Genomic DNA, 57,671 nt, shown 5'->3' on the forward strand with positions numbered 1-57,671 from the left:
CGTCAGATGTGTATAAGAGACAGTGCACAAACCCGATTCCATGACATCCGCCGGAGGCTTTAACTTCTTTCAGCGGGTGTTTGGATACCCACTGAAAGAAGTTAGATTAACTCCCATCTCCATTTAATCTTATTCTACAAAACAATTATTTATTGTGCAATTTATATTTTTCAGATAACAAAAATATTTCTGCAATAGCCATCATTTTTCTGCGTTAGCTTCTGTATTCTTGTCTTGTTCGACAGTATCCACTGAAGCTACTACTTCTTCAACCATTACATCTGCTGCCTCTTCCACAGATTCCTCGACAGCTTTCACTTTTTCACCAAATACAGAACGCTCTAAAAGTTCTGCAACATCAAATGTACCGATTGAATCCTCAACCTCTTTTGCCTTTGTACCATCCTCAAGCATTGTTAAGCAGTACGGACAGCCAGAAGAAATAACGGATGCATCAGTTGCTAAAGCTTGCTCTGTTCGTGCTACGTTAATACGGTTGCCTACATGCTCTTCCATCCACATTAAACCGCCTCCCGCACCACAGCACATTGCCGTCTCACGGTTACGCTCCATTTCCACAAGTTTAACACCTGGGATACCACGTAATATCTCACGCGGTGCATCATAAACATCGTTATAACGGCCTAAATAACAAGAATCATGGAAAACAATTGTTTCATGAACTTCGTAATTTAACGCTAGTCGATTTTCATCAATCAATTGATTCAATAGTTCAGTATGGTGGTAGACCTCACCTTTCCAGCCGAAGTCTTGGTATTCATTTTTAAAGATATTATAAGCGTGTGGGTCAATCGTAACGATTTTCTTCACGTCATTTTTCTCAAATTCATCGATATTTGCTGTTGCCAGCTCTTGGAATAAGAACTCATTTCCTAAACGACGAGGAGTATCCCCTGAGTTTTTCTCTTTATTTCCTAAAATCGCAAACTTCACGCCTGCCTCGTTTAATAAACGACAGAAAGCTAATGCAATTTTTTGTGAGCGGTTATCAAATGCCCCCATCGAACCTACCCAGAATAAATATTCCATTTCTTCGCCTGATTTTTTCAGCTCTTTCACTGTTGGAATATGAATTGTTGGATCTAAGTCACGCCAATTTTCTTTTTCTTTACGGTTTAAGCCCCAAGGATTACCTTGACGCTCGATATTTGTCATCGCGCGTTGTGCATCAGGGTTTACTTTTCCTTCAGTCATTGTTAAGTAACGACGTAAATCAATAATTTTATCGACATGCTCGTTCATAACAGGACATTGATCTTCACAGTTACGACACGTTGTACATGCCCAAATCTCTTCTTCTGTAATGACTTCGCCGATTAAAGAAGGGCTGTAGATATCTTCAATTACTGCCCCCTCAGCGCCCGCTGCCATCGCTAGCTGATTGCCCTTTGTATTCGCAAAGAATTGATAAGGAACCCAAGGCTTTTGCTTTGTCACAACAGCACCTGTAAATGTTAAATGATCACGAAGCTTCACGATTAAATCCATCGGTGATAGCATTTTCCCTGTTCCTGATGCTGGACACATATTTGTACAGCGCCCGCACTCTACACAAGAATATAAATCTAGCATTTGTTTTTGTGTGAAGTCTTGAATACGCCCAACACCAATGGCTGGAATATCCTCTTCATCTTCAGCATTTTCTAATGCTTCAAAATCGATAGGTGTTAGAGTACCTGTACGATCTAAACGGTTCATGTACACATTAATTGGACTTACAATCAAGTGGAAGTGCTTCGATTGTGGTACGTACACTAAGAATGTCAAAAGAATTAATAAGTGCGCCCACCACATTACATAGAAAACAACAGCCGCTGCTGATGCTGGTAAGAAACTAAAAATAGCAGCAATGCCAGAAGCAACTGGCTCTGTATAAGTTAGTTCTTCACCATGCCAAATGATGCCCATACCATTTGCAAGTAATGTAGATACCATTAACCCGCCAATGAAAATTAAGACAAGACCATTTTTCCAGCCTCGTTTTAAACGAACTAGCTTTTCTATATAGCGTCGATAAAATGCCCAGACAACCGCCACTAAAATCATTAATACTACGAGTTCTTGGAAGAATGTAAACACACTGTAGAAAATACCAAGCGGCAAATGAGAACCAGGTGCTAACCCCTTCCAAATTAAATCAATGGCCCCTAACTGTACCATCAAAAATCCATAGAAGAACATGACGTGAATTAAACCACTCTTTGGATCCTTTAATAGTTTGTTTTGGCCAAGTACATTAACCATAAGATAACGAACTCGTTCTTTAACACTTTCATCAAACTCAACCTTTTTCCCCAATTGTACAAACTTATAGCGTGTTTTTAACAGATAGAAGAACAATCCTACTGCATAAAGCACAACCACGACTGTTAGAACAATGTTTGCAATTACTAATGGACTCATGGTTGGTCCCCCCTTTAGTTTGTCGTAAGTTTCTCTCTTTGTGATAAATTTGCTAGCTCATACGTAAATGTACGTCATTCTATCATTATATTCCTATTCTAATAAATGAGTGAGCATTCAGTCAACATAAAACGGAAATATTTCTGATAATTTTATATTCTTACATTTTACAAGAAAAAAAGCCACCCTGAATTTTTAATGATGGCTATTAACCACTAAAGAGATTTATTCATTTATATTATAAATCTTTCTTTTAGTTGTATATAAATACTAAAAAAGCCGATTCGCATCATATTTTTTTGATGACAAATCGACTTTTTTAGTGCGGTAAATTTCAAATTAGCTATTTCGTTTTAAAACTAATATGTTTAGCAAAACGTGGGGTTGATTTCCGTTCCGACTGGGCGCTTTGTAGCTGCCGCTTTGCTTTCGCTACAGAAAACATTTGCCGCTGACGCTTCGCTTTCGCGCAGAGCAGAGCTTCCTGGGGGCGTCCGATGAGCCGCTTCACTCGCGTTGCTCGCTCCAGGGTCTCGGGCCAACACGATGTTGGTCACGAAGGCGTTATCACAGGATGTGATAGTTTTAGCCTTCGTTCCCTTATCGCTAATCCCCAAGGAGTCGCCCGGTCTCCACTCCAATCAACCTATATCAAATGTCATCCACAACTTTAGGTAATGTGCGTAATTTGATCAAGCTATTTTTTAAAAACATTGCCGCTTCGAATATATTCGATATCCGCTACATTCAATCGGAAATTAACAACACGTGCAACCGCAAATAAATAATCAGATAAACGATTTAAATATTTTTGTACAATTGTCGGTACATCTTCGATTTCCTTCATAAGCGTTACCATTTGACGCTCTGCTCGGCGTGCTACTGTGCGAGCTATGTGTAAAGTTGCAGCTGCCGGAGCACCTCCTGGCAGAATAAAGCGCTGCAACGGAGGTGCCTCTTCTGACAATGCATCAATACGCGATTCCAGCACTTCAATTGGCTTCTCTGTTAGCTTATAATGTCGCTCTTTCATGACATTCGCAAGGTCGCCACCTGCATCAAAAAGCTCATGCTGAATCGTTTCTAAATCAATTAAAATATCCTTAAATAACTCACGATCTAATTCACTAACAGCTTTACCAATAAAAGAGTTTAATTCATCGATTGCCCCATATGTCTCTACGCGTAAGCTATCTTTATCAACACGTCCTCCGATAAGACTTGTTTTACCTGTATCGCCTGTTTTTGTATAAAGCTTCATTTCTCTCATCTCCTAGAATTCATTTTTAGCAATTCGCCATGACATGTAGCTGTCGCTACAAAAAACTATCTGCTGAATGAAGATAATTCTTAATTGCCTGCACAGTTGTTTCAAAAACACCTTTACCGATAATTTTGCCTACATCCGTAATGGGTCCACCGTACAGCATTTCCTCCCCTTTTTGTGTCGCTGCAATCAATAAACTATCTGTTGCTGTACCTGTTGCAATTGTACCACTAAGGTCATCACGAATATTTTCTGATTGCAATGCCTTTGTTTTCGCCTCATTCGCTGTCATCATTGCTTGGAAAAACGCTTCTTCAGATAAACAGCCATTAACGATGACCCATGTATTAATAGTACCAATATATGGTTCACCTTGTCTTTCATGTGCGCGAGACACATCCACAGCATTGCCAACTCCAGCCGTCACAGCTACTAAGACGCTGCCAAAAGAAGCTTGAAATTCATTAATAGCAACAAGATTTGTTGGGACAGCTGTTAACATGACGACGGTACTCGTTGATGAAAAATGCTCATTTAGTAAAAATTCAGCGACCTCTCTCTTTACATCACTAATGACATAATCTATTGGTACAGAGCGATTTAACAGACAATCATACCAACCGATACCCGGATTATGAACAGCTGAGGACACTGTTTTCAACGGAAACTCTGATTGAAGCTTAATGTAATGATCTGTAACAGTGAAATTTTCCTTTTTAATGACAGCACGCTGCTGATGTTCAACTGAAGCTGGCATCATTGTAATTTGAGGCTTTGGAATTTCTGGATGTGCATAAGTTGTCACTCGGGCATGATAGACCTCTTCGATTTGTGAAGCAATTAATACTTCATGTGGCGCTCCAAATGCCCGCATCCGTCCTTCCTCCATTAATAATAATTCATCACAATAGAGGGCAGCTAAATTCATATCATGTAGTACCATAATCACGGTCAAACCATGTTCTATTGCTTCCTTTCGCACCATATCTAAAATTTGTCGTTGATGCGCAATATCTAGATGGTTCGTTGGCTCATCTAGCAGCAATATTTCTGCTGTTTGTGCAAGAGCTTGCGCGACAAAAACTCTTTGCTGTTCACCGCCCGACAAAAATTCCATCGGTGTCTGTTCATAGCGTTTCACACCTGTTTGCATCATTGCATGTTGGACCGCTTGTTCATCGCGATCAGTCCAGCTTGAAAAGAAGCCTGTTTGATGAGGATAACGTCCAAGTGATACTGCCTCCCGCACACTGTTTGAAAAGGCATTAGCATGTAATTGTGGTAGCACTGCCATTTTCTTCGCTAATGCACGGGCATTGTAAGAGCTTATAGTATGACCATCTATTAATATAGTGCCTGCGGTTGCCGGTAGTATGCCACTTATTACTTTTAACAGTGTGGATTTCCCGCTACCATTAGGCCCTAAAATCCCTAGTATTTTGCCTTTTTCAACGGAAAAACTTATATCATGGACAATCGGTACGTCTTCATAGCCGCCGGAAAGATGTTCAACAACAATCATGCCCGTACCCCCTTGCTTCTACGTTGTTTATAAAAAATATAGGAAAAAACGGGCGCCCCAATAAATGCAGTAATGACACCAATCGGTAGCTCTCTTGGTGTAATAATCGTTCTTGCTACTAAATCACAAATAATCAGCAAAGTTGCCCCATTTAAAAACGATAATGGCAATAAATGACGATGATCGGAACCCCAAACCATTCTCGTCATATGAGGAACAACTAAACCCACGAAACCAATTGTTCCAGAAACAGCTACCGCTGCTCCTGTCAACATAGATCCACCTACTAAAATAATATATTTACTGCGTTTAACATTGACACCTAAATGCTTCGCACGTTCTTCACCATATAACAAAACATTTAACTCGCGTCTTTGCGTCCAAAGCATTATTGAGCCAATTATGACAAACGGAATAATCATCTGAACATATGGCCAACCACGCATAGATACTGAGCCTAGCAGCCACCCGATAACTTGGCGTAGCTCCTCACCAGATAATGCAATCATTAATGAAATCAAGGAACCTAAAAATGAACTAAAGATAACCCCTGTTAAAATAAGCGTTTCCATTTTTAGCGAGCGATCTACTATTCTAGCAAAGCCCATGACAGCTACCATCGTTAATATGGCACCTATCATACTAAAGATTGGCAATGTAAAATGGCCTACTACAGGTATTGATAAACTAAAAAAAATCGTCATAACTGCGCCAACGGATGCACCAGAGGAAACCCCTAACGTATAAGGGTCAGCCAACGGGTTTTTTAATAAGCCTTGAAAAGCTGCCCCTGCAATGGCAAGTGACGCCCCTACAAGCCCTGCCAACAGAACTCGAGGTAATCGAATTTTCCATAAAATATTGGCAGCTGTTTCATCAGCCGCTTTATTCCACAATACTTCTAGTGGAATATGAACCGAGCCTATCGCCACACCACACCAGATGCTAATGATTAGAAGCGTAATTGCTGTTACATAGGCTACAATTGTTTTACTCATTTAAATGCCTCAGGGTAGACAGCCTTTGCTAATTCCTCAAGACCATCTGCTAAACGAGGACCTTGACGACTTATCGTATTTTCATCGACTTGTACAATGGCTTTATTTTTCACGGCAGAGATTGTCTCAAAGCCTGGACGTTGCGGTATTTTTGTTAAAATATCAGGTACATAATTATAGGCGACAACAATGACATCTGGATTTTTTGCGATAATTTGTTCAGCATCAATTTCATACCAGTTGTTTGAATCTGCTGCTACATTTTCGGCATGAATCATTTGAAGCATTTCATTCATAAATGTACCTTTACCAGCTGTATAAATTTGTGGCTCATCAGAAGATTCTACAAAGACTTTCTTTGGCTCAACACCCTCAAGTTTTGTTTCAACTTCTTTCACTTTTGCCTTCATATTTGCGACTATTTTTTTAGCCTCTTCTAGTTTTCCTGTTGCACGACCAAGCTGTTCAATCGTTGTGTAAGTTTCATTAAAGTTTTTTGCATCCGCTACTACAAATACTTTCACACCTGCAGCCTCAAGCTGTTCAATTGCTCCTTTTGAATAGCTCATACCCGATGCATGCGCAAGAACAATATCTGGCGATAAAGCAACAATTTGTTCAATATTATAATCTATGCCGCCAACCTTTTCTTTTTTAGTAGCCTCTACTGGATAATCGTCATTATCTGTTACACCCACTATTTCATCATTTAAGCCAAGACCAAATAAAATTTCAGTGTTACTTGGAATGAGAGAGACTATTTTTTCAGGAGGTGCTTCTAGCGTAATATCTTTGCCAGTAGCATCCGTTAACGTCATTGGGAATGTTGCTTGATCTACTTTCGTTGCCTCTTGTTGTTCAGTAGATGAGGGCTTTTCTTTTGTTGCCTCTTTTGTATTACATGCAGCAAGCAAGCCAATTGCCAAAAATGCTGATAATCCTATTTTCCAAATTTTCTTCATGTGAATAAATCCCCCTTAGTCCTGTGCATATAGTTTTTAACGACTTGTTTTTCTGATTGATCGATACTTTTCAGATTTTCATCTGCTAATGTTGTGGTTTATTGCTCAATGTTGCAGGTTTATCACAAACATTTTGAGTTTATCACCCAACTTTGTCGATTTATCACCTAACATTGTGAGTTTATCGCCCATTTTTTAAATATATCGACATTCATCTTCCAAAACAAATACCCCTCATCAGAAAACAATGAGGGGGTCAAATTTGCACAAAAAAATCCATGACAAAATCCACCATCCTATCCTCGTAGGCTACAACGTGTTTTCTATAAAGGCAGGTCTCCTGGCTCGTGCTACATACGCTTTTTCAAGCCTTCCCGAAATTTTCAGTGGCGCAGATTGAAAAAACTCACACATACAGTGGCGGGACCGCATCGGAATTACACCGATTTCCCTTTTCACTTTACTTAAGTAAAGAACCTTTATAATTTTCAGTTGATTTTATTATACATGAAAATTAAAGAAGTCGCCTCCATTCGAGACGACCCCCAATTAAATCCATTATGCGCCAAAGAAGTTACACTATATCCGAAAAATACTGTACCGTTTTCATTGGTGCACCCAATTCACGCAATGACCATGTGTTCTCTAAATAAATATCTGCTAGTTTCTCATATTTGCCACCGAATTTTTGAGCCCATTCGACCGCTACCACACTTTCATATAAATGCGCCATTTTCTCTGCGACCTTTTTTGCCTCAAACGTTTTCGTAGCATCATCTAAACGGCTAAATGTTTGCAACGTTGAATCTAGTTTTGCTAATTGATCCACTACAATTTCGACTAATGGACTGTCAGCTAATTTTTCTAAACGTTCCTCCATGACACGGACAAACATTTCGTGCACATGAAACTTTTCAACTAAACGAATAAGCTCTAAGGCTAAAATATTCGCAGTCCCCTCCCACACAGTAAGTACCTGTGCATCTCGTAATAACCGAGGTGTAACAAAATCTTCAATATAGCCGTTTCCGCCATGTAATTCAATGGCTTCACTAGCATAATGTACAGCTTGCTCCGCCGTTTCTTTTTTCATGATCGCAATATACAAACGATTCAAAATGATGTCCTCTTTTTTGCCCTGCCCGCTCGTTACTTTATCGTACAGCTGAATAACATCAAAAACCGTAGCAACTTCTACATGAAGCTTGGCAGCGAATTTCCCTAGCGTATCTTGAATCATAGGATATTGTGTTAAAGGTTTACCAAACGCATGACGATTTGTTACATAGTGCTTCGCCTCTAAATATCCGCGGCGCATAATGCCGATAGAAGCAACTGCATTGCAAATTCTTGATAAATTAAGCGCCTCGAGCATGTAGTAAATCCCTTTATCAGGGTCACCTACAACATAGGCTAGCGCACCATCAAATTCTACTTCACCAGAAGGTACTGCTCTAACACCAAGTTTATCTTTTAAACGCCGAATTCGAAGGTTATTCACAGTGCCATCCTCATTTCGCCATGGAACAGCAAACAATGTTAAGCCCTTTGAGCCTGCCTTAGCCCCTTCCATGCGAGCCAATACCATAGTTACGCCACACATTCCTGCGTTAGATGCAAAATATTTCTCCCCATATAAACGATACTGATTGCCTTCCTGTCTTGCTTCTACAACATTCGCACCAACATCAGAGCCACCTTGACGCTCCGTTAAAAATGTAGCCCCTTCATATAGCTCCGTCTCTCCTGTTGCACAAACATGTGGTAAAAAGCGCTCCTTCACCTCATCACTCGCGTAATGATCCAGTAAATACGCCGTTGCCATCGTTAACGTAACCGGACAATAAAAACCCGGTTCGGCATGTGATAGTATATAACCTTGAGCAAAGCTATACACATAATTGCCCTTTCTACCTAGTTGCGGAATATCCTTATGCACATAGCCCACAATGCCGGTATTGTACGTCTCTTCAATTGTTTTTTTATACCCTTCATTGACCCAAACCTTTGACACTTCTTCCCCATAGGCATTATACCTTTGTAATCGAGGTTCGCCCTCTCTATCCGTATGCTTGGCCCTCACATCAATATCTCCTGCACAAAGCTCACCGAAATCTGTTAGCTCACGTGTTGCATATTCCACAAACTCTTTATCTAGCATCATTTCTAAAACTTTTTGAAGTGTATCATTATCTTTAAAAAAGTTTGTTGTTTTCATTTCTTCCCGCTGTAAAACCTTCATGCTATTTCACCTCTTGCCCCTTCAAGGTTTGTTTTAGTATTTTGCCCGATGCATTTCGTGGTAGCGCTTCCACACGTTCAAAGATGCGTGGAATTTTATATTTAGCAAGATGCTCCTCCAAATGAGCTTTAAGTTCGATCTCGTCAATTTCTGTTTTAGCGGCATAAACGGCCTTCACCGTTTCTCCCCATTCCGGATGTGGCACACCTATTACAGCAACTTCAAATATCCCCTCATAGCTCAACATACTATCTTCAATTTCTTTCGGGTAAATATTCACACCGCCTGACAAAATGACATCCTTTTTACGATCGACAATCCAAATATAACCGTCCTCATCTATACGAGCTAAATCACCCGTCTTCAGCCAGCCATCTATAAATGCAGCCTTTGTTGCGATATCATCTTTGTAATAGCCCAGCATATTGCCCTCACCGAATAACACAATTTCTCCTACTTCACCAACACTGACATCTTCACCATTGTCGTTGATAATACGTAGCTCCGCTCCAAGTGGTGCACGTCGACCAACGCTCCCCGCCTTCCTTGCATGCTCTTTGCCAAACAATAACGAACCGCTTGGGCCCGCCTCTGTTAAGCCATAGACACACGTCACATTATCCGTTCGGAAAGCTTTTTGGATAGCGTGGATTTCTTTTTGTGATAACGGTGCGCCACCATAAATCCACCATTTCATCGATGATAAATCAGCTGTTTGCAATCTTGGCAGTTGAGCAGTTAACAAATAAGCGACAGGTGCGCCAAAGAAATGTGTTGTTCTTTCTTGCTCGATTGCATCAATCAACAAATCTGGTGTAAATGTTGGCGTTAACACATTTGTTGAGCCTATAAGCATTCCCGCCATTAAAAACAAATGTAATGGAGCTGAATGCGTCAACGGCATCATAAGAAGGATTCGGCTTTCTGGCTTTACTTCCATTTCCACTGCAATCATTTGCGCTACAGTTAAAATATTGCGATAGCTAAACAATACCCCCTTTGGTTTCCCCGTTGTGCCTGATGTATATAAAATCGTTGAAACATCATCCTCATTCAACTGGCAGTCAATTGTTTGATTGCTTGCCTGTTGAATAAGTGTTTCATAGCTTAGCCAACCAGCCTGCTCTTGACCTGTTTTGATTTTTAAAGGGACTACCTTGATGTTGTCAACTGCTGCAAAAATTGCCTCATGTACTAGAATAGCCTTAGCATCAGCATGCTGTGCTACGTACTCAACCTCTTGCAGTGTAAATTTCGCATTTACTGGAACGACAATAGCTCCAATACGCTGAATAGCAAAATAACTAACAACAAACTCGATAACATTAGGCATAAAAAGGATAACTTTATCGCCTTGCCACACACCTTGTTCTAATAAGACATGACTAAGACGTGTCACCTGCTCATCTAAATCACGATAAGACATTCGACTGCCCTGACAAACAACTGCTTCACTCATAGGGTATTTTCGCGCATTACGTGCCAACAAATTCGAACTATTCATCGTGCATCTCTCCCTTAAAAGTCGCTAATTTTTCTGTAAAAATGCCTTGTAATTGCTGTAACTCGTTTTTCATCTGTGTAAGCTCTGCTATCTTACTATCAATCTCTTGAATTTTTTGCTCTCCATATTCGACCGTACGCTCCAACTGCTGTACGCCTGTGCGATCAAGATCAAACAGCAATACCATCTCCTTAATCTCCTCAAGTGAAAAACCGTAACGCTTCCCTCGGAAAATAAGTTTAAGCTTCGCTAATTCTTTTTTTGAAAAGGTTCGCTGATTAGTAGATGATCGATTAGGATTAAGTAGCCCTAGCTCCTCATAATATCTAATTGTCCGTGTTGAAACATTAAACTGCTTAGCCACTTCTTTAATCGTCTTCAACAGCATCCCCCTCTCCCATTTTCCATTAGTATAGCATTGACGTTAGCGTAAACCGCAACGAGATTTATGAATTTTATAGAAAATAATAGTTTTAATGAGAGAAATTGATTCGGTCAGGGATTTCACCTGGCACTTCGACAACTCTTTCCGTCGCTTCGGCGGATCTATCCATCCAGTTCTTGATATTGTGTAAAATTCTATTAAAAGTTTTTCAATCCTGAGTTTAGTTTTGTCAAATTGTCCAGCTTATGTTGGAAATCGCCGCTAAAAGTGGGAGTTGCGCCGCTAACTAAGCGAGGATCGCCGCTAAAACCTGATAATCCGCCGCTAACCAAGCTACGAACGCCGCTAAAACTGGAAATTCCGCCGCTAAGAACCAGACTTTAGTCAAATTGCTTCGGATTCTATCTGCGATTCAACACCTTTAGCTATCAAATCCATTTCCACACAAAAAACCCCCGGCACATGTCGTGCCGGGGGCAAAATAGACTATTATTACATTTTTTCCGGTGCAGATACGCCGATTAAGCGTAATGCGTTGGCAATTGTTGTACGTACAGCAGTAATAAGGGCTAAACGAGCTTCTGTTAGCTCTTTATTTGAAGCATCTAACACTTTTTCAGCGTTATAAAAGCTGTGGAATGCAGCCGCTGTTTCTTGAATATAGTTGGCAATACGGTGTGGTGTACGGTGCTTCGCAGCTTCTGCTACCACTTTCGGGAAGTCGCCTACTTTTTTCAATAAATCAATTTCTTTTTCCGCAGTTAACAGCGTTAAATGATCTGTTGTTGCAGCAAAGCCTTGCTCATTTGCTGAGCGTAAAATCGATGAAATACGTGCATGCGCATATTGTGCATAATACACTGGGTTTTCATTTGATTGAGATACGGCAAGGTCAAGGTCAAAGTCCATATGAGAATCGCCCGCAGTTTTCACGAAGAAATAACGAACTGCATCTAAACCAACTTCTTCTACTAGCTCACGCATTGTCACAGCGTTCCCTGTACGTTTAGACATTTTGAATTTCTCACCGTTTTTATAAAGCTGAACCATTTGGATGATTTCTACTTCAAGCGTATCACGGTCGTAACCTAGTGCCTGAATAGCAGCCTTCATACGTGGGATATAGCCGTGATGGTCAGCTCCCCAAATATTAATTAATTTATCGAAGCCACGTACAATTTTGTCCTCATGGTACGCGATATCTGGAGTCAGATATGTGAAAGAACCATCATTTTTAATTAACACGCGGTCTTTATCGTCACCAAATGTTGTTGAACGGAACCAAGTTGCACCGTCTTCTTCAAATACATGACCATTCGCTTTCAGTTTATCTAACGCTACTTCGATTTTGCCGTTTTCATATAGTGAAGTTTCTGAGTACCACACGTTAAAGTTTACACGGAAGTTAGCAAGGTCTGTTTTTAACTTGTCTAATTCTAACGCTAAACCATGTTGACGGAAGAATGCAAAACGTTCTTCATCAGTTTTAGATAAAATTGCATCACCATGCTCGCTTGCTAGTTTACCAGCGATTTCAATAATATCTTGACCGTGGTAGCCGTCCTCTGGCATCTCAGCATCCATTCCTAAAGCTTGCTTATAACGCGCTTCCAGTGAATACGCTAAGTTATTGATTTGGTTACCCGCATCGTTAATGTAGTACTCACGAGAGACATCGTAACCAGCCATATCTAGCACATTACATAATGAATCCCCTACAGAAGCTCCACGCGCATGTCCTAAATGAAGATCACCTGTTGGATTTGCAGATACGAATTCAACTTGAACTTTTTCTCCTGCGCCAGCATTAGAACGGCCGTAATCAGTACCTTGCTCAAGTACTGCTTTTACTACACCTGTTAGGAAATCTTTACGCACTGTAATATTCATGAAGCCAGGGCCAGCAATATCGATTTTCTCAATATCTGTACCTGCTGTGTCAAGATTTTCTAAAATAGCTTCTGCAATCGCACGAGGTGGTTTTTTTGCTAATTTTGTTAATTGCATAGCAATATTTGTTGCGTAGTCCCCATTTGCTTTATCCTTCGGTGTTTCAAGGTGAATATTTAACTCTGTGCCAGCTTCGACTAAGCTTGCTTTTTCAACAGCCTGCGCAATTGCCGCTTTAATGGCTTGTTGTACCTGTTCTACTGCGTTCATCATTGTACCTCCGTAAATGTAATGTCTAATGTATAATTGCCAACGGATTGTCCACCGATTAGTAAATCGTACTGTACATGGAAATCTCCGCTTACTGATTGCTTTGTAAACGTCATTTCTTTCGTGTCTATGACGAGTGGCATTGAACCGAATTCACTTTCATAATGACCTATTTGTTGCTCCATTACGTTAAGTGGTAGACGCATTTTTAATGCTCCATTACGCATAATTAATGCCTGTTCATCGCCTAGCTTCATAGTTGTGCGGATAGTTTTATCCTCCTGCACCTCTTCATATTTCAAATAGATGCTTCCTGCTTTTTCAAGTAGCTGCCCTGTCAGCCACATTTCATAGCCTTCAGACTCCCCATCAATCGGGCGAATCGTAGAAATGAGCTTAATGTTCACCTGCGATCTTGCTTCGTTCGCCATTATGGACGCTCCCTTTTATTGTTTTTACTATAACCTTTTTATTATAGGATGAATACTCATAATTTTTCAAGATAGAAGTAAGGATTCTGTCCGATGTAGCAGTAATTTGTTCATTATTTAACGATTGACACAATTTGCCTGTAAATCTACAGTTATATTAAATAGTTCGAAAATTCGAAACGAAGTGAGGGGTGCTATTTGTTAACACTTGAACAAATTCATGCTGCTAAACGAAGAATTTCATCTTATATTTATGAAACACCTATTATTCGATTAAATGGGCTCGATCATCTTTTAGGGTGTCATGTCTACATAAAAGCCGAGAATATGCAAAAAACAAACTCCTTTAAGCTTCGAGGGGCTCTCAATAAAATGCTTGCGATGCCGTTCGAGCAATTAGAACAAGGCGTAGTTGCTGCGTCCTCAGGTAATCATGGCAAAGGTGTGGCCTATGCTGCCAAACTGTTAAATAGTAAGGCAACAATTGTTCTACCGGATTCAGCTCCTAGCGTTAAGGTTGATGGAATACGTGCCTTAGGTGCAGAAGTTGTCCAATGTAAGCTTGCAGAACGACATGTAGTAACAGAAAAGCTTAGTCGTGATTATGGCTATTTCAACATTCATCCTTATGATGATTACGATATTATGGCAGGACAAGGAACAGCAGGTTTGGAAATAGTAGCACAGCTCCCTGATGTCGATACTATAGTTGTTCCAATGGGTGGCGGTGGATTAATTAGTGGTATGGCAACTGCTGTCAAATCCATTGCCCCTCATATCAACATTATTGGCGTGGAGCCTGCTGTTGTTTCGCGTTATAGCAAAAGCTTAGAAGCTGGTGAAAGATTGCTGTTACCGGAACAAAAATCTTTGGCAGATGCTCTACGAACTTTACAGCCTGGAGAAAGGAATTTTCCAATTGTTCAACAGCTTGTTGATAAGGTAGTAAGTGTCGATGAGGCTTTGATCCAACGTGGGATGAAAACCTTACTCTCCGAGGGTAAAATCATTGCAGAACCTTCCTCTTCTATCGGAATAGGCGCTGCCCTACAAGGATCTTTACCTATTCGTAAAAACGAAAAAGTGTGCTTCCTTATTTCCGGGGGTAATGTTGGCTTAGAGACTTTGATTTAAAGAGCCTAGCCAAAAAAGGCATCCACTCAAATGAATGAGTAGATGCCTTTTTAACATGTAGCGTTTAAACGAAACTTTCAGGATTTTTTAAATTCATAACAGCCTTTTTAGGAAATAAAGCTCTCCAGAAATAAATGGCAAGGCCAATTAACACTAGACAATGAAAGACATAAATAGAGACAGAAAGAACATTCGGCTCACTATCGGTCAAGAATGCAATAAAATCATGCATAGCGTGCCAGACAATCGGGAATATAATACTTTTTGTCTTTGCAACAATCTCTGCACAAACTAACCCAAAGAGGAATGCAAAAGTTATTTGTAGTAATGTCATTAATAAATCAGCACCGGAAAGTACATTTGCAAGATGTCCGATACCAAACAAAATTGAGGAGCCTATAATAGCGACTTTAAGCCCTTTCGCTGATAAATATTTGAAAATTAGGCCTCGGAAAATAAACTCTTCACAAAGACCAACGGCAATAACAAATAGAAGCAAAATAAGTATGTATTGCGCAGAAAAACCATCTTGATCTGTAATACCATTAAAGAAAGCAACCAGCTCAAAAATAACGATAACAACCATCCACGCCTCTGCTTTAAACCTTCTTAATCCAAAATCACGGTAAGAGAATTTACTTTTTTTCATGATCCAAAGAGTAACTAGAACACCAACTGCAAAGGCAATAAATTGAATCAAACGTATAGAGCTTAAATTACTTATATTTTTGATTGATATAATTGTCCCAGCTATAGCAGGAAAAACAATTACAAGCAAAGTAAATAGTATCGATAAAAGAATAGGTGAATTTTTCATTTTCATTTATTTTCTCCATTCAATAATTTTTGTTTAACACCTTCAAATACGTCTTTTAGAATATCTTCAATTTCTGAGCTATCTAAATCGCAAGTATTCGTTGCACACATTGTCGCAATACCATGCGTAGTTAACCATGTATCTATAAAAAGAGATCTTGCGGAGGTTTGCGTTAATCCTGTTAATTTTGAAATTATTGCGATAATTCCTTGATTTTCTACGTCATTGATTAAATCTGAAAAGCTCGAGATTTTATATTTATTAGATAAGAATAATAGCTCAAATAGCTTTTTTTCTTCGCGAGCAAAGTTAATATAAGCCAAACCCATCCCTAAAAAAGAACTTTCTTGCAAGCCTTGAAACATTCTTTCGTTATAAAGATTGCCGGCCCTTTCATAAATGGCAAACTTCAAATCGTCCATGCTCGAGAACAATCGAAAAATAGGCTTTGTCGAACAGCCTAACTCTTTTGCTAAATCTCTTGCATTCACACTTTCAATCCCACTCTTCCTAGCCATTTCAAAAGCACAATCCATTAAAACTTCCTCTGTAAACCGCTCTTTTGGTGCCAAAAAAATTTACCTCCTTTCAATAGGTAACGTTTGTTACCTATAATGTAACAGTATTTTCTTATCAATGTCAATCAGGAATTCAAGAAATATTCCGAATAAATAAAAAGGCACACTTTATCATGAGCCATGTTAATGGAGGTCCTTGAAAAAGCAAGTGGGGCTAAAAGTGTATTCATTACGCCGCCCCACTTTTAGCCCCACATTTTTTCTTTTAGTCGATTGTTAAATTTAGCCAATCAGAAATTATTTCTGCACTTCCTGGTGTAAACATAAAAATGGAGAATGAAATGCATAACAATCCTACAAACACAAATCCAATTTTCTTAATGAACAAAGATTGCTTTTTCATAAATAGTCCTTTAACTATCAAAAACAACCCTACAAATAAGATTAAGAAATACCAAACTCCCATTCGTTCACCCCTTTTATAAAAAGACGTTAAGGCTTACAGAAAGTTCATCATAAATCCTTCGAAATAACCTCATTATTGCTTTGTTGTTTAAGTTGATCGATTCTCTTTTTTCCCCATTCATACATCATCTCAACGATTGGTAATAACGTCATCCCTAATTCAGTCATAGAATATTCGACTTTCGGAGGAACTTCCGGAAACACTTCACGATGAACAATCCCATCCTCCATCAGTTCACGTAATTGGTTTGATAATATCTTATGAGATATTTTCGGAAAAAGTCTTTGAAGCTCACTGAAGCGATGCGGTCCTTCTACACCTAAATGCCACAAAATAACAACTTTCCATTTCCCACTAATAATGGATAAGGTAAGTTCTTTTTCACAATGGTAATCATTATTTACTATTCTCTCTTTTATTTCTTCTCTTAATTTATCTGACATAGAGCTAACTCCCTTTTCATATAAGTAACTTTTAGTAACCTCCGCACCAAAAAGTGCACTCTTCACAATGTATAAAACCGTAGTAAAATGAGGATAGTCTTAAAGACAAATGTTAATCTATTTTTTCGTCTAAATAAAATGATCTCAACCGAAGGAGCGAAAAACATGCAAACAATCGCAGGAAAAGTGGCGTTAATTACAGGAGCTGGGCGTGGAATCGGACGTGCAACAGCAGTAGCTTTTGCACAAGAAGGTATTCACGTAGGTCTTGTTGGACGTACGCTTGAAAATTTACAACAAGTAGCAGAGGAACTTAAACAGTATGACGTGAAAGTAGCCATCGCTGTGGCAAATGTAGCGGATTTAGACTCTATTACTACAGCCGTTGAATCTATCCGCAGCGAGCTTGGCGCTATCGATATTTTAGTAAACAATGCCGGCATTTCAAAATTCGGTAACTTCATGGACTTAACGCCTGAAGAATGGACAAATATTATCGATGTTAACGTAAAAGGTGTGTACTACACAACACGTGCTGTATTACCGGAGATGATCGAGCGCAACACAGGCGACATCATTAATATCTCATCAACAGCTGGTCAAAAAGGAGCACCAATCACAAGCGCATACTCGGCTTCAAAAGCTGCCGTTATCGGCCTAAGCGAATCATTAATGCTTGAAGTACGTAAGAAAAATATTCGCGTGACAACATTAACGCCAAGTACAGTTGCAACAGATATGGCTGTTGAACTAAACTTAACAGACGGCAATCCAGAAAAAGTGATGCAAGCAGAAGATTTAGCAGATTTAATGGTTGCACAACTAAAACTTCATCCACGTGTTGTCTTAAAACACGCTGGACTTTGGTCGACAAACCCTTAATAGAACTATTCGAAGTATCAAAGCGCTATCCGATGTATGTTGGATGGCGTCTTTCTTTTTCAGATTATAAATGAAAAATGGGGCTAGCTTAAAGCTAAACCCCATTCCAAAATATTTCTCTTAGCAATTTAGAAGCTGTATTTGCGACTGGCGTTGCACTTTCGTCGCAGAATGCATTGCTTTATTTAGTGTTTCTGGCGTTATTTAATCCAGCCCAAAATCATTTCTCTTAGCAATTTTGAAGCTGTATTTGCTGTCATTTCGGATGAGTCGTAGATTGGTGCTACTTCCACTAGGTCAAAGCCCACTACATTGACGTTACTTGCTGCAATCGCATGGATGGACGCTAGTAATTCTTTTGATGTAATGCCTCCGCAATCTACTGTTCCTGTACCTGGTGCATGTGCTGGATCAAGTACATCTATATCAATCGTAACGTAAACATTACGTCCTGCTAAAGATGGTAATACTTCTTTTAATGGCTCTAGCACTTCAAATTTTGAAATATGCATACCATTTTCCTTTGCCCATTCGAATTCTTCCTTCATACCTGAACGAATACCAAAAGAATAGACATTTTTTGGTCCGATATGTTCGGCAATTTTACGAATAGGTGTTGAGTGAGAAAGTGGCTCCCCTTCATATTCTACACGTAAGTCTGTATGTGCATCGAAGTGGATAATTGCTAGATCATCATATTTTGCTGACACAGCTTTCATAACAGGCCATGATACTAAATGTTCGCCACCCATACCTACAGGAATTTTGTCATCAGCTAAAAGCTTCTCGATATACTTTTCAATTTCATCTAACGAGCGCTGTGCATTACCGAATGGTAGCGGTATATCACCCGCATCAAAATATTTCACTTCTTCAAGCTCACGGTCTAAGTATGGGCTATATTCTTCTAGCCCAATAGATACTTCACGAATACGCTGGGGACCAAAACGTGAGCCCGGACGATAACTAACTGTCCAGTCCATTGGCATACCATAAATGACCGCCTGAGCATCCTCGTATGTAGGATGACTTTTTATAAAAACATTCCCTGAATAAGCTTCATCAAATCTCATGAGTAGACCTCCACTTTTAGAAATTAATTCTATTCTATTTATTTTCATCAGTTCATCACTGCGTAGATTTCCGTTCTGACTGAAGGCGTACAGCCTCCACTCCAATCTGAAATCTGTATTTAATAACTTTCGATAATGAACCTTTTACGATTACTCTATAAAGGGCTTACAGGAATGTAATGAAACCTCTACCCCCATATCCTCGTATACATTATTGCAACGTCTAGCAAAATTCGATTAAAATCTACAAGGTGGCATGCTTTTGTCGAATGCTAGCATTTCAAACAGTACAAAAAAAGTATAGATGTTTTTGAATAAAGTGCAATAGTTTTTACCAATAATTTCGATTAAATATGAATGTTCAAACACATACTATACGCAAGTGTGAGAAAACGAGGTGAAGACGGATGAAGAGAAAAAGCTTTCAACGTAAGCAAAAACGTGCGAAGCGTACACGTAAGGCACTAACCCTTTTTGTCGCCTTTACATCTGCAATTGTAGTAGCATTTATAGCTTTACGCGTCTATGTTCAAATAGCTGGTGCCCCACCTTTAACCGTACCGAAAGCCTCTATTTTCTTAGATGAAAATGAGAACCAGATTGGGGATCACTTTACAAATGAACGACGATATTGGGTTAGCTCTGATGAGATGTCCCCCTATTTACTGAAAGCAGTGGTCGCTGTTGAGGATAAAGATTTTTATAAGCATGGCGGTTTTGATCTTTCTCGTATCGCCGGTGCAGTTTTAATTGATATTAAGGCTGGTGGAAAGGTTCAAGGAGCCAGTACAATTACCCAACAATATGCTCGAAATCTATATCTTTCACATGAAAAGTCTTGGACACGAAAATTAAATGAAGCACTATATGCTTATAGATTAGAAGTTTTTTATGATAAGGATGAAATACTGGAAGGCTATTTAAATACTGTTTACTACGGACATGGTATGTACGGCGTAGAAGCAGCCAGTCGTGTTTATTTCGGAAAATCTGCAAGAGATTTAACACTAGCAGAAGCGGCAATGTTAACAGGAATTCCAAAAGGGCCAAGTATTTATTCCCCTATTGCCAATCTAGAAAAGGCAACGAATCGCCAACACGTTATTTTAAAACTGATGGCCGATCAAGGGGCTATTACGCAAGATGATAAAACACGTGCAGAAAGTGAAAAGCTTGTCTTAAAGAATGATAGCTGGGTTGCCACAAAATCTGTAGCTCCATTTTTCCTTGATGTAGCATGGCAAGAGGCTAGTGAAATTTTGAAATCGAAAAATCTCGATATTAGTGAAGGTGGCTGGACTATCCAAACAACGCTTAATCTAGGGCACCAAAAGGCAGCAGAAGAAGCTGTAGCCAAAAATATGCCTAGTGATGATCTTCAGACTGCTTTTGTTAGTATGAAATCCAAAACAGGTGCTGTTACAGCATTAGTTGGGGGTCGTGACTATGCTGCGAGTTCATTTAACCGAGTAACACAGGCAAAACGTCAGCCTGGCTCAACCATTAAACCTATTTTATATGCGACAGCTTTAGAGAATGGTTATACACCATTAACCTATTTAAATGTCGGTGAAACAACTTTCACATATGATCATGGACGATCCACATATGCACCTAAAAATGTAAACGGTAAATTTGCAAACCATGATATGTCAATGGCACAAGCTATCGCTATTTCTGATAATATTTACGCTGTGAAAACTTTAGAGGAGATTGGATTTAAAGCCTTTCATGATATGGCAAATCGCTTCAATGTGACGATTGGAAAGAAAGACAACTTATCCATGGCGCTTGGAACGACTGAAACAACATTATATGAAATGACGAATGCTTATAATATTTTAGCTTCACAAGGGAAAGAAACTGCTCCTACTACTATTGTTTCTATTAAAAATGCTAATGGCGATATCATCTACGAAAATAAAGAAGCTAATAAAGAAGATAAAACCGTTCTCTCAAAAGAAAATACGTATATCTTAACAGAAATGATGACGGGTATTTTCGATCCAGTCTTAAGCGATTATTCACCAGCTACAGGGATTAGCATTCGCTCGCGTATGACGCATACGTATGCAGCAAAATCTGGCTCTACAAATAGCGATCAGTGGCTGATTGGATTTACACCTAGCTTAACTGCTGGCGTATGGAACGGCTATGATCAAGGGAAAAATCTAACGGCTAAAGAAGATACTGCATCTACAAAGCAAATTTGGATTGACTTTATGGAGACAGTCAATAAAGGAACAAAGAACGAGGATTTCGCAAAGCCTAAAGGCGTTAAAGGTGTGGTTATCGATATTGAATCAGGTAAGTTAGCAACTGATGCCTGCCCTAAACAGCGTCTTATCTACATGGACGCTAAAGATGTACCAACTGAAAAATGTTCAAACTTCGATATTCTCGATACGAATACATGGGGCAATTTCTGGAACATGCTTCCATTCTCCATTTTTAAAAATTAATGCATCATGCGGAACCTTTAGAAGCTTTAAACGTTTTAATAACGAAGGCTCTCGACAAAGTAAACAAATATATACGAAAAAGAAAAGCTTTCTCTTCCCCGGAGCAGTGTCCGTGGGAACAGAAAGCTTTTCTTATTTATGGTTTGCGAAGTAGATGAGCATCATGGGGCATTTGGCTTGGGCTTGGGTTGTTCAAATGCCACATAGTGCCCATCACATTCGCAGAACCAAGTGTCCTAGCTTACTAAAATGTAAGCTCTGCATCAAGTTTACTTTGTTTCAAACCCACTTTCAACCTTATATCGAAAACGATTGCAAAATGTCACATATTGTTCAATTATTGCAGGTCCAATCACTATGCGTCAGGAATCATTAAACAAATAAATCTTGACGCAATTGCTCCTCACTACGTGCCCATAAATCCGGATTAAGTTCTTCTAGGAAAGACGCTAACACCTTTTTAGATGGTTCATCCATATGCTCTACAATAATATGACGCTTCATAGATTTATCCATTTTATTCACATGATCAGCTAAAATTTTATAGCCACGACGTTTTTCTCGATTCACTACCATTTCACACGCCGTTACACCTGCATAGTAAGGCCCATCCGCTTTATGGTCTATCGTCACCCATACTAACCAATATGGTTTCCCACCTTCTGAATCAGCACGATCTGTCGTAAATTTAATACCTCGTTCCACATCACTGCGAGCATGCATAGCACCAATTTCTACTGATGCAGTCCCCTCTTCTATATCGATAATGACTGGCGATACGTTTTCAAGCGAAAGCGAACCGATCCCAAATCCCTTATGTCCATCTGTTGGGTCATTTTTAATAATAGTAAAGCCCATTTTTTGTTTTGGTTTTTCTTCATTTGCCATACTTTAACTACCTCCGTTCTGCTATTATAAAAGTAAAGCATAGTTAAGCGCATTCGTGCCGTCATAAACGCGACACTGGCATTGCGCAAATGCCTACATACAAGTAAGAAGTTTCTATTTCCTTATCCATTTCGCCTTGGCGTAATGGCGTACAGATTTTGAATTGTGCCTTCACAATTCATTTCATTCAAAATCCGTAGCATCTTTATCTTCATTCAGTAGGTGTTTGGAAAAAACCACGCCTGCATTCATCTTACCACCCTCAGAGGTTGAAGTCTTCTATTGAATGGAGATAAACTTACTATACAACATTATTCAATAAAGGAGGCAATATTATGCCATACGTAACAGTGAAAATGCTTGAAGGTCGTACAGAAGAACAGAAACGTGCACTCGTAAAAGAAGTAACAGAAGCCGTTTCTCGTACAGTTAATGCGCCACCAGAAAATGTAACAGTCTTCATCGAAGAAATGTCTAAAAACCATTACGGTGTTGCAGGCGTACGCTTCAGCGATAAATAAAGATAAAAACGGGTAGAGTTTAAAAGCTCTACCCATTTTTACGTATGGTAGCCTCTTGTTATGGACGTTTTTTCGGTTTTATCAGTTTTTTCGGTTTTATCAGTTTTATCGGCGGTACTTGTACTTTTACCGGCGATTCTCTCGACTTTAGCGGCGGTTTTGAACTATTATAACTTCAATACTAGGATGTGATTTATAAAATGAAAAAAATAAAACTGCTACTACTCATTTGTATGCTCATCGTTGGTCTCTTGCTTATTTTTATTAACCCCATTCAAAATGCAATTATCGCTCATTTGAGTCATCAATTAAATACAGCTGATTACAGTGCAGAGGATATTGCAAAAAACAATAATGCGGATGCTGATTTTGAATTTGAAGCAGTGCAATCTCTATCCATTGCGGAAGTTTTAAAAGCTCAAACAACCGCCAATCAAATGCCTGTCATCGGTAGTATCGTAGTCCCTAGTGTGGATATGAAACTCCCTATCGTCAAAGGAGTTGGAAATGCCTCTCTTGCCGTTGGTGCAGGTACCATGAAGCCTAATCAAAAACTTGGACAAGGAAACTACGCATTAGCAGGTCATTACTTTGAGGAAAAAGATATTTTATTTAGCCCTTTATACAAGGCAAGTATAGGAGACACGATTTATTTAACAGATTTAACGAATATTTATGAGTACAAAATAACAACCAAGGAAATCATCGCTGCCACGGATGTTTATGTTATTGATGATATCCCTAATAAAACTATTTTAACCCTCGTTACATGTGCTGATCAGGGTACGAAACGACTTGCCGTTCAAGCAAAGTTTGTCGAGCAATATCCATTCGACAAAGCGCCTGCAAAACTATCAGAAACTTTCTAGCATAAGAAAAGCCCCAAGATTTTGGTCTTGGGGCTTTCTGATTGTAAATTATTTCACTTCTGTATTGCGACGACGCAATAAGAATAATGCACCTAGAACGAGAGCCACACCAATTAGTGTAAGAGCTGTTTGGTTTGCTCCATTTGTTTGTGGCAGTTTGCCTTGCGCCATTAACTGCGCTTCCATTTCTTTAGCATCCGCTTTGATTTTGTCAATATCAAGGTATTTCCCTACTTCCGCCTGTTCCTCTTTAGATAACTGGTTGTATTTATCGAGGAAATCCTTATATTCATCTAGTGTGTCTTTATCTGCTGTAGAAGGATTGTACGGCTTTAACTCTTTTCCTTGATCAATGACTTCTTGTACAGATGGTTTTTCAGAGTCTGCTGGATCTTTTGGATCTGTTTGGTTATCTGAACCACCTGGGTTTGTTGGATTAACTGGCTTCTCTGGTTCTGGAGTCGGTTTTTCTGGTTTAACCGGTTTTTCCGGATCTGGATTCGGTTTTTCTGGATCAACTGGTTTCTCCGGATCTGGATCTGGTTTTCCTGGATCAACTGGTTTCTCCGGATCTGGATCTGGTTTTTCTGGATCAACTGGTTTCTCCGGATCTGGGTTTGGTTTTTCTGGATCAACCGGTTTCTCCGGATCTGGATTTGGTTTTTCTGGATCAACTGGTTTTTCCGGATCTGGATTTGGTTTTTCTGGATCAACTGGTTTTTCCGGATCTGGATCTGGGTCAGGCGTCCAGCCACCGCCTCCACCTGTTGATGAAGGTTTTACTAATGCCGAACATTTATCTTTTACAGTAAACGAGCCAATTAAACGACTTCCCTCGTATACATTGTACGTACCTTGTTTAATTGCATCTTTTGGCAATACAATCGTTCCAGCGAAACTAGTTGTTAAAACTTCACTGTTGTCTGCACCTTTTACGATATTACCTTTAGCATCTTTTATTGTGATCTTTGCATTCACATTAGGTGTTCCAAATTCAGTTTGTACTGTTAATGTGAAATCTGGACAAGCAGGCGCTGCTGATACTTCTGCTTTACAACTTTCTGAGTATTTAACAGTTATTTGACCAATGTATAGATCACCTTGATACACAACATAGTCACCTGACGGAATTTCATTAGGTTGAATCGTAATTTGACCTAATTCATTTGTTGTTTGGTTAGTAGCAATAATTGCTCCCTTTGTATCTTTGATTGTGATATTGCTAACATTAGGGCGTGGATTGCCATTTTCATCCTTCACTGTTAATGTAAATAGTTCACATTTTGGTGCTGGCTGAACTGTTTTTTCACATTCGATATTTGTTTCGAAAGCACCAATTTCTTCACCATTTACTTCAACTGTGTAAGCACCTGGTTCCAAATCAGGTAATTTTATAACACCTGTCGTAGTTGTTGTGCTAATAATTTCGTCATCGTCAGCATCTTTAACAACGATTGTTGTAGTGCCATCAGTAATTTTATTACCATCCACATCTTTTACAGTTAATTCAAACTCTTCACATTTTGGTAATTCTTTAACGATAAATTCATGACCACAGTCTTCTGTATACGTTAAAGTTACTGTGCCTAAGAATTGTTTACCTTCGTAAACCATGTACTCACCTGGCTTCACGCCATTATCAGGATTGATTTTGTTTGATTCAAAAATAAACTTACCTGATGCGTCAGTTGATGCCTTTACTTCTGTAGTATCTGATTTTAATGTTAGCTCTTTAATATTTGTACGGATGTTTCCATCTGTATCTTCAACCACGATTGTGAAGTTTTCGCACTTAGGTGCTGGTTGAATGCTCTCTTTACAGTTGTCGTTGAACTCTACTGTAATCGTCTTTAACGTCTCACCATTGTAAATAACATCGTACTGACCTGCTTTAATTTGGTCTGGAGTAAAAGTAACTTTACCGTTTTCAACAGTATGATTTTCTGACAATCCCGTCGCTTTACTTACCAATGTTACTGTTCCATCCACTAATTTGCCGTCAATATCGTGTACTGTTAATTCAAACAGTGAACATTTCAATGGACTTTCTGGTATGTTGGCGATTTCAACAATTTGTTTACCCTCAAAAGGACCTGATGTTGCTTTTTCATCACGATTTAATGTAAAGATTACATCCGGATTATCAAAACCAGCAACTTTCGTTTCTTTTAATGTATATTTACCTTCAGCAAATTTTAATCCGAAGTCTAATACACCGTTTTTATTTGTTTTAGCGCTAACTAATGGTTTATCACCTGTGTATTGGCTGTATAAAGTAAACTCAACATCTTTCATTACTTCGCCTGTTGCAGCATTCGTTTTTATAATAACAAATGGTACTTTAACTGTTGATGCTTGATTACCATACTTAAATTCTTTAATTAACCAACTATCTTTTCCACTTGTTTGGCTGCTACCTTGATAGCTTACTTCTACTTCATTTTTAGCATTAGAGCCTGATTCACCTGTAAATACTGTGTCGTATTCTACATAGTATGCTTCAGTTACATTACCTAAATTAAGAGTGAATGTACCATTTTTCATATCTACATTTAACGTATACTTACTTGGATCTAAAAGTGTCTTCTCTTCAGTTGGATTATTTGGAGTTTTTCCAGACAATGCAACTTTATATACTTTAAATGTATCTTCTAAAATCAATTGTTCTGGGTTACCTTCATCATCTTTACCCACTGTGTCGGTAATGACTACATTGTCTAATTTTGATTGTGCGTAGTTAAACTCAAAGTTCCACTGAGCTACTGCAGAACCAAGTTCAGCTTGATGACCCCTTTTGTTTAAAATTTTGTCTGTATGATTGACATTAACTGTTTTTGACCACGATGCATTATCACCATCATCGCTTGTTAATGTAGCTGTATTTTTAATACTTACTGGTTTACCATGCGGGAAAATGCCATCTGCATTTACTGATTCATATGTTACTTTATATGGACTATTAATAATATCCGGGAATACTAGCTTAATTTCGTTCGGTTTCCCTGAAGTGTTTGGAATAGTTATTGTTTCTGTTTCTTTAAAAACACCATTTTCATCTAGTTCACCTTTTTGCACTACAATATTTTTAATTTCTTGTGTATCTGGTAATTTATCCTCAAACACTGCATTTTTTAAAGAATTGTAGTTAAAGTTAAATTCAACATCCCAATAGAAAGTTTTTGTTTCGTAATTATAATAACCTTCTTTTTTACCATTTGTTTTTTGTTCAGATCGAATATCTTGTTTCGCTGAAGCGGATGAAGAATTCAGTAAATTCTTATTTGTCATTGTTACTTTATTATTATATTCAATTGTATTTGCGCCAACATGTCGAATATCGTATTCTGTATCATACGTAATTTCGATAGGTTCATTTATTACATTCTTTAAAGTAATTGTAAATCCAGTTTTATCATCGTTATTAATACTTAACGTGTAATCTTTATCACTAACTAATTTATTACCCACTTTTACTTTTAAAGTATTTTCTATTAATTTTAGATTTTTATCTGTAAAAGTATCAACAAACTTCGTTTCTTCAGCTAATTCATAGCCTGCTTGGTTCGCCACAATCTTCCATGACATCGTTTTGTTTTGATAGTTAACACCAGTAGCAGCTTTGTTTAGTAACAAATCCCCTTTATTATAATAAGAGGTATCTTTTACCTCTCCCGACATATCTGGGCGTGCTACTACATTTTCTACCGTAAAACTCTCTGTTGGATACACTTCGTCTTTTGGCTTTGTTGCATATTTGATAACATATGGTTTTGTTACAGGAGCTTTAAATATTAATTCAAAGCTATGTCCACCATCTGCAATCTTAACTTCGTAAGGAATAGTGGCAGCCGCACCATCTGCCTCAAATACTTGTATATTTCCAACTAATTTTTGTGTTTCAGTCCAGCTGTCAATTAGTACCGCGTTTTCCTGTGAAATATTGCGGTTATTGAAGTTGTAATTAATTGTCCAATATGTTGCTAAATCACTAGCCGTAGGACCTGAGTGCGTTTTTGCTAATGGTTCACCAAAGTCTACCGTTACTGTTGTAGGAGCGGATTTTCCATTATAAGTAGCCCCATTTTTAAAGTCTGCACTTTTAACGTTACCTGGGTCCCCAACTTCTGTTTTGTACTCAATACGGTAAGCAGTATGCTTTTCATTCGGCAATGCAATTGTCATTGTGTTTCCATCAAAGATTGGAGTCACAGTGACAGGGTCATTAGAGTCTGTTTTTGTTCCATTAGGTGATACATTTAACTTTGTTATTTTTACAGAATCTTGTTTAAATGTATGTGCTTCACCTAGTGTATCAACAAAATTTGTAATACCAGAATCTTTATTAACGCCTAAATCTGTATTAACTTCAACTTTCCAGTCAATAAACTTACTATTTTTCCCACCATTATCTGCTACACCTGATTTGGTAACAGGTTCACCGCTCGTTTTAGGTTGGAAATTCAACTGGATGTTTTCAGTACCCGGTAAACTAATTGTTTCTTCCCATTTCGTATTATCGCTTGCAAAGTTTGCTTGTACGCTAAAGTATGCACCTAGTTCAAGGGCTGCACCCGTTCCTACATCATCTCGTAAAGCTTCGTTGAATGTGATTACAATATCATTTCCACTTTTCGAAATAGTACCTACCTCACCATAAGCTGTTCCATTTGGGAATGTGATATCTTCAAAAATAGCTGGCAAAGTGTACGTTAAAGTTGTACCTGGACCATAGTTATGTCCCGCTGCTAGTTCTAAATGAAATTTAAACTCTGCAGATTGTCCATTAGTAACATTAATACTTTCATTTGAATTAACCTTTGTTCCATTCACAGTAAACTCAACATTTTTAATTACATCAACAGGCATAGTTGGATCATATGATGGTGGTGTAGTTTCTTCTTCCAAATCTCCATTTGGATTTTCTCCTTCACCACTAACATCATCATTTCCAGGTTCTTGTGTTTCAGATTGTTCTCCCTCGCTTGCGGAACCAGGACTAGTCCCTTCACCATTTCCAGACTCTTTTTCAGGTTGGTCTCCTACGCCTGTGGAACCAGGACTAGTCCCTTCACCATTTCCAGGTTCGTTTGATGTTCCAGGTTGGTCTCCTACACCCGTGGAACCAGGACTAATCACTTCACCATTTCCAGGCTCTTTTTGTGTTTCAGGTTGTTCGACTTCACCTGCGGAACCAATGCCATCATCTCCAAATTCAACTGCAGGTGCTACAGGTTGTTCTTGCTCTACTGCAAACACTGATATCGGCGATAATATTGTTTGGAATACGAGTAGCATTAAGATTATTGCTATGTTTACTTTTTTTAATTTTTGCATGTTTCTCTCCTTTTCTAAGTTCCGAGAGCTACCTGTTGGCGTTTGCTGACGACGTCGCATTTTTTCGTGATGCTGAAAAGTATGCCGCAAACAATAGGTTGGTCCCTCTTCCCTTCTATTTAATGGTCGTCTATATGAATACACTCGAATAAATACTCACGAATAGGCACTTACGATGACTTATGTATGTGTTATGTGCAATTCGAATATATCCATAGTACTTTTGCGTCACTTTTAGTAATAGGCCTCACCCCTCTTAGGGTTTTCGACTCATTATAAACGATTATACTAAACAAATACTAAACAATCTCGGACTTTCTATTTATAAAATTCTAAAAACTTCTATATAGTTTCCACTTTTTTCATCTTTATACAACAACAAAAAAACAGCGAAAATAACTCAATTAGAGTACTTTCGCTGTTTTTCACTATAGATATGTTGGAATGCTTTTAATTCCATTTATTTTTTTATACATATTTTTATACAAAAAAATTTTTTTATTAATTTTTCCCTTGCCGTTGCAGTAAAGCTAATATTTGTTTTTTCACAGCAGGATGGGTACTGTTGTCCTCTAGGAAATCTAGTGGGAAATATATTTTATGATCTCGCTTCATGCGGCCAGAAATAGAATCAACAATAATAGATTCCCGTGAAAGCTCTCGTAGATCTCCATTTTTCATTTCTAAGAAAATAGGGACACGTACTTCTTCCTCTCCTGGTCGATAAAAGTCATAAGGTAAATCTGCCGTCGTATCGTGGACAAGATAATATTCTGGATTTAAATCAGCTTCCTTGAAAAGATCTTGTAATTTTTGATATTTATCTAGCTCTACACCTGGATCTAAATCGATGTACTGAAATAGCTTTCGGTTTACAAATCGGCGGCTTAAGTCACTTAATATAGCATCATCTTCTTGCATCCAAAGTTGAAAATATGTAAAAAGAATACTCTCATCTAATGCAAGATAGTCTTCAAGCGTAATGGAGTTACGGAAAAATGCTAAAAAGTGTGTTGGCTCGTGCTTAAATTTGTAGCCTGCCAAGCTCAGTTGTTTAGCTCGTTTTAAAATATTATTTAAGACAACTTCTGCACTGCGAGATACTGGGTGGAAATAAATTTGTAAGTACATTTGATAGCGGCTCATGATATAATCCTCTACCGCATGCATGCCCGTCGCCTTAATAACGACCTGATTTTTTCGTGGACGCATTACTCTTAAAATACGTTCCATATCAAAATGACCATAGCTTACGCCAGTGAAATAAGCATCACGCTGTAAATAATCCATACGATCAGCGTCTATTTGACTGGATATTAAACTGACTACCTGTTTATTCGGATATGTTTTTTCAATGACCTGCGATACTTTCTCCGGAAAATCAGTAGATACTTTTTTTAATACTGCATTCACTTCTGTATCGCCAAGCAAAATTTGTCTTGTATAAAATTCATGATCAAGCTCAAAGACATTTTCAAAAGCATGTGAAAATGGTCCATGCCCTAAGTCGTGTAATAGGGCTGCACAAAGCACAAGCAGTCGTTCATCTTCATCCCATTCAGGACGACCAGCAAAAATATCATCTACTATGCGGCGTACAATTTCGTAAACGCCAAGCGAATGACTAAAGCGGCTATGCTCTGCTCCATGGAATACTAAAAACGTTGTACCTAGCTGGCGAATTCGACGTAATCGCTGAAATTCCTTCGTACCCACTAGATCCCAAATCACTTGATCCCGTACATGCACATAGCGATGTACTGGATCCTTAAATACTTTTTCCTCTTGTAATTTAGCTTTTGCATAATGTGTCAATTGTACAGCACCCCCGTTTCCTATTTGTTCTATTATATGCGATAAATATAGGACTAGCATACATATTTACTTTTAATTATAGAGACTATCAACCTAACTCGCTGTATTCTTGTCTTATTTTAGGTTTCTATTGACCTAATTTCCATACTTATCATCATAACGTGGGGTTGATTTCCGTTCCGGCTGGGCGCTTTGTAGCTGCCGCTTTGCTTTCGCTACAGAAAACATTTGTTGCTGTCGCTTCGCTTTCGCACAGATAAAACATTGCCGCTGACGCTTCGCTTTCGCGCAGAGCAGAGCTTCCTGGGGGCGTCCGATGAGCCGCTTCACTCGCGTTGCTCGCTCCAGGGTCTCGGGCCAACAGATGTTTTTTGCGCGAAAGCGTAGTGTTAACGCAGCGACAGCAGCATGATGTTGGTCACGAAGGCGTTATCACAGGATGTGATGGTTTTAGCCTTCGTTCCCCTATCGCTAATCCCCAAGGAGTCGCCCAGCCTCCACTCCAATCAACATATATATGGAATACGTTTTGGCCAATACTATTCCTAACTTTGATGATGAACCAGGTTCAACATCAATGTTGGGGTAAGGCATAACGTGAAGCTTCCCGCCGCTTCATTGGCCTTCCGTCTCTCTGGCTCTTCTTTCCGTCACTTCGATAGTTCTTTCCGTCGCTCTTACTTTTCTATCCGTCGATAAAAAAACAGCCAAAAAAACAAAAACTATCTTCAACTAGACTAGTGAAGATAGCGCTTTGTTTTACTTATTTCTTTAACTTTGCTAAAACCTTTTCCATTAGTTCTTCTTCCGTTAATGCAGCAACAGGTCGACTATTTACAAAGGTAAATGTTTTTTTACGTCCCGGGCCACAATAGGAATGACAGCCAATTTCGATGGTTGCATCAGGATCGATTTCCTTTAATTTTGGAATTAACGTTTTTAAGTTAACGGCCTGACATTCATCGCAAACTTTAAATTCGTTTGCCATTGTGTCAACAACCCTTTCTATATAGTATTTTTTTAACTTCTTTTAGCAATTTGTAGCGAAAGCACAGCGGCAGCTACAGAAGTCTTCCCCCTCTATAGAGGATGAGATGAATCGGGAAGAAGTTCTTTGTGCATGCACAAATGCCGAGGCATAAATGATTCAAAAATTCGTTTCTATTGATCGTATGACTTTCACATATTTAAGTATGTAGCATACGTACAAACCTACATCGGGTATTGTATCGCATTTTTCCCCTTGTATTCAAGCATAATTCCTTCCACATGGATGAATAAAAGGTTAAAAGATTGGTCATGCTAGTTGTAAATAAAAGTTCCAAATAAAGGTGGGAGGATTTTAATATGAGTAAAGTTAGACAAGATGCTTGGTTAGAAGAAAACGATGAATTATTAGCAGAGGCGGTAATTCGCCATGTAACGGAAGGTAGTACACAATTAAATGCCTTTGAAGAAGCTGGTGACGCTTTAAATCGTACTGCTGCTGCATGTGGCTTTCGTTGGAATGCTGTTGTTCGCAAAGAATACGAGGAACAATTAGCAGAAGCAAAAAAAGAAAGAAAAGAAAGAATGCGAGTGTTGGGAGCTCCAGCAAGACGCCGTGCTTCTAGTATGTTTACAGTTAATAGTAGTGGCGCAGAGGGTAAATCCATTCCTCTTTCTGCATTAAATCTCGATATTGTCATAGCTTATTTATTACGTTTACAGCACTCTGGTGAAGTAGGTAATGAGTCTACAAAATGGAGACAACTAGTACACGTAACATCTGAGAAAAATAAAAAACTAGAGAAAACCATTACACAGCTAGAAGAGGAAAATAGAGCTATTCGAAAAGATTACGAGCAATTTGTACAAATTATGAACCGCGCTAGACGACTAGTAACACTAGATGAAGAGGAAGAACGAATTGCACCTGTTTTCAAAATGGAGAAAAACGGCAATCTTGTTGTAAGTAGCCCTTATGCACAAGAAAATGGCGATGCGCTTAATTAGCAGCATCGCTTTTTTTCTTGGAAATGATTGATGATTACAGTTTCCGATCAAGCATTTTCGTATTCCGTTCTAAAATACGTTGTAAATAAAATGCATAGAGCGTTAATTCTTCATCATGGAAAGATTCAACTCGAATTTCTTCTGCCATATTGTTAAGAAACTGCTGTAAACGGATCACAACGGCTTCCACCGTTAATGAGGCATCAATCAGTTCTGATAACGACGCCATCACATTAGGGACAATAGTAGGATACGTAAATTTCGTTTCCTCTCCTTTTAGACTTTCCTCGTAAAAGTCTCGAATGAGCGCCGCTCGATCTGATCCGCTTCCTTCAATACATAAATAAATTTGCACTGCTACCCCTTGACGTAAGCGTCTTTGCGATATACCAGCAAATTTCTTTCCTTCTATACTTAAATCATAGGATCCTGGACAATAGGAGCCTACAATTTCATAGGCTTCGATTTGATCCGCTACTTCAGGGAATAATTCCTTTACTAGGGCTACCATTACATCATAGCCATCATTAATACTTAGCGCTTCCGTTTGTTCAGATAAAACAATAGAAATATTCAATACACCTTCATCCAGCACAACGGCTAATCCGCCTGAATTGCGTACAATAGGATGATAGCCACGTGCTTTGAGCAAGTCCATGCCCTGCTGCACATAGGGTAGACGGTGATCCTGAATACCAAGCACAACAGATGCATCATGTACCCATGTACGAATAGTTGGTGGAGAGGCTAATTGCCCAACTAGCTGACATAACGTATCGTCGGTTGCAAAGGATTCGAGTGGCGATCTTTGCTTCGCGCTAATGGATTGATCGTAAAAACGCCAAATCGGCTGTTGTAAAATACTTTTCATGATTGGAGCTCCTCTATTTACATCTATTCTCTTTAGAATACATTATCTTTGGATGGTGTCAAATTCGTGAAATGCAGTCATGAACTTAGGGATTTTGTACAAACTATGATAAACTAAATTTTGAATGCTATTCACTTATAAAGGAGTGTTTTTAATAATGAATGAAGCAGCAATTACTTTAGATGGTTGGTACGCTTTACATGATTTTCGCTCAATCGACTGGGCTTCATGGAAACTAGTTTCTGCCGAAGAACGCCAAGCAGCAGTAGAAGAATTCATTGCCTATTTAGAAAAATTAAACGAAGCTGATATCGCTAAAACAGGTGCCCATGCATTTTACGCAATTGTTGGTCAAAAAGCTGACTTTATGATTATGACATTACGCGAAACAATGGATGAGTTACAAGAGCTTGAAGCTGAATTCAATAAATTAGCGATTGCTGATTTTACAATTCCTACATATTCATATGTATCTGTTGTAGAGCTTTCCAACTATTTAGCAGGTGACTCAGACGAAGATCCTTACCAAAATCCACATGTACGTGCTCGTCTATATCCTGAGCTTCCACGTGCTAAGCATGTATGCTTCTATCCAATGGATAAGCGTCGTCAAGGCAATGACAACTGGTATATGCTTTCAATGGATGAACGCAAATCATTAATGCGTTCTCACGGTATGATTGGTCGTGGCTATGCTGGTAAAGTTAAACAAATTATTACTGGCTCTGTGGGCTTTGACGATCACGAATGGGGCGTAACATTATTCGCAGATGACGTACTCCAATTCAAAAAATTAGTCTATGAGATGCGTTTCGATGAAGTATCAGCCCGCTATGGTGAGTTCGGTGCATTCTTCGTTGGTAACCTTCTTGATCAAGAAAAACTTGTGAAATTCTTAACTGTCTAATTAAATATAAAAATGCGAGTCCTCCAATCGGACTCGCATTTTTTAATATTCGTTTTCTTCGCTGTTCTCTGATTCCAATATTAAAATAATTGTATGAATAAAAAAACCAGCTAGAATCATCAAGAAAACTAAGTACCAACTATACGGTTGCTGATAGTATTCTGCTATTCCAACGGCGATGAATGCACTTATGATAATTGCTACAAACGTCCCGAAAGTTTGCATGATAACACTCCTTCATGAGAGCAAAAAAATAATTTCCAACTTTAGTATGTCACCGTTTATTTTTAATATACTTACAAAACAGCAAATTCCACTTACTCAATCAAAAAAATAAGAAAGTGTCACCCCATTACGATGACACTTTCTTATTTTCATATGGCGTGCTGTGCCTTAAGGCCTTTCATCCTTCACCTTCAAAATTAAAATAATCGTATGGATGAAAAATCCCACTACGATTATTAGTATAAAAAGATACCAATGGAGTGGCTGTCCGTAAAAACTGCCCACTAAAAATGCCAGCACAGCACTCAACAAAATACCTATCCAAACACCAATCTCCATACCCTGTCACCTCACATGTATTCCATACACATGCAATTTCTAATCCTACGTTCCCCCGGATATTTTCTATTCTCTTTTTACCCATTTATCAATTATGTCTCGGTATGACAGACGTACCAAGTAGGAACGGAAATCACCCCCACATGTTGGTGATGTGCCTAGTCTGCCTCTTTTTTACAGACTACTCATCGTTATTAATATATGCTTAGTCATTTTAAATTGTGAATTTCTTTCATCGAAATTGAACATGTCTACAATACCATCATGCATATACTGTCTGCGAGGAGGAGTGAAAATCGCTGTTATAAAGACGAATGAGGCACAAACAGCTATGCTAGCAAGGCTTATGCGGGCTGAAGCAGAAGGTGAAGGAAACTTGGTATGCTGATGGTCGGCAATGTTGGCGTCAATCGTGTACGAGCAGATTGTTTAGATTTTAAGGATGTTCGTACCATTGAACAAATGGTTTATCAACGTCCTGAGGGCTTTGAAGCGACGCTAAAAGGCTACTTTTATCAACGAGCACGTGATCAAGACCTTCGATTAGCGAAGAGAGTTATTCAAGGCGAAAGATTCCATCCGGCGACTCGTTGCTATGGTTTTTCAGACCTGAGGGAGATTGTCCAGCACAATGGTATGGTCAGTGGAACACGGGAAGATTCAAAGCACATTGCTTCTTCTCGCCAACCGAAGAGGATTGTCCTCAAATCTAAAAGAAAGAAGGTTGATAACTTATGATGCCTTATTATTGGACACCAACAACGCAACAACAAATGCCTCCGCAGGTAATGCCTCCACAGACGACTGGAGCACGACCAACTGGACGGGAGCAATCGTATATTGAAAATATTTTCCGTTTGAATCGTGGAAAACCCGCTACCTTCCATTTTTCTTTCGAGCATGCTGTTGAGCCAGGAAAAAACGTGAAAATTGTGCGAGGCGTTGTAGAAGCTGCTGGTCGAGATCACGTGATTATACGTGAACTCAAATCGAATCACCGTTTCCTATTCCCAATGATTTACTTTGATTTTGCTGAATATGATGAAGAAATGGCCTATTTTAACCAAAATCCATAAGAAATAAACTATTCATAATTTCATATTTTTTATATGGTCCTATCCCGCTCCTCTATATGCGAATAAAATAAGAACAGAATATCGGTTTGCTCCTTCGCTCCGTTTTACTCAAGCTTCGTCGCATTGCAAATTGCGCTAGATCCCAATTGGGTCTGGTATTCTTGCTTGCACTGCAAATATTTTCGTATGTCATGAGGATTCTGCGTGGATATTTGCCATTAGATCAAAAAATCGGCATGTTAGGATACCTCCTAGCATGCCGATTTTTATTTGTTATTGATTTTCTTGTAAAAACTGCCATGTTGCTTTCCCTAATGTTTTGGCAGCAATCAACATGGCACGTTCATCAAAATCAAACCGTGCATGATGATGAGGATATGCCACTTCCCACTCTGGCTTTTTAGCACCTGTGAAGAAAAATGTACCTGGTACATTCTCTAAATAATACGCAAAGTCTTCTCCAATCATAAATGGTGGGCACGTTATAATATTTTTTACTCCTGGTATATCTGCTGCAAGTTGCGCAATAAATTCTGTTTCTTTCGCATGGTTGTAAACAGGTGGATAGCCTCTCGTATAACGAAAATCATAGCTTGCACCAAAGGCCAAACAAGTAGCATTTAAAACGGCCTCAAGCTCTTGCTCCATTTGTTTGCGCACCTGCTCCTCAAAAGTACGGACTGTTCCAGCTAATACTACTCGTTCAGCAATCACATTGAAAGGATTAATGGCCTCAAAATGACCGATTGTTAAAACGGCTGATTTTAATGGATCAATGCGGCGAGATATAAGCTGCTGTGCATTGATAACAAACTGGGACGCTAGAGTAACAGCATCAATAGAATGATGCGGTTCCGCACCATGACCACCCTTGCCTTGAATCGTAATTTCCACCTTATCCGCAGCAGCCATAATTGCTCCATCTCTCACCAATATATCCCCTAATGGTGTTGGTGCCCATAAATGTGTACCGAAAATAACATCTACACCCTCTAGACAACCATCTTCAATCATAGACTTTGCTCCACCTGGCGCCATCTCTTCTGCATGCTGATGAATAAAAACGACATTGCCTACAATGTCATCCTTCATTGCATGAAGTGCTTTTGCAAGCCCCAGTAATGTGGCAGTGTGGCCATCATGTCCACATGCGTGCATTTTACCATCCACTTTTGACTTATAAGGGACATCATTTTCCTCCTGAATTGCCAGTGCGTCAAAGTCAGCGCGCAATGCCACGGTTTTACCTGGCTTTCCTCCACGTAAAGTAGCAACAACACCACGGTCACCTACATGCTCACGAACTTCATGTCCAAGTGCTCGGTGAAAAGCAGCTACATACGCTGGCGTTTCCACTTCTTCAAAGGATAATTCCGGATATTCATGTAAATGACGACGAATCGCTACCATTTCATCATAGTTATTATCTAGCAAAGTAAAAAGTTTCTCCATATCACAAAACCTCACTTCTGATTTGTCGAACTTATTTGATAATAATAGTGTACTATAAATTCTTACAAAAAAAATAGGAATTAAAACGATCATTCTGTAAAAAATAAAAACTCCCTCACACTTAGTGCAAGGGAGTAACTTTATCTATATATTTTTACCGAGCATGTTTAAGCGCAGCTACGATAATTAGAACCCAGCCAGCTAAAAATAGAACCCCGCCAATTGGTGTAATAGCGCCTAGAACTTTAACGCCGCTGATTGCTAGCACATATAAGCTTCCTGAAAAGAAGACAATACCTAGGTTAAAAAAGATTCCAGCTAAATTTAACTGCTTGACCTCACCTAGTAGTTTAGAGCTCATTAAAATACCAATGATAAGTATAGCTGTGGCTTGAAACATCTGATACTGCACAGCTGTTTCCCAAATCCCGCGACTATAATCGTCTAAAACTTCTTTTAAAGCATGTGCACCAAATGCACCCAACGCCACCGCTAAAAAGCCGTGAAGTGCACCAGTCACGATAAATTTTTTCATGTCATTTTCCCTACCTTCAAAAGATATTTAAAAGTCAAAAATTGAATCACCATTTGCTCCGTCTTCTTCTTCAATTTTTGCTGTATATAAACTTGTCTGCTTCGGCTCTGACACTAGCATTTGTGGCAGATGCTTTGACTGCGCTTTAGAAATGCCGTTGGATGCTTCTAATACTACGTCGCATAATGCTCGGATTGCTGTTAAGGCTTCACGAATTTGTTGTTCGTCTCCGGCATTTTTGACACCGGATAATTGTTTTTCAAGTTGTTGAATAACGGCTTGATAAGGAATCATTGCATTCTCCTACTTTCTACTTTTGGCACAAATTTCAGACAGTCCGTGCCAGAGGATTGTTTAACGACAACGGATGGTATTTGCTTTGTTTTAAAGCCATATGCTACACAAGCTCGTGGAGTTTGTGGGTCCCATGTTACTTTAAAATATTGACATTTGAAACAATTTACCTTCATCGTTGCCCCCCGCTTTCTTCTATTATTAACTGTAACACGAAACAGTAAGTGCATCAATTTCGCCTTGGCGAACAAAGTTTACTAAGCTAAGCACCAATCAATTGGTTGCTCTCCCCATTCTTCTAACTGTGCATTGATTTTCGAGTATGGTTTACTGCCGAAAAAACCTCGATAAGCACTTAGTGGACTTGGATGAGGCGCTTCTAAGATTATATGTGGTGTTGAGTATTTACAAATTAATTGTTTTTTACGTTGAGCTGGCTTACCCCAAAGCACAAAAATAATTGGTTTATCTCTTGATGCTAATTTATCGATGACCGCATCCGTAAATTGCTCCCATCCTTGTTCTTTATGGGAATTTGCCTGACCCGCTCGAACGGTTAAAACCGTATTCAATAACATTACACCTTGCTGTGCCCATTTCGTTAATGTTCCGTTTTGAGGAATAGGACAACCAAGATCATCCTGTAACTCTTTTAGCATATTTCGAAGGCTTGGTGGATGTGAGATTCCTGGCATGACCGAAAAGCTTAATCCATGTGCTTGGTTTGGTCCATGATACGGATCCTGACCTAAAATTACGACCTTTACGTCATGATAAGCTGTCGTATAAAATGCATTCATTATGTCATTCATTGGTGGATAAATTGTTTGGGTTGAATACTCATTTTCTACAAATTGACAGAGCTTTGTATAGTATTTTTTTTCTACTTCTTCTGCAAGTATTGCTTGCCAATCGTTCGGGAATACTTGTTTCATCGTAATAAAGCCCCTTTCTCTTCTACAACGGTACAAAAAAACAAAGTTGAATTCAAGCTTCAATTCATTTATGCCTGGGCATCATCAGTTTTATGTTAAGACAAACTAGAGATGAGAGACTTCTGCTTCAACTGACCTTATAAAAATATATAATTCTGACTATTTTTACACATCCAGAATAAGACTACACTAGATGGTAATTTTAAAACATTCATTTATAAAGGAGATCTTCCACATGACTCTTAAAAAAACTTTAACGATTGCTGGTTCAGATACATCAGGCGGCGCAGGTATGCAAGCCGATCTTAAAACATTTCAGGAGCATGGCACATATGGCATGGTGGCATTAACGGTTGTTGTAACAATGGATCCAAACGGTTGGACTCATAACGTTACACCATTACCAACAGAGCTTTTACAAAAACAAATCGATACAGCTCTTTCAACAGGCATTGACGCCATAAAAACTGGCATGCTGTCAACGGAAGAAATTATTTGTATTGCAGGCGATGCTATTGCAAAATCTGGTACAGCAAATGTTGTCATTGACCCTGTAATGGTCTGCAAGGGAGAAGATGAAGTATTGAACCCTGGTAACACAGATGCGATGATTCAACATCTTTTACCATTAGCTGCAGTTACAACACCTAACCTGTTTGAAGCTGGGCAATTAGCCGGAACTGGAACACCAAAAACAATCGAGGAAATGAAAATAACAGCTCGTAAAATTCATGAACTTGGCGCTAAAGCTGTTGTCATTAAAGGTGGAAAAGCGTTAGCTACTGAAAAAGCGACTGACCTATTCTTCGACGGTGAAAAATTCTACTTATTAGAATCTGAAAAAGTCGCTTCTACTTATAACCATGGGGCTGGCTGTACATTTGCTGCTTCAGTAACAGCAAATCTTGCAAATGGTCTTTCAGTACAAGAGGCTGTCATTGAAGCAAAAGAATTCGTTTCAGCAGCAATCGCTCACGGTTGGGCATTAAATGACTATGTAGGACCCGTTATGCACGGCGCAAAATCTCGTTTCGGTGCACCACAAGTAACAGTAACAGAAATTTAAAAGCGAAAAGGCATCTGATTAGTTTCAGATGCCTCTTTTACATATAATAGTTCTCCATCATTTCGAGCCGATAATCCCATGGATCATTCATCGAAATGAATTGTGCTAATGCCTTACTTTCCTTTTTACGCTCTGCACGTACCTTCGCCCGTTCAGCTGCAGTTTCGTGTAGCTTTGTCTCCTCTACTGTTTCTGGAATGACATATGGAACTGGGGCAGGTTTATTATTTTCATCTAATGCAACAAAGGTTAATAATGCTGTTGCCGCTACCTTGCGTTCTCCCGTTTTTAAATTCTCGGAAATGACCTTTACGAAAACCTCCATTGAAGATATCCCTGTCCACGTTACATAGGATTCGAAATAAACAGAATCTGTCGGGCGGATTGGATGCAAGAAGTCTACAGAATCCGTTGAGGCCGTCACACAATCTCTACGACTATGCTTAGCTGCTGAAATTGAGGCTACTTGATCGATGTCACTCATTAATCGACCACCAAACAATGTATTATGATTGTTAATATCATTCGGAAAAACTCGACTTGTTCGCATGACTCTAGATTCTTTACAATATTTAAATTTTTTGTTCACATCTATTCCCCCTTGAAATTACTGTTTATTTCTACTATATTGCTCTATTTTTCCATAAAAATCAATTAAATTGTTAGAAAATTGTGAATTTTTTATATTGAGGGATGTTTATTTCTTCTTATGCTTAGGACAAGATACGCTACTACTTCATATGCCATATATTAGCTGTATATGGGAGGGAGAAAAATGGCAAGACGTAGACAACAAAACATAAATGCTGATCCAAATAATCTAGGTGGTCAAGAAGCAGGTCTCCTTGGTGAAGACACAGGTCTCCTGAATGGAGATATAACGTCTACCAAAGTGGAATTAATATCTTCAATGGTTTTAACAATAGGGTATTCATTAGCAACCCTCTCCACCATTTTGGCATTGCAGGAAGAAGAGCAAAACGAACAGACAAGAACATCAGACGCGCAAAATCAAAATTTACAGTTTAGACAAATGCATAAGCATCTATCACATCTTAACAATCGTCTAGATTCCATTGAACGAAAACTCAACCGATATTAAAAAAATACATACCCCCATAAACCACTAAATATAAAAAGCCACGATTCTCCGTCATAAAAGAGAATCGTGGCTTTTTTACTATACTATGATAATGAGCTTTCCGTCTTCTTCCCTTTTTACAGCTATACATAACCATGTTGAAGGAACGTCATCTATTGTACCAAGATAGAATTCGTTATTACCTAGTTAAAATTCCCTTCAACATTATACGCTGCCTTTCCGTCAGTTAAGGAAGAAATCATGTTCAGTATCTTTTCATTTGTGAAACCGTATACAATACAAAACGACACATTTTGTACAAAATTGCTTTCACATTCATTATATTGATATATTTCTATAGTTTTTTCAAGAATTTTGCTTAAAAAATCTTCATAGATTAAAAGGTGTAATCAATTATGCTTCGGCAAAAACGTTCGGAAGCTTTAGATCAGTGGATTCGAAAGCGAAGTGGCAGCACAGTACGATATTGGTTACTCAGGCTTTTCATAGGATTTAACCTATTTCAGTGGATGTTTAGGGACCCCGCTGAAAGAAGTTAAACAAGCCTTCGAGATTCCTTTAAGGAGAAGTTTATCGTTGATGTAGTACTACTTAGGCATTCAATTTCCCTTTGTGAATTATTTTTACTATACTTAAAGGAGAAACAATCGAGAGGAGTGTTAAGATGCAAGAAGTACAAGTAAAGACGTTGCAGGAATTATTGAATTCTTTCGCCAACAAAGACGTTTATATTCATCTTGAGACGACAAACGGTTCTTATGCAGCACACTATGATGAGAAATTTTTCAATGCAGGTGCTTTTATTCGCAATGCAAAAATCAACTATGAACTTGCTAAAGTGGTAGATGATTCACCCCATCGTGTCGGGTTAAAAATGGCGCATGGCTGGGTTTATGCTCAAGGCATCACACATTTTGAATTAGATGATTTAGGCCGTTTATTAATGGCTGGACTAGACTACTCAGGTAAATTGGCGATTGCACTAGAAATTAGCGAAACGCCATTTACTTATTAAGGGGGACGACTTTTTGAATTTACAACCACAACGTCATATTTTAATTGTTTACCCTCACCCAGATGATGAGGCTTTTTCAGTTGCTGGAACAATTGCCTACTATACAAAGAAAATGAATACACCTGTTACATATGCCTGCTTAACTTTGGGCGAAATGGGGCGTAATTTAGGAAATCCACCTTTTGCAACACGTGAATCCTTGCCAGAAATTCGACGCAAAGAGCTTGTCGCAGCAGCGGATGCTATGGGTATACAGGATTTACGCATGCTTGGTTTCCGTGATAAAACGATTGAATTTGAAGACGATGAAAAAATGGTAAAGCTTGTTGAAGGTTTAATAGAAGAGTTAATGCCTTCACTTATTTTCACATTCTTACCTGGTTTTGCAGTGCATCCTGACCACGAGGCAACAGCGCGTGCCGTAGTAGAAGCTGTTCGTCGTATGCCAAAAGCTGCACGTCCACAAGTGTTAGGCTGTGCTTTTGCAAATGATACCATTGAAAAAAATGGAGAGCCGCATGTTATCGTTGATATTCGTGAAATGAAGGCGGATAAAGTGAACGCATTAAAAGCACATGCATCCCAAACAGCTTGGATGATGCAAGAAACAGAAAAACGTGTCGATAACGGTGAGCCAATGAGTGAAAGCTGGCTTAATATTGAAAAATTCTATATTATAAATCCTGATCAATATGTAAACTAACAATAAAACGGTTCTGTCCTCTCCATTGAGAACAGAACCGTTTTATTGTTAAGCAACCTTCATCTTTTTTAAAAAATGAATAATGAAAGTTATAAAGAAAATAATTATTAACACAACAAAAAACATATAGTGTGGAACGTGAATACCGATAACGCTGGCTAGCATTTTTAGGGCAATAACTCCAATAATAATAAACGCTGTCGCCTCTAATTCTGGTATTTTTTCAATAATGATTAAAAATAAGCCAGCAATAGTCCTCATCATTAAAATACCTAGCATTCCCCCGACTAGTAATATCCAAATTTGATTGGATATCGCAAAAGCAGCAAAAATCGCATCAATTGAAAAAGCAATATCCATCAGTTCTACAGAAATGACTGTTGCCCAAAACGTTCCGAAAAGACGAACCATCAGCCCTGATTTTTTCATTTCCCTAGCACTATCCGCTTCCCCAATCTGTAAGAAATGAGCGACACATAACCAGCCTAAATACAGAGCTCCTAGCAATTTAATATACCAAAACTCTACTAAATAAACCCCTATCCCGATAAATAAAAATCGGAAAAAATAGGCGCCCAACATACCGTACATTAATGCTCGTTTGCGTTGCTTGTTTGGCAAATGCTTCACTAGCACGGCTAATACAAGTGCGTTATCTGCCGAGAGTAAACCTTCTATTATCACTAGTGTCGATATTAACCCCCAAGATACAGGGTCAGATAAGATCTCTTTCCACATTTCCCAATCGAAAAATTGAATGTATGTAGATAGAATTCCTTGAATGATTTCCAATTACATACCCTCCTACTTGTCCTAAGGTATTCTAGTATATGCTTGACCATTTTCGTTATGAGGAAATAGGTGTATCCTTTATTTCTACAAAATATTCTCGAAGAAATTTAATTATTCTACATTTTTATTAAGTAGACACCGAAAATTTAGAATTTACTAAAAATTAATAACCAAAAGCAAATAAAATATGCTATCATAGATAAATGTTTTAAACGTATAACGGAGGATGGATACTATGGAAGCTGCTGACACTAGAACTGTGCAAGTAGAAAATATCTTGATTGCACATCATTTCTTAAAAGACGTAGTGGTGCACACGCCGCTACAAAAAAATGACTATTTATCCGAGAAATATGGAGCTAATATTTATTTTAAACGCGAAGATTTACAGCATGTACGCTCATTTAAACTTCGTGGTGCCTATTATAAGATTAAAAAAATTGAAGAAGAGGCTCGTGAAGCTGGCGTTGTTTGCGCAAGTGCTGGCAATCATGCTCAAGGTGTTGCCTACGCCTGCGCACAATTGAAAATTCAAGCAAGTATTTTTATGCCTCAAACAACACCTAAGCAAAAAATTGACCAGGTGCGTATGTTTGGTCGAGATTATGCAGAAATTATTTTAGCAGGTGATACCTTTGATGATGCTGCCGAAAGTGCATTAGCTCACTGTGATGAACACGATAAAATCTTTATTCACCCATTTGATGATTTTGATGTCATTGCTGGGCAAGGAACAGTCGCAGTTGAAATTATGAATGATATAGAGGAGCCGATTGATTACGTATTTGGTAGTATTGGTGGCGGCGGCTTAATGTCAGGGGTTTCTGCCTATGTGAAAAACCTTTCCCCTACTAGCAAAATTATTGGTGTAGAGCCTTCTGGGGCGGGCAGTATGAAGGCTGCATTTGAAGAAGGCGGTGCAGTAGCACTTGATTGGATTGATAAATTCGTAGACGGTGCTGCGGTAAAGTGCGTCGGTCATCACACTTATGATGTTTGTCGTCGCTACTTAGACGACATTGTATTAGTACCAGAAGGAAAAGTCTGTACAACGATTTTAGATCTTTATAACAAACACGCGATTATTGCAGAGCCTGCAGGAGCATTGTCTGTAGCAGCACTTGACTCTTATAAAGAGGAAATTAAAGGGAAATCAGTCGTTATCATCATTAGTGGTGGTAATAATGACATCGGTCGTATGCAGGAGATTAAAGAAAAATCTTTAATCCACGAAGGTTTACTATATTACTTCATCGTAAGCTTCCCACAGCGTGCAGGCGCACTTCGCCAATTCCTAACAAGCGTTGTAGGACCGAACGATGACATTACAACTTTCGAATATACAAAGAAAAACAACAAAGAAAGTGGTCCTGCCTTAGTCGGTATCGAGCTTGGCAATCGTAAAGATTACGAAGGATTACTCGCACGCATGAACGAATTCGGCTTCAAATACAAAGAAGTAAACAACGACATCCAACTATTTGGCTTATTAGTCTAATAATAAAGGGTCACACTTGCTATGTGAGTGTGGCTTTTTTAGGTTTATAGAGGCACTTTTGAGATTTATCGAGAACTTTTGATTGTTTATCGCCCAACTTTTTAGTTTATCCACCAACTTTTCTAGTTTATCTACTAACTTTTTTAGTTTATCTACCAACTTTATCGATTTATCGACCAACTTTTTTAATTTATCACCCAACTTTCCAAAAATATCGACATCTACCTTACTGGCGACACTATCTGACCGCACCGATAGTTTGCGTCGCTTACATTTAATCTAATAATTTAGCAGGAATTATATATTTTCTATTTTTATTTTCACCAACCACTTCAAACTTTAACTTTTTCAATAAGTAATAAGCTATTCTCTCTGAGTCAATATCAAAAAAATTACGAAATTGCTCATTAGAAATATTGTTTCCCAGCATTAGCTGATAATCTTGTAATGCTACTAGCATCGATTTATTATCTATCCGTTGACACTTGCTACAACGCCATTTCCCATAGAAATACCGTACCTTATGCTGATACTCACACTGCGAGCATAATGCCCCTTTTCTTAGTTCACCCCACTCGATATCTGGTATCCATTGTGTTGGTTCATGCTTCTTTAGAATGTGTTCAACGATATGTTCTAAATCTTTTTCACTCAAACAGACTCGTGAATAGCGTAAAAACAACTGCTCTACCTTTTCTGCCAAGCCACTCACATGAATAATAGGCTGCGCCGATAAACTGGACGTCATTATCATATTCGGATTTGCAGAGACAATCATATATATAATCGGTATATGATAGCCCGCTTTTTGAAAAATTTGACGCAAAAACCTAGCATGCCGCTTCACTTGATCAAAGGGATTACGAAAGCCGTCGACTTTGCCTTCAGAAGTAATCCGAATAAATTGATGATGATCTTCCATATATTCTATATGACCAACGATATTTTTGATTTCCACTATTAAAATAAAATTTTGCGACATCAATAATGTATCTATTTGATGTATGGATCCACCTTCAGCTTTTAGCACAACATCATGCAATAAATAATACATATGCTCCAAATAGATATTTTGCCATTCCTGATCTACTCTTTGCTCACCTGCATACCCTGCTCTTGTTCTATTTAACATTTCTTGATAGTAAGTAGACTTTGGGTGAGATTTAGGCAATCGCCTTTCAAGCATTTCTAATATGAGTTGTTTCGATGAAATTTCCCGTTTTTTCAGTAACATGTTTTCACCTCCTTTCGCTAGATTATAATGCAAACACTTTCCCATATTTATCGAGAACTTTTGATTATTTATCTACCAACTTTTTTAGTTTATCTACCAACTTTATCGATTTATCGACCAACTTTTTTAATTTATCACCCAACTTCCTAAAAATATCGACATCTAGCAGAAAAACGCTCACACCGAAGTATGAGCGTTTTATCATTTATTATCCTAGTAACGCACGGTCTGAGTTCATTTTCTCACCGCGGATACGTTCGAACTCTGCCATTAAATCAGGAATGGTTAATTCATGCTTACGATCCTCGCCAACCTCTAAAATAATTTGACCTTTATCCATCATAATCAGGCGATTCCCTAAGTCTAATGCTTGTTGCATATTGTGCGTGACCATTAACGTCGTTAAGCTGTCTTTCTCAACTAAATATTTCGTAATACGTGTGATTAACTCTGCACGGGATGGGTCAAGTGCAGCCGTGTGCTCATCTAGCAATAAAATCGAAGGCTTCGTGAATGTTGCCATTAAAAGAGATAGCGCCTGACGCTCCCCTCCAGAAAGTAAGCCGACTTTTGCAGAGAGGCGATTTTCCAAATTTAAGCCTAACATCTGTAAGGATTCCTTGAAAAATTCTCGACGCTTTTTATCAACACCGAAACGCATCCCTCTACTCTTATTACGCGAGTAAGCTAATGCTAAATTTTCTTCAATCGTCATTGTTGGTGCTGTACCAGCCATTGGATCCTGGAATACGCGACCGATATAGTGAGAACGTTTATATTCTGGTAAAGGAGTTACCTCATTCCCATCAATTGAAACCGTGCCGAAATCTGGTGTTAATGCGCCAGAAACCATATTCATCATGGTTGATTTACCAGCACCATTACTACCGATAATTGTGACGAAATCCCCTGGCTTTAAGTGCAAATTAATTTCTGCAAGTGCTATTTTTTCATCAGGGGTACCTTCATTGAAAATCTTATTAATGCCATGTAATTTAAGCAAGGCCTTTCCCTCCCTGCTCAATCGGCTTCTTTACTCGTGTCTTCTCTGCTGCGCGCTTCACCTTGCGTTTGCGCTCCTTACTCTTATGAATAAATTGAGGTAAAATCAGCGCTATAATTACAATGATAGCTGTTATTAATTTCATATCTCCAGAATCAAGGAAATCTACTCGTAATGCTAATGCTAGAATAATGCGGTAAATGATAGCTCCAGCAATGACAGCAAAAGTTGTACGCATAATCGTTTTTGTACCAAAAATTGCTTCACCAATGATAACAGATGCAAGGCCGATAACGATCATCCCAATTCCCATACTTACATCCGAGAACTTCGAATATTGTGCGATTAAAGCACCTGAAAATGCGACAAGTGCGTTTGAAAGTCCTAGCCCTAGAATAATAAGTGTATCTGTATTTGCCGAGAAGCTACGAATCATACGCTTATTATCACCAGTTGCTCGAATAGCCAGACCAATCTCTGTTTTCAAGAACCAGTCTGCAATGAACTTTATTAGAATTGTGATGATTAACACGACGATGATCGTGCTCCATGTTCCTGGTAGTTTCTGTACGCCGAAGCCTTTTAATAGGTTATTTAATACCGTATCGATTCCCAAATTACTCCAAAATGCTTGAAACTTTGAAAATAAAGTCTCTGAATTTAATAGTGGAATATTTGGACGACCTATCGTATTTTCTGCCGTTGATCCCATAATACGTAGGTTAATAGAATACAAAGCAATCATCATTAAAATCCCTGATAATAGAGGATTAATTTTCCCCTTTGTGTGAAGAATTCCTGTCATACATCCAGCAATAAATCCAGCAACAATTGCCACCAAAGTCGCTAAGATAGGGTGGTAGCCAAGCAGAATCATCGTCGCTGCTGTAGCCGCCCCTGTTACAAAGCTTCCATCAACCGTTAAATCCGGAAAATCTAACACGCGGAATGTTAAATACACACCAAGTGCCATAATCGCATAGATGATCCCTTGCTCCATTGCACCAAATATTGCTAAAAACATAGTTGAATCATCCCCTCATAATTTCTTAAACTATTTTTCATTAAAAATTCTTACCTGAGATCCATTCTCTAAGATGAAATTAGTGCAACGTCTTCTGTGATAAAATCTTCTTGACCAACATTCATGTTGCCTGAATGGGCCCCATACTCTCACACGGGAATTTTCACCAAATCCATTTGTTCAAATAATGAGCTCATCACCAAAAGTTGGAGATGATATATATTAATACTACTCAATTTATATAAGTTGATTGGAGTGGAGACTGGGCGACTCCTTGGGGACCGGCGATAGGGGAACGAAGGCTAAGAACATCACATCCTGTGATAACGCCTTCGTGACCAACATCAATGCTGCTGCCGCTACGTTAGCACTACGCTTTCGCGCAAAAAACAACTGTTGGCCCGAGACCCTGCAGCGAAGCGAAGCGGCTCATCGGACGCCCCCAGGAAGCTTTGCTCTGTGCGAAAGCGTAGCGGCAGCAGCAAATGTTTTCTGTAGCGAAAGCAAAGCGTCAGCTACAAATGTTTTATCTGTGCGAAAGCGTAGCGGCAGCAACAAAGCGCTCAGTCGGAACGGAAATCAACCCTACACTATGATGATGTACCAATTTAATAGGAGTTTCCCCGATCTAAAACTTACATAAAGAAGATAAAGCGGGGGCAGCTTTAGTTCTCCCCCGCTTCGTTTTAATTAGGTCATTACTTTTCTAAAAGCTCTGCACCCCAAGAATCTTTAATTTCAATTCCTAAATCATCTGCTACTTTTTTATTGATGACTAGTTTTAACTTTTGTGGATATTGAGCTGGAATATCAGCAGGTTTTGCTTCACCTTTTAAAATCTTCACAGCCATTTGCCCCGCTTCATAACCGATGTCATAATATTCAAAACCATATGCAGCTAAGCCCCCACGTGCAACAGAGTCAAGCTCTCCTACAACTAGTGGTAATTTATTGGCATTCGCTACATCAATGACAGACTCTAGAGCCGAAACTACTGTATTATCAGTAATGATATAGAATGCATCAGCTTTACCGATTAATGATTCCGCAGCTTGTTTTACTTCCGCAGAAGTTGCCGCAGATGCCTCAACTACTGTTAGGCCTTGCTCGCCCATGACCTTTTTCACTTCTTTTACTTGTGCTACTGAGTTTTGTTCACCAGCATTGTAAACCATACCTACTTTTTTCGCGCCTAATTCTTTTAAGAATGCCACTGTTTTCGAAATAGTATCAGGATGTAAATCGATCGTTCCTGTTACATTTTTCCCTGGCTTCTCCATTGAATCTATTAACTGTGCGCCAACAGCATCTGTTACAGACGTGAAGACAATGGGAATATCACTAGTAGCTGTCGCTGCCGCTTGTGCAGAAGGCGTAGAGTTTGCAAAGATTAAATCTACGTTGGCACTTACTAGATTGTTTGCGATCGTCGTGTTAAGGCTGTTATCTCCTTGCGCTATTTGTGGATCGTAGTCAACTTTTAATCCTGAATCTTCAATTGCCTTTTTAAAGCCATCAGTCGCAGCATTTAAAGATGGATGCTCCACAATTTGAGTAATCCCGATTTTATACGTTTTGTCATCTGCATTGCTCTCACTGGCATTATTCTTTTCTTTCTCTTTCGAATCCGATGAATTAGAGCCACTGCTACCGCAAGCAGCAAGCATTAAAACTAATCCAAATAACAGGAACGAAAGCTTTTTTAAATTACTTCTCATAAATAATCCCCCCGATATTATCTTTGATATTTATCACACTTTATCCAAACAAAGTGTGAACGTATCGCTATATTATCTTTATTATATAGCTTAGTCAACAACATTATGAATGTTCTGACATTTAAATTTAACAAAATATTTTATTTTTTCACTAAATTTGTCGCTTTAAACTACTAAACTACGCTATTTCTATAAACTGATTTCTTTTTCTAACATAACAAAAATATTTTCGACAAATTCGCGAAGTTATTTTTCTGACATTTAATTTCTATACCAAATCTATGTAAAACACAAAAAACCTGACATTCCCTATAAGAAAAGTCAGGCCATCAAACAGTATTTTTTTCGCTTTTACTTCTTCAAAATATCTACTAACCAACTACTTTGGGGTAACGGAATATCAGGGAAGCATACGTACGTTTGAGCAACACCTTGAATGGCTGAATAAAAACAACCTGCAAGTGCTTTAGGATCACCATCTCGTATTACTCCCTTAACTTGACCCTCTTTTACTAAACGTTCGAAATTCTCAGATGCGGCCAGATCGCTAGCAACTTGTTGAATAGAATCCGGTAAGTTACTTGCAATTAGTGTTTGAGCAACTAACATAAATAATTTTGCCGATAATGGATAAGTATTAAAAGAATCTAGTATCATCGTAACCATAGCATTTAAATACACTAAAGGTTGTTCTAATTCCTCTTCAGAAATATGAATATCAGCCATTTTAGCCCGGTTCAAAAGTTCAAGGTATACCTCTTCTTTAGAGCCGAAATAATGAAACATTAATCCTTGGCTAATTCCTACTGAATCCCCTATCTCTTTTGTGGTAGTCCCTTGATAACCATTTCTAATAAACAAATCCAAGCCCGCGTTTAGAATTTGCTCTCGTCTAACTTCCTTCTGTTCGCGGCGTTTATTCATTTCATCATAACCTCCTGCAACGATACTGCATTCATGCTTTTTCTATAGAGTAACATAATGACCTCGTATGAAACAGCAAAGATCACAAGAGAAAGAGCTATTGCCTTACTATCTGGTGTCATTGGTATCGCTATGGTAGACGCTTTTGCCAATAAGTCAAATAAAATTTTAGTTACAACAATAGCATAGAGGGTTCCAAATATAAATCCGATGTAGGCAATTATTCGAAAGCCTGACAAGACAATACGATTGCATTCTAAATTTGTATAGCCAAATGCTTTCATCATCGCTAAGTACTTACGATTAGAGGAAATAATGATTTTCATGACAATACTAATCGTTAAAATACTTAAAGCCAAGCCAATTATGATAAAAAGAAAGGATAGTGCAAAATACGTACCTTTTTGCTGAGAGCTTGCATATAATACATCCTCAAATTTTGAAACAAACAGATGCCGCTTGCTGTCAAACTCGACATTGTCTTTAGTAAATACCCCATTATATTCTTCTTTTTCTAAAAGGCCCGTATGGATGGCAACGTCCATATTGCTGTAAACTACTTCCCCATATACCGATTGCTCAATAGCCGTTATAGGTAACTGATAAACAACATTATTTACATAAATTTTTACAGTATCCCCAACCGACAAATCATATTTCTTACGCATCCAATCATTCACAACAATGCCTTCCTGCTTGGAAATATCTATAGTCTCCTGCTTCTGTATACTATAGAGCTTAAAGCGAGAAAGACTACTAGATAAAGCCATGAATTGGCCATTATTTAATACGCCACCATCTGGAAACTCTATTTTACAATCTTCTGAAAAATAAGGTGTTTCAGCGTCTAAGAATTTCATTTCCTTCGCCTCAATGAATCGTACGTTACTTTTATATTCAGATCCTTTAAATGTTAATGAGGATACCTTATCAGACATTGCTTGCAAAGAAAAAGCAATCTGTAAATTAGCGCTAGCCATAAAGCCTGTGAGTAAGGCCAAAAAGACTAATAGAATATTATTTAATACGATGGCTTTAAAGACTGCTTTTTTAAACGGGTTCGTTATCCTTATTCGCTTAACTAGGAAATTTAATTTTACTGATGTTCCATTACGAATCATTTCTAATGGCGGTTTACGTAAGGAGAATATCGCAATCACAAAAGCCATTACCGAGAAAAACAGCGCGGGAACTGTTGTAAACAATATGAATTGTACAGGATCAAAATTTTGTGTAACATTTGGCACGAGAAATGTAGCATTCATGCTATTAATGAACAGAGGACTAACTACATAGGAAACTAAATATCCTACAGCTGCGCCTATTAACACAAAAGGTCCTATTAGGAAATATCTTTTAGCAATTTGTATTCTAGCGTAACCAAGTGCTTTTAAAACACCCATAGTTGATTTCTTCTCCGTTATACTCTGGATAACGATAGTAATAAGCAACACCAACACAGTTAAACCAAAGAAACTTAAAGCACTAATAAGACTGATCTTAAACATTTTTTCTTTTGCGCTTAATGCAGAAAGTATTTGTGGATTATCCTCTTTACTCATCACAGACTTTACCTGTGAATCCATAAGCATTTCTTCTAGATTAGTTTGTTTCTGTTCCTCAGAAACACTTTCTAAAAAGCGGCCCGCATAACTTGTTTTCTCCTGTTCATCCCAATTTGAGTAAACTTCTTCACTACATAAAATTAATGCTTGAGTAGTAGGTTTGTAGCCAACACCATTATCAGCTACCAGTGGTGAAATTGCGTCCGGTAAAGTAAAAATCCCACTAATTGAATATGTTGTATTGCCAATAGTAACTGGATCTCCTAATGCTAATTTATTGTCCTGCGAAAAATTTTTATCTATTGCAATTTCAGTTGTTTTTTGGGGCGCAACGCCTTCTGAATATAGTGGAATATCAATGTGGCGCGTATTTTGCATAATACGATATACATTTTTTTCATCATAAATGACTTTATATGTCATCGGATCATACGAGAAAGAATACTTATTGGAAAGGTCCGTTATTATTCCCTCATCATGTAGAGTAAGCGTAAAGTCTTGCTGATTTTGATGTGCAAGTACCTTCTTTATGGAGTCTATGCTTTGAAGATAGAAAACCAGTAACGTACAAATAAATACTGCACAGACAACAACCAGTACTAGGGGATACTGTTTTTTAAATTTCATTAAATGTACTCCCTCTCTCACCATGTAATTTCATTAACATCCCGTGGATGAGCATTGCTAGTTACTTCCACAATTTTTCCGCTAGTCATTTTGATTACCTTTGTTGCAATTTGAGCAATACTAGCATTGTGCGTTACCATAATAATGGTAAATTTCAATTGTTTTTGAAGTTGCTTCAAAAAAGTTAAGATTTGTTTGCTCGTTTCTTCGTCTAATGCTCCAGTTGGTTCATCACAAAACAAAAAATCCGGTTTTTTCGCTAATGCACGGGCAATAGACACTCGTTGTTGTTGTCCCCCCGAAAGTTCATAAGGAAGACGTTTTTCTAATCCACCAAGTCCTAAAGCATCAATTATGTCAGAAATATTTTTGTTCCCTTTTAAATCAGCACCCATTTTAATATTAGATTCTACAGTTAAAAACGGGAGTAAATAATAGGCTTGAAAAATGAAAGCCGTTTTGTCACGTCTAAATAGCGTCATTTCTTTTTGATTTAATCCACAAATCTCATAGTCATCGTAAGTGACACTTCCTGAATCCGGTTGCTCTAAACCAGAAATTACATTAAGCAGTGTAGATTTACCGGATCCAGAAGGACCTAGAATGACAACGAATTCCTCATCATCAATCGACAATGAAACAGCATTTAATGCATAAAGCAATTCACGACCATTTTGATAACTTTTAACCAAATTCTCTATTCTTAACATGTTAGACCTCCAAACGATTTTTATTAATTAATTAATCAATTAACAAAACAATATTATTGATTAATTAATTTGTCAATAATAAAAAAGCCTATTTATGATAATTATTTTACGCTCTTCTACGCAATCATTTTTGCAAAACAATCCATTTTCGAAACATTTTCAACGCATAGTAAAAAGCCACACCTAGTCAGATGTGACTTAACTTTTCAACACATAATAGTCCTTTCTAGTCTCCTTTTTTACATGTCATGCATATGATGCAAATGAGACAAAGTGCTGTTCTCAAAAAGGAGGAATACTATGAATAATGATGAAATCAATGTAAATCAGCCTTCTTATTCACAAGAGAATCAAAGTGCAAGTTTAGGAAATATTGACACAATCATTTCTGATCTATGTGACAGTCTATTTGCATTTGCTCTTGATTTTGCCTTAAATGCCTTAGAATATACAAAAGAATTAGATGGAGAATTAGAATATACAGATGAATTCAAGAAACAACTAGACGATATTATTATTGAAATAGAGGAAATTAAAAATATTTTAGAGGAGTAACCTGTTCTATTAAAATCGTGATATTTTGACCTACTACTTCCACTCCAAGACTCCTCCTTAAAAAAAGTAGGGGTGTCTAAATGCAAAGCTTTCAAGATATGTGTACAAAATTTGCACAGATTGTAAACGGAAAAGCTTCTATGGAACATGGCGTATGCTCAGTAAAACTGAATCGCAACCTTAATGTGAAGATTCAAGGTCGCCCAAGTCGTAGTGCACTTCATGCTGGGATTACATTCGAATCGCTTGATATATATGGGAATGCACTTAACTTAGGTGAAGTTGTAGTACTCCAAGAGGAATTACCTCCATTTGTTAAGGTACTTGCTGAAAATAATTTGATTATAAGTGCTGTTCATAATCACTGGATATATTCGGACCCCGTTATTTTATACGTTCATTTTCAATCAATAGAACCCCCACTAATCTTTGCCCAAAAGTTTGCTCAAGCTTTTCGTGTTTTAAAAAACTACTAAAACGGTCACTTTAAAAGAACTGCTTAGAACAGTTCTTTTTTGATATGGCTGAACTCTCCTTTAGTGGTTGCTTCTCATCTATAGTCCAATTTCATTCCATCTGTAAAGAAACAAGTGTACAAGCCCCTTGTCATGGATTCAAAATTCAAATCCTGTTCATACACACCTGTCTTATTAATGAGCAATGACAAAAGCAAAATATTACCTTTAGCACTATGAATTTCTGCGTTTTTTTTACTCATCGCTATTTACAAGTAAGCATGAACATTGATATGATTGCTTTTGCTTCACGTGGTTCGTAACCATCCCACGTAAAAAAACTAAGGAGAAATGAATATGAAAATAAAATTTTTAGCAACGAGCGGCATTATTGCAGCACTCTACATTGCTGTTACATTATTAGTCGGATCATTTGGCTTTACAGAGGTACAATTCCGTCTATCTGAAATGTTTAACCATTTAGTTGCCTTCAATCCCCGTTTTGCCGTCGGAATTATTATTGGTGTATTTATCTCCAATATATTTTCACCACTCGGCATGTACGATTTAGTCTTCGGTGTGGGCCATTCGATGATTACCCTTGGGTTGTTCATTCTTATTTGTAAGATTGTCAAAAATATTTGGACACGTTTAGTCATCAATACATTTTTATTTACATGCACAATGTTTATCATTGCTTTTGAATTGAACTTAGCATTAGAATTACCATTCTTCTGGACATGGTTAACTGTTGCTGCAGGTGAATTTGTTGTCTTAGCAGTAGGTGCGCCGATTATGTATGCACTGAATAAACGCTTAAACTTCAAAAACTTGATTTAACTGACGGATCTTATCGAGCCGTATTTAATAAAAAGAGGACGGTTTCATCGAGGGCACTGAAAATGTCCCTATCTTCTCACATTACGAGGTATTCAACGATTAAATCGTCGAATACCTCGCTTTTTTCATTTGGTGCTTTGACTCTATTGTTGTTTTCCGAAGCATTCCGCTCGCTTTCCGCGGGCGAGCGATGCTTCGGAAAACAACGCAATGTATCATTCTATTATTTTAGTCACGCTTTCTTTTACCCCGATGATTTTAAGATTTCTCCTTTCTTTTAATACATTCATTATAGTTTCTAACGTAACCGTATAAAGAATTAAAGAACTTTATCAGTTAATAATTAATGCATTATATCCTTCATAACATAGCTTGCCCGTTAATTTTTCTCAGCGGACTCGCACAATTATGCAGGGGAATAATTTGCACAGCACGCCTTGACACTATTCTGAAAATACTTTACAATTCATTTCAACAAATGCTAGGAAAAAGAATAGTAGCAAGAGGTCGTACTTAAAGAGAGCTGATGGTTGGTGCAAATCAGTAGTACAAACTTGTGAATGGACTTTGGAGCAGCCTCATCAAATGTGAGGACGAAATTACTCCCCGTTACCGGAGTACGAAAGCGCGCATTTTTGCGAATGAAGGTGGCACCACGGTTACTCGTCCTTTTTATAGAAGGATTGTAGTGACTTTTTTTATTGGGAAAATTAGAAAGAGGAGTCGAGAGTAGATGAGTAAAGTAGCAGAGAAAAAAGGATATTTCGGTGAATTTGGAGGTAGCTTTGTTCCTGATGAGCTTCAAAATGTATTAACTATTTTAGATGAAAACTTCCAAAAGTATAAAGACGATGAAGACTTTAATAAAGAGCTAGATTATTATTTCCGTGAATATGTTGGGCGCAAATCTCCACTTTATTTTGCTGAAAATTTAACAAAACAATTAGGTGGCGCAAAAATTTATTTAAAGCGTGAAGATCTTAACCATACAGGTTCACATAAAATTAACAACGTTCTTGGGCAGATTTTGTTGGCAAAGCGCATGGGTGCTAATCGTGTGATCGCCGAAACAGGTGCGGGACAGCATGGTGTAG

The 57,671-nt window shown here is 38.3% G+C and carries 52 protein-coding genes, 1 pseudogene, 2 riboswitches and 1 other annotated feature (1 of these 56 cut by a window edge); of the genes and pseudogenes, 18 read left to right on the plus strand and 35 right to left on the minus strand.

Features of this window, described 5'->3' with window-relative positions:
* Nucleotides 1-201 precede the first annotated feature (201 nt).
* The 10 genes from MOK21_RS17025 to MOK21_RS17070 form a co-directional block, all read right to left on the minus strand.
* Entirely contained in the window at nucleotides 202-2,424 is a 2,223-nt protein-coding gene (locus tag MOK21_RS17025; protein WP_249075181.1) for a heterodisulfide reductase-related iron-sulfur binding cluster, read from the minus strand.
* Nucleotides 2,425-3,121: 697 nt separating this feature from the next.
* Nucleotides 3,122-3,685: a cob(I)yrinic acid a,c-diamide adenosyltransferase gene (locus MOK21_RS17030; protein ID WP_249075182.1), complete on the minus strand. Its 564-nt coding sequence runs from the start codon at nucleotides 3,683-3,685 to the stop codon at nucleotides 3,122-3,124.
* Nucleotides 3,686-3,740: 55 nt separating this feature from the next.
* The gene (locus MOK21_RS17035; RefSeq protein ID WP_249075183.1) at nucleotides 3,741-5,213 is read right to left on the minus strand and encodes an adenosylcobinamide amidohydrolase; all 1,473 of its coding nucleotides are present in this window, start codon (nucleotides 5,211-5,213) and stop codon (nucleotides 3,741-3,743) included.
* Complete coding sequence (locus tag MOK21_RS17040) at nucleotides 5,210-6,211, minus strand: FecCD family ABC transporter permease (RefSeq protein ID WP_249075184.1); 1,002 nt, start codon at nucleotides 6,209-6,211, stop codon at nucleotides 5,210-5,212. The genes MOK21_RS17035 and MOK21_RS17040 overlap by 4 nt, the downstream gene beginning before the upstream one ends.
* Nucleotides 6,208-7,173 (minus strand): ABC transporter substrate-binding protein, encoded by a 966-nt coding sequence (locus MOK21_RS17045; RefSeq protein WP_249075185.1) that lies wholly within the window; start codon nucleotides 7,171-7,173, stop codon nucleotides 6,208-6,210. The genes MOK21_RS17040 and MOK21_RS17045 overlap by 4 nt, the downstream gene beginning before the upstream one ends.
* A gap of 313 nt (nucleotides 7,174-7,486) precedes the next feature.
* Nucleotides 7,487-7,669, minus strand: a riboswitch (cobalamin riboswitch).
* 78 nt (nucleotides 7,670-7,747) lie between these two features.
* The gene (locus MOK21_RS17050; protein WP_249075186.1) at nucleotides 7,748-9,415 is read right to left on the minus strand and encodes an acyl-CoA dehydrogenase family protein; all 1,668 of its coding nucleotides are present in this window, start codon (nucleotides 9,413-9,415) and stop codon (nucleotides 7,748-7,750) included.
* A gap of 1 nt (nucleotide 9,416) precedes the next feature.
* The gene (locus MOK21_RS17055; RefSeq protein WP_249075187.1) at nucleotides 9,417-10,919 is read right to left on the minus strand and encodes a class I adenylate-forming enzyme family protein; all 1,503 of its coding nucleotides are present in this window, start codon (nucleotides 10,917-10,919) and stop codon (nucleotides 9,417-9,419) included.
* Nucleotides 10,912-11,301, minus strand: a complete 390-nt coding sequence (locus tag MOK21_RS17060) for a MerR family transcriptional regulator (protein WP_249075188.1) — start codon at nucleotides 11,299-11,301, stop codon at nucleotides 10,912-10,914. Before MOK21_RS17060 ends, MOK21_RS17055 begins: the two co-directional genes overlap by 8 nt.
* A 495-nt stretch (nucleotides 11,302-11,796) precedes the next feature.
* On the minus strand, nucleotides 11,797-13,464 hold the full coding sequence (argS, locus tag MOK21_RS17065; RefSeq protein WP_249075189.1) for an arginine--tRNA ligase: 1,668 nt from the start codon (nucleotides 13,462-13,464) through the stop codon (nucleotides 11,797-11,799).
* Nucleotides 13,464-13,895, minus strand: a complete 432-nt coding sequence (locus tag MOK21_RS17070; protein ID WP_249075190.1) for a YwiB family protein — start codon at nucleotides 13,893-13,895, stop codon at nucleotides 13,464-13,466. The genes argS and MOK21_RS17070 overlap by 1 nt, the downstream gene beginning before the upstream one ends.
* Nucleotides 13,896-14,093: 198 nt before the next feature.
* On the opposite strand from MOK21_RS17070, the gene MOK21_RS17075 reads away from it, so the two are divergent.
* Nucleotides 14,094-15,029 (plus strand): threonine ammonia-lyase, encoded by a 936-nt coding sequence (locus MOK21_RS17075; RefSeq protein WP_249075191.1) that lies wholly within the window; start codon nucleotides 14,094-14,096, stop codon nucleotides 15,027-15,029.
* Between the two features lie 64 nt (nucleotides 15,030-15,093).
* Here MOK21_RS17075 and MOK21_RS17080 read toward each other — a convergent pair whose 3' ends face one another.
* The 4 genes from MOK21_RS17080 to MOK21_RS17095 form a co-directional block, all read right to left on the minus strand.
* Nucleotides 15,094-15,852, minus strand: a complete 759-nt coding sequence (locus MOK21_RS17080) for a CPBP family intramembrane glutamic endopeptidase (protein WP_249075192.1) — start codon at nucleotides 15,850-15,852, stop codon at nucleotides 15,094-15,096.
* Entirely contained in the window at nucleotides 15,849-16,418 is a 570-nt protein-coding gene (locus MOK21_RS17085) for a TetR/AcrR family transcriptional regulator (protein ID WP_249075193.1), read from the minus strand. Before MOK21_RS17085 ends, MOK21_RS17080 begins: the two co-directional genes overlap by 4 nt.
* 211 nt (nucleotides 16,419-16,629) lie before the next feature.
* Complete coding sequence (locus tag MOK21_RS17090) at nucleotides 16,630-16,830, minus strand: hypothetical protein (protein ID WP_249075194.1); 201 nt, start codon at nucleotides 16,828-16,830, stop codon at nucleotides 16,630-16,632.
* Nucleotides 16,831-16,877: 47 nt separating this feature from the next.
* Nucleotides 16,878-17,273 carry a winged helix-turn-helix transcriptional regulator gene (locus tag MOK21_RS17095; RefSeq protein ID WP_249075195.1) on the minus strand — a complete coding sequence of 132 codons (396 nt, stop codon included), beginning with the start codon at nucleotides 17,271-17,273 and terminating at the stop codon, nucleotides 16,878-16,880.
* 165 nt (nucleotides 17,274-17,438) lie between these two features.
* Between MOK21_RS17095 and MOK21_RS17100 the strand changes: the two genes are divergently transcribed.
* Nucleotides 17,439-18,155 (plus strand): 3-ketoacyl-ACP reductase, encoded by a 717-nt coding sequence (locus tag MOK21_RS17100; RefSeq protein WP_249075196.1) that lies wholly within the window; start codon nucleotides 17,439-17,441, stop codon nucleotides 18,153-18,155.
* 200 nt (nucleotides 18,156-18,355) lie between these two features.
* Here the strand turns inward: MOK21_RS17100 and speB are convergent, their stop codons facing one another.
* Nucleotides 18,356-19,228: an agmatinase gene (gene speB / locus MOK21_RS17105; RefSeq protein ID WP_249075197.1), complete on the minus strand. Its 873-nt coding sequence runs from the start codon at nucleotides 19,226-19,228 to the stop codon at nucleotides 18,356-18,358.
* A gap of 407 nt (nucleotides 19,229-19,635) precedes the next feature.
* Between speB and MOK21_RS17110 the strand changes: the two genes are divergently transcribed.
* On the plus strand, nucleotides 19,636-21,690 hold the full coding sequence (locus MOK21_RS17110; protein ID WP_249075198.1) for a transglycosylase domain-containing protein: 2,055 nt from the start codon (nucleotides 19,636-19,638) through the stop codon (nucleotides 21,688-21,690).
* Nucleotides 21,691-22,062: 372 nt separating this feature from the next.
* Here MOK21_RS17110 and MOK21_RS17115 read toward each other — a convergent pair whose 3' ends face one another.
* Entirely contained in the window at nucleotides 22,063-22,578 is a 516-nt protein-coding gene (locus MOK21_RS17115; RefSeq protein ID WP_249075199.1) for a YwhD family protein, read from the minus strand.
* A 335-nt stretch (nucleotides 22,579-22,913) separates the two neighbouring features.
* Between MOK21_RS17115 and MOK21_RS17120 the strand changes: the two genes are divergently transcribed.
* Together MOK21_RS17120 and MOK21_RS17125 are read left to right on the plus strand one after the other, a co-directional pair.
* Nucleotides 22,914-23,099, plus strand: coding sequence for a 2-hydroxymuconate tautomerase (locus MOK21_RS17120; RefSeq protein WP_053484500.1), 186 nt, complete (start codon nucleotides 22,914-22,916; stop codon nucleotides 23,097-23,099).
* 200 nt (nucleotides 23,100-23,299) lie between these two features.
* A complete protein-coding gene (locus MOK21_RS17125; RefSeq protein ID WP_249075200.1) occupies nucleotides 23,300-23,968 on the plus strand; it encodes a class A sortase in 669 nt (222 codons plus the stop codon).
* Between the two features lie 48 nt (nucleotides 23,969-24,016).
* On the opposite strand, the gene MOK21_RS23815 is transcribed toward MOK21_RS17125, so the two are convergent.
* From MOK21_RS23815 to MOK21_RS17145, 3 genes are all read right to left on the minus strand, one after another.
* Nucleotides 24,017-29,302, minus strand: a complete 5,286-nt coding sequence (locus MOK21_RS23815; protein ID WP_283164764.1) for a collagen binding domain-containing protein — start codon at nucleotides 29,300-29,302, stop codon at nucleotides 24,017-24,019.
* A 501-nt stretch (nucleotides 29,303-29,803) separates the two neighbouring features.
* The gene (locus tag MOK21_RS17140; protein ID WP_374110221.1) at nucleotides 29,804-31,177 is read right to left on the minus strand and encodes an HD domain-containing protein; all 1,374 of its coding nucleotides are present in this window, start codon (nucleotides 31,175-31,177) and stop codon (nucleotides 29,804-29,806) included.
* A gap of 703 nt (nucleotides 31,178-31,880) precedes the next feature.
* Entirely contained in the window at nucleotides 31,881-32,105 is a 225-nt protein-coding gene (locus MOK21_RS17145; protein WP_049667962.1) for a YuzB family protein, read from the minus strand.
* 359 nt (nucleotides 32,106-32,464) lie between these two features.
* Here MOK21_RS17145 and MOK21_RS17150 point away from each other — a divergent pair, with 359 nt between their 5' ends.
* Nucleotides 32,465-33,112, plus strand: a complete 648-nt coding sequence (locus MOK21_RS17150) for an RsfA family transcriptional regulator (RefSeq protein WP_249075202.1) — start codon at nucleotides 32,465-32,467, stop codon at nucleotides 33,110-33,112.
* Nucleotides 33,113-33,146: 34 nt separating this feature from the next.
* Here the strand turns inward: MOK21_RS17150 and lipL are convergent, their stop codons facing one another.
* Nucleotides 33,147-33,983 (minus strand): octanoyl-[GcvH]:protein N-octanoyltransferase, encoded by an 837-nt coding sequence (gene lipL / locus MOK21_RS17155; protein ID WP_249075203.1) that lies wholly within the window; start codon nucleotides 33,981-33,983, stop codon nucleotides 33,147-33,149.
* Nucleotides 33,984-34,140: 157 nt separating this feature from the next.
* Here lipL and hemQ point away from each other — a divergent pair, with 157 nt between their 5' ends.
* Nucleotides 34,141-34,890 (plus strand): hydrogen peroxide-dependent heme synthase, encoded by a 750-nt coding sequence (gene hemQ / locus MOK21_RS17160; RefSeq protein ID WP_249075204.1) that lies wholly within the window; start codon nucleotides 34,141-34,143, stop codon nucleotides 34,888-34,890.
* A gap of 42 nt (nucleotides 34,891-34,932) precedes the next feature.
* Here the strand turns inward: hemQ and MOK21_RS17165 are convergent, their stop codons facing one another.
* The gene (locus tag MOK21_RS17165) at nucleotides 34,933-35,115 is read right to left on the minus strand and encodes a hypothetical protein (protein WP_249075205.1); all 183 of its coding nucleotides are present in this window, start codon (nucleotides 35,113-35,115) and stop codon (nucleotides 34,933-34,935) included.
* Between the two features lie 670 nt (nucleotides 35,116-35,785).
* Between MOK21_RS17165 and MOK21_RS17170 the strand changes: the two are divergent.
* Both MOK21_RS17170 and gerQ read left to right on the plus strand, forming a co-directional pair.
* Nucleotides 35,786-36,167, plus strand: a pseudogene (locus MOK21_RS17170) (cell wall hydrolase).
* 21 nt (nucleotides 36,168-36,188) lie between these two features.
* The gene (gene gerQ / locus MOK21_RS17175; protein WP_249075206.1) at nucleotides 36,189-36,530 is read left to right on the plus strand and encodes a spore coat protein GerQ; all 342 of its coding nucleotides are present in this window, start codon (nucleotides 36,189-36,191) and stop codon (nucleotides 36,528-36,530) included.
* 273 nt (nucleotides 36,531-36,803) lie between these two features.
* Here the strand turns inward: gerQ and MOK21_RS17180 are convergent, their stop codons facing one another.
* From MOK21_RS17180 to MOK21_RS17200, 5 genes are all read right to left on the minus strand, one after another.
* Nucleotides 36,804-37,982 carry a M20 family metallopeptidase gene (locus MOK21_RS17180; RefSeq protein ID WP_249075207.1) on the minus strand — a complete coding sequence of 393 codons (1,179 nt, stop codon included), beginning with the start codon at nucleotides 37,980-37,982 and terminating at the stop codon, nucleotides 36,804-36,806.
* 154 nt (nucleotides 37,983-38,136) lie between these two features.
* Complete coding sequence (locus MOK21_RS17185; protein WP_249075208.1) at nucleotides 38,137-38,517, minus strand: DUF423 domain-containing protein; 381 nt, start codon at nucleotides 38,515-38,517, stop codon at nucleotides 38,137-38,139.
* Between the two features lie 27 nt (nucleotides 38,518-38,544).
* Complete coding sequence (locus MOK21_RS17190) at nucleotides 38,545-38,811, minus strand: YwdI family protein (RefSeq protein ID WP_249075209.1); 267 nt, start codon at nucleotides 38,809-38,811, stop codon at nucleotides 38,545-38,547.
* On the minus strand, nucleotides 38,808-38,987 hold the full coding sequence (locus tag MOK21_RS17195) for a uracil-DNA glycosylase (RefSeq protein ID WP_249075210.1): 180 nt from the start codon (nucleotides 38,985-38,987) through the stop codon (nucleotides 38,808-38,810). Before MOK21_RS17195 ends, MOK21_RS17190 begins: the two co-directional genes overlap by 4 nt.
* Nucleotides 38,988-39,068: 81 nt before the next feature.
* Nucleotides 39,069-39,746 (minus strand): uracil-DNA glycosylase, encoded by a 678-nt coding sequence (locus MOK21_RS17200; RefSeq protein WP_249075211.1) that lies wholly within the window; start codon nucleotides 39,744-39,746, stop codon nucleotides 39,069-39,071.
* A gap of 235 nt (nucleotides 39,747-39,981) precedes the next feature.
* On the opposite strand from MOK21_RS17200, the gene thiD reads away from it, so the two are divergent.
* Nucleotides 39,982-40,812, plus strand: coding sequence for a bifunctional hydroxymethylpyrimidine kinase/phosphomethylpyrimidine kinase (gene thiD, locus MOK21_RS17205; RefSeq protein WP_249075212.1), 831 nt, complete (start codon nucleotides 39,982-39,984; stop codon nucleotides 40,810-40,812).
* A gap of 37 nt (nucleotides 40,813-40,849) precedes the next feature.
* Here the strand turns inward: thiD and MOK21_RS17210 are convergent, their stop codons facing one another.
* Complete coding sequence (locus MOK21_RS17210; RefSeq protein WP_249075213.1) at nucleotides 40,850-41,401, minus strand: acyl-CoA thioesterase; 552 nt, start codon at nucleotides 41,399-41,401, stop codon at nucleotides 40,850-40,852.
* Between the two features lie 186 nt (nucleotides 41,402-41,587).
* Here MOK21_RS17210 and MOK21_RS17215 point away from each other — a divergent pair, with 186 nt between their 5' ends.
* The 3 genes from MOK21_RS17215 (at nucleotide 41,588) to bshB2 (ending at nucleotide 43,632) form a co-directional block, all read left to right on the plus strand.
* Nucleotides 41,588-41,914 carry a hypothetical protein gene (locus MOK21_RS17215; RefSeq protein WP_249075214.1) on the plus strand — a complete coding sequence of 109 codons (327 nt, stop codon included), beginning with the start codon at nucleotides 41,588-41,590 and terminating at the stop codon, nucleotides 41,912-41,914.
* Between the two features lie 664 nt (nucleotides 41,915-42,578).
* The gene (locus MOK21_RS17220; protein WP_049667947.1) at nucleotides 42,579-42,929 is read left to right on the plus strand and encodes a YojF family protein; all 351 of its coding nucleotides are present in this window, start codon (nucleotides 42,579-42,581) and stop codon (nucleotides 42,927-42,929) included.
* Nucleotides 42,930-42,942: 13 nt separating this feature from the next.
* Nucleotides 42,943-43,632, plus strand: coding sequence for a bacillithiol biosynthesis deacetylase BshB2 (bshB2, locus tag MOK21_RS17225; RefSeq protein WP_249075215.1), 690 nt, complete (start codon nucleotides 42,943-42,945; stop codon nucleotides 43,630-43,632).
* Nucleotides 43,633-43,680: 48 nt separating this feature from the next.
* On the opposite strand, the gene MOK21_RS17230 is transcribed toward bshB2, so the two are convergent.
* Complete coding sequence (locus tag MOK21_RS17230; protein WP_249075216.1) at nucleotides 43,681-44,424, minus strand: TerC family protein; 744 nt, start codon at nucleotides 44,422-44,424, stop codon at nucleotides 43,681-43,683.
* A gap of 235 nt (nucleotides 44,425-44,659) precedes the next feature.
* Between MOK21_RS17230 and ilvA the strand changes: the two genes are divergently transcribed.
* Nucleotides 44,660-45,922 (plus strand): threonine ammonia-lyase IlvA, encoded by a 1,263-nt coding sequence (ilvA, locus tag MOK21_RS17235; protein ID WP_249075217.1) that lies wholly within the window; start codon nucleotides 44,660-44,662, stop codon nucleotides 45,920-45,922.
* 274 nt (nucleotides 45,923-46,196) lie between these two features.
* On the opposite strand, the gene MOK21_RS17240 is transcribed toward ilvA, so the two are convergent.
* From MOK21_RS17240 to MOK21_RS17270, 7 genes are all read right to left on the minus strand, one after another.
* Complete coding sequence (locus MOK21_RS17240; RefSeq protein WP_249075218.1) at nucleotides 46,197-47,156, minus strand: nuclease-related domain-containing protein; 960 nt, start codon at nucleotides 47,154-47,156, stop codon at nucleotides 46,197-46,199.
* 208 nt (nucleotides 47,157-47,364) lie between these two features.
* Nucleotides 47,365-48,159, minus strand: a complete 795-nt coding sequence (locus tag MOK21_RS17245) for an ABC transporter ATP-binding protein (RefSeq protein WP_249075219.1) — start codon at nucleotides 48,157-48,159, stop codon at nucleotides 47,365-47,367.
* Nucleotides 48,152-49,183, minus strand: coding sequence for an ABC transporter permease (locus MOK21_RS17250; protein WP_249075220.1), 1,032 nt, complete (start codon nucleotides 49,181-49,183; stop codon nucleotides 48,152-48,154). The genes MOK21_RS17245 and MOK21_RS17250 overlap by 8 nt, the downstream gene beginning before the upstream one ends.
* Nucleotides 49,184-49,881: 698 nt before the next feature.
* Nucleotides 49,882-50,901 (minus strand): ABC transporter substrate-binding protein, encoded by a 1,020-nt coding sequence (locus tag MOK21_RS17255; RefSeq protein ID WP_249075221.1) that lies wholly within the window; start codon nucleotides 50,899-50,901, stop codon nucleotides 49,882-49,884.
* A gap of 351 nt (nucleotides 50,902-51,252) precedes the next feature.
* On the minus strand, nucleotides 51,253-51,825 hold the full coding sequence (locus MOK21_RS17260) for a TetR/AcrR family transcriptional regulator (RefSeq protein ID WP_249075222.1): 573 nt from the start codon (nucleotides 51,823-51,825) through the stop codon (nucleotides 51,253-51,255).
* Nucleotides 51,822-54,017 carry an FtsX-like permease family protein gene (locus tag MOK21_RS17265; RefSeq protein WP_249075223.1) on the minus strand — a complete coding sequence of 732 codons (2,196 nt, stop codon included), beginning with the start codon at nucleotides 54,015-54,017 and terminating at the stop codon, nucleotides 51,822-51,824. The genes MOK21_RS17260 and MOK21_RS17265 overlap by 4 nt, the downstream gene beginning before the upstream one ends.
* A gap of 17 nt (nucleotides 54,018-54,034) precedes the next feature.
* The gene (locus MOK21_RS17270; protein WP_249075224.1) at nucleotides 54,035-54,727 is read right to left on the minus strand and encodes an ABC transporter ATP-binding protein; all 693 of its coding nucleotides are present in this window, start codon (nucleotides 54,725-54,727) and stop codon (nucleotides 54,035-54,037) included.
* Between the two features lie 300 nt (nucleotides 54,728-55,027).
* On the opposite strand from MOK21_RS17270, the gene MOK21_RS17275 reads away from it, so the two are divergent.
* The 4 genes from MOK21_RS17275 to trpB all read left to right on the plus strand — a co-directional run.
* The gene (locus MOK21_RS17275; protein WP_249075225.1) at nucleotides 55,028-55,282 is read left to right on the plus strand and encodes a hypothetical protein; all 255 of its coding nucleotides are present in this window, start codon (nucleotides 55,028-55,030) and stop codon (nucleotides 55,280-55,282) included.
* Nucleotides 55,283-55,362: 80 nt separating this feature from the next.
* Nucleotides 55,363-55,758: a DUF1259 domain-containing protein gene (locus MOK21_RS17280; protein ID WP_249075226.1), complete on the plus strand. Its 396-nt coding sequence runs from the start codon at nucleotides 55,363-55,365 to the stop codon at nucleotides 55,756-55,758.
* Between the two features lie 285 nt (nucleotides 55,759-56,043).
* Nucleotides 56,044-56,088, plus strand: a riboswitch (PreQ1 riboswitch).
* Between the two features lie 6 nt (nucleotides 56,089-56,094).
* Nucleotides 56,095-56,577, plus strand: coding sequence for a QueT transporter family protein (locus MOK21_RS17285; RefSeq protein ID WP_249075227.1), 483 nt, complete (start codon nucleotides 56,095-56,097; stop codon nucleotides 56,575-56,577).
* A gap of 474 nt (nucleotides 56,578-57,051) precedes the next feature.
* Nucleotides 57,052-57,251, plus strand: a binding site (T-box leader).
* Between the two features lie 59 nt (nucleotides 57,252-57,310).
* A protein-coding gene (gene trpB, locus MOK21_RS17290) for a tryptophan synthase subunit beta (protein WP_249075228.1) crosses the window boundary here: on the plus strand, nucleotides 57,311-57,671 show its 5' portion. 803 nt of this gene lie beyond the right edge of the window; the window shows 361 of its 1,164 coding nt (coding positions 1-361); it begins with the start codon at nucleotides 57,311-57,313; its stop codon lies off the right edge, out of view.

The organism is Lysinibacillus sp. BPa_S21, from assembly GCF_023337795.1.
Lineage (GTDB): Bacteria > Bacillota > Bacilli > Bacillales_A > Planococcaceae > Lysinibacillus.

Excerpts from the sequence above, each read along its gene's own strand:
- MOK21_RS17240 (WP_249075218.1), bottom strand. The coding sequence starts at position 47,156 with ATGTTACTGAAAAAACGGGAAATTTCATCGAAACAACTCATATTAGAA.
- MOK21_RS17040 (WP_249075184.1), bottom strand. The coding sequence starts at position 6,211 with ATGAGTAAAACAATTGTAGCCTATGTAACAGCAATTACGCTTCTAATC.
- MOK21_RS17150 (WP_249075202.1), top strand. The coding sequence starts at position 32,465 with ATGAGTAAAGTTAGACAAGATGCTTGGTTAGAAGAAAACGATGAATTA.
- hemQ (WP_249075204.1), top strand. The coding sequence starts at position 34,141 with ATGAATGAAGCAGCAATTACTTTAGATGGTTGGTACGCTTTACATGAT.
- MOK21_RS23815 (WP_283164764.1), bottom strand. The coding sequence starts at position 29,302 with ATGCAAAAATTAAAAAAAGTAAACATAGCAATAATCTTAATGCTACTC.
- MOK21_RS17070 (WP_249075190.1), bottom strand. The coding sequence starts at position 13,895 with ATGGCGAACGAAGCAAGATCGCAGGTGAACATTAAGCTCATTTCTACG.
- MOK21_RS17090 (WP_249075194.1), bottom strand. The coding sequence starts at position 16,830 with ATGGGAGTTTGGTATTTCTTAATCTTATTTGTAGGGTTGTTTTTGATA.
- MOK21_RS17185 (WP_249075208.1), bottom strand. The coding sequence starts at position 38,517 with ATGAAAAAATTTATCGTGACTGGTGCACTTCACGGCTTTTTAGCGGTG.
- MOK21_RS17250 (WP_249075220.1), bottom strand. The coding sequence starts at position 49,183 with ATGTTTTTAGCAATATTTGGTGCAATGGAGCAAGGGATCATCTATGCG.
- MOK21_RS17120 (WP_053484500.1), top strand. The coding sequence starts at position 22,914 with ATGCCATACGTAACAGTGAAAATGCTTGAAGGTCGTACAGAAGAACAG.
- MOK21_RS17055 (WP_249075187.1), bottom strand. The coding sequence starts at position 10,919 with ATGAATAGTTCGAATTTGTTGGCACGTAATGCGCGAAAATACCCTATG.
- MOK21_RS17180 (WP_249075207.1), bottom strand. The coding sequence starts at position 37,982 with ATGGAGAAACTTTTTACTTTGCTAGATAATAACTATGATGAAATGGTA.
- MOK21_RS17100 (WP_249075196.1), top strand. The coding sequence starts at position 17,439 with ATGCAAACAATCGCAGGAAAAGTGGCGTTAATTACAGGAGCTGGGCGT.
- MOK21_RS17190 (WP_249075209.1), bottom strand. The coding sequence starts at position 38,811 with ATGATTCCTTATCAAGCCGTTATTCAACAACTTGAAAAACAATTATCC.
- MOK21_RS17260 (WP_249075222.1), bottom strand. The coding sequence starts at position 51,825 with ATGAATAAACGCCGCGAACAGAAGGAAGTTAGACGAGAGCAAATTCTA.
- thiD (WP_249075212.1), top strand. The coding sequence starts at position 39,982 with ATGACTCTTAAAAAAACTTTAACGATTGCTGGTTCAGATACATCAGGC.
- MOK21_RS17215 (WP_249075214.1), top strand. The coding sequence starts at position 41,588 with ATGGCAAGACGTAGACAACAAAACATAAATGCTGATCCAAATAATCTA.
- MOK21_RS17145 (WP_049667962.1), bottom strand. The coding sequence starts at position 32,105 with ATGGCAAACGAATTTAAAGTTTGCGATGAATGTCAGGCCGTTAACTTA.
- MOK21_RS17095 (WP_249075195.1), bottom strand. The coding sequence starts at position 17,273 with ATGTCAGATAAATTAAGAGAAGAAATAAAAGAGAGAATAGTAAATAAT.
- MOK21_RS17275 (WP_249075225.1), top strand. The coding sequence starts at position 55,028 with ATGAATAATGATGAAATCAATGTAAATCAGCCTTCTTATTCACAAGAG.
- MOK21_RS17140 (WP_374110221.1), bottom strand. The coding sequence starts at position 31,177 with ATGCTAGTCCTATATTTATCGCATATAATAGAACAAATAGGAAACGGG.
- gerQ (WP_249075206.1), top strand. The coding sequence starts at position 36,189 with ATGATGCCTTATTATTGGACACCAACAACGCAACAACAAATGCCTCCG.
- MOK21_RS17045 (WP_249075185.1), bottom strand. The coding sequence starts at position 7,173 with ATGAAGAAAATTTGGAAAATAGGATTATCAGCATTTTTGGCAATTGGC.
- MOK21_RS17200 (WP_249075211.1), bottom strand. The coding sequence starts at position 39,746 with ATGAAACAAGTATTCCCGAACGATTGGCAAGCAATACTTGCAGAAGAA.
- MOK21_RS17255 (WP_249075221.1), bottom strand. The coding sequence starts at position 50,901 with ATGAGAAGTAATTTAAAAAAGCTTTCGTTCCTGTTATTTGGATTAGTT.
- MOK21_RS17165 (WP_249075205.1), bottom strand. The coding sequence starts at position 35,115 with ATGCAAACTTTCGGGACGTTTGTAGCAATTATCATAAGTGCATTCATC.
- MOK21_RS17115 (WP_249075199.1), bottom strand. The coding sequence starts at position 22,578 with ATGGCAAATGAAGAAAAACCAAAACAAAAAATGGGCTTTACTATTATT.
- MOK21_RS17265 (WP_249075223.1), bottom strand. The coding sequence starts at position 54,017 with ATGAAATTTAAAAAACAGTATCCCCTAGTACTGGTTGTTGTCTGTGCA.
- MOK21_RS17195 (WP_249075210.1), bottom strand. The coding sequence starts at position 38,987 with ATGAAGGTAAATTGTTTCAAATGTCAATATTTTAAAGTAACATGGGAC.
- MOK21_RS17125 (WP_249075200.1), top strand. The coding sequence starts at position 23,300 with ATGAAAAAAATAAAACTGCTACTACTCATTTGTATGCTCATCGTTGGT.
- MOK21_RS17035 (WP_249075183.1), bottom strand. The coding sequence starts at position 5,213 with ATGATTGTTGTTGAACATCTTTCCGGCGGCTATGAAGACGTACCGATT.
- MOK21_RS17025 (WP_249075181.1), bottom strand. The coding sequence starts at position 2,424 with ATGAGTCCATTAGTAATTGCAAACATTGTTCTAACAGTCGTGGTTGTG.
- MOK21_RS17220 (WP_049667947.1), top strand. The coding sequence starts at position 42,579 with ATGCAAGAAGTACAAGTAAAGACGTTGCAGGAATTATTGAATTCTTTC.
- ilvA (WP_249075217.1), top strand. The coding sequence starts at position 44,660 with ATGGAAGCTGCTGACACTAGAACTGTGCAAGTAGAAAATATCTTGATT.
- MOK21_RS17110 (WP_249075198.1), top strand. The coding sequence starts at position 19,636 with ATGAAGAGAAAAAGCTTTCAACGTAAGCAAAAACGTGCGAAGCGTACA.
- lipL (WP_249075203.1), bottom strand. The coding sequence starts at position 33,983 with ATGAAAAGTATTTTACAACAGCCGATTTGGCGTTTTTACGATCAATCC.
- speB (WP_249075197.1), bottom strand. The coding sequence starts at position 19,228 with ATGAGATTTGATGAAGCTTATTCAGGGAATGTTTTTATAAAAAGTCAT.
- MOK21_RS17030 (WP_249075182.1), bottom strand. The coding sequence starts at position 3,685 with ATGAAGCTTTATACAAAAACAGGCGATACAGGTAAAACAAGTCTTATC.
- argS (WP_249075189.1), bottom strand. The coding sequence starts at position 13,464 with ATGAACGCAGTAGAACAGGTACAACAAGCCATTAAAGCGGCAATTGCG.
- MOK21_RS17285 (WP_249075227.1), top strand. The coding sequence starts at position 56,095 with ATGAAAATAAAATTTTTAGCAACGAGCGGCATTATTGCAGCACTCTAC.
- MOK21_RS17280 (WP_249075226.1), top strand. The coding sequence starts at position 55,363 with ATGCAAAGCTTTCAAGATATGTGTACAAAATTTGCACAGATTGTAAAC.
- MOK21_RS17050 (WP_249075186.1), bottom strand. The coding sequence starts at position 9,415 with ATGAAGGTTTTACAGCGGGAAGAAATGAAAACAACAAACTTTTTTAAA.
- MOK21_RS17080 (WP_249075192.1), bottom strand. The coding sequence starts at position 15,852 with ATGAAAATGAAAAATTCACCTATTCTTTTATCGATACTATTTACTTTG.
- MOK21_RS17270 (WP_249075224.1), bottom strand. The coding sequence starts at position 54,727 with ATGTTAAGAATAGAGAATTTGGTTAAAAGTTATCAAAATGGTCGTGAA.